Genomic DNA, 40902 nt, shown 5'->3' on the forward strand with positions numbered 1-40902 from the left:
CGCCGAGGAGTTCCGGGTGTCCAGGAGCCGGGCCGGCGAGAGGCTCTTGAAGGAGCCGCCCGTCGCCGGCGTTCCGGTGACGTAATAGCCCGTCACGTCAGCGATCAGCTGGGAGGACCCGGAGGAACTGTTGAACAGGGCGACCTTGCCGTCGGCCCCGACCGGGACGGTCACCAGATTCGGTACCGTCTGGCCGGCAGAGAAGTTCAGGTTGGACGCGTTCGGACGGGCGGCGCCCGAGGCGTAGGCCGTGATGAACCCGACGGACCGGGGCTGGGTCACCGTCAGGTTGAACACCACCGCCGAAACCTTCGCCGGGATCCCGTTGACCCCCGCGACCTGGAACGACACCGCGGAATTCGCACCCACAGCCGAACTGTTCCGGGTATCAAGGACCCGGGTCGGGGAGACCGGGGTGTACGTCCCCGGAAGCTGCGGGATGGTCGCACCCGCTGTGCCTGCCTTGATCACCACATCATCGATGTAGCTGTCGCCGGACTGCTCCAGGTGCTCGGCGCCCAGCTGTATCCGGGTGACCGCACTAAAGCCCGTGGCGACAGTCTTGCTTGAATAGAGCGGCAGGTCATCAAACCACGCCTCTACAGTGGATGACCCCCCGTTGGCCACCACGTGCATGACCAGGTGGTGCCACGTGCCAAGCTGCACGTTGGGCGACAGCGTCTGGTAGGAGAACACTCCGGCCTGGGTGGGCGACGTTACCCGCAGCACCAGGTCGCCGTTGTCGTTGCTGCGGAACACATCCAGCATTCTGGTGCTGCCATTGAAGAACCTGAAATAGGGGACATCGTTGCCCACCAGACCGGCCCGTGTGATGTTGAACCAGCCGTCCGTGTAGACCTCGTCGCTGCCGGACGGCAGCGGGGCCGAGAAATTGGCCAGGGAAGTCGGATCGGTGGTCACGTGCAGGTACGCCGAACAGAGTCCGGAGTGGTGCTGGGCGGAGGAGACGTCCGCCGTGCCGGTCCCGCCTGTGACGGGTGTGCCGAACCCTTCGGCGGTAATGCTGCCGGACTCGAAGTTGGCGGCCACCACGGTCTTTCCCGGGTACTGGTTGGTGGGCGCCGGCGTCCCGGGCTGACAGGTAACCGCGGAAGCTGGACTCGCGCCAACGACCAGTCCCAGAACCAAGACATTCAGAGCGGCCATCACGCCGGCCCGCAACAGTGTGTTCATTCGTCTACCCGCCCAGCCGAGGTATTCATGTCGGGTGAAAGACCCGATCCTTCGTCTGCAGTTGCCGGCGGCCCGGGATGCGGCCTGACCGCCGCCCCAATGGGCCTGTTCCTGCGATGCTGAATGCAGGTTACCGAGCCTCACCTTTGGGAAAACTTGCCTGAATACGGACTGGACACGGGCTGGACACGGAACTACTCCGGGAAACAGAAAACCCCGCCATTCCTTTGTCAGGAATGGCGGGGTTCTTTCTGTTGGTCGGGCTGACAGGATTTGAACCTGCGACCCCTTGACCCCCAGTCAAGTGCGCTACCAAGCTGCGCTACAGCCCGCTGGTTCCACCGTTCTCCGCCCGGAAGGCGTCCTGGTTTATCTCCAGGATTTCTTCCAAGCAGTCCGGCCGAACCACCTCCAAAAGCTTACACGATCCCGGAGGGTGCCTGTGACAATTTCGCGCTGTCACGGCAAGGTGTGTCGGAATTAACGTTTCTTGCCACGCTTTTCGCGTACACGCATGTTGACTTCGATCGGCGTGCCCTCGAAACCGAAGGTTTCGCGGAGCCGTCGGGTGATGAAGCGGCGGTATCCGGGATCCAGGAATCCGGTGGTGAAGAGCACGAACTTCGGCGGCCGGCTGGAAGCCTGCGTGCCGAACAGGATGCGGGGCTGCTTGCCGCCGCGGACCGGGTGCGGGTGTGCTGCCACGAGTTCGCCGAGGAACGCGTTGAGGCGACCGGTGGGGATGCGCTTGTCCCAGCTTTCCAGGGCGGTGTCCAGGGCCGGGACCAGCCGGTCCTTGTGCCAGCCGGTCTTGGCGGAGATGTTCACGCGCGGGGCCCAGGCCACGTGCGCGAGGTCCTGGTCGATTTCGCGTTCGAGGTACCGGCGGCGCTCATCGTCGAGGAGGTCCCACTTGTTGAAGGCGAGCACCAGGGCGCGGCCGGATTCGATGGCGAGTTGCAGGATGCGCACATCCTGCTCGCTGAGCACCTCATCCACGGCCAGGAGCACGACGGCGACCTCGGCCTTTTCAAGCGCGCTCTGCGTCCGCAGGGAGGCGTAGAAGTCGGCACCCTGGGCCATGTGCTGGCGCCGCCGGATGCCGGCGGTATCCACGAACCGCCACGTGCGTCCGCCGAGTTCGATGAACTCATCGACCGGGTCGCGGGTGGTGCCGGCGGTGTTATCCACCACCACACGCTCGGAACCGGCGAGCTTGTTCAGCAGGGAAGACTTGCCGACGTTCGGGCGGCCGATGAGGGCGACGCGGCGGGGTCCGCCGGAGCGCTCAAGGCCTTCGATCGTGGAGAACTCCGGGAGGGTGTCCATGACGTGGTCCAGGAGGTCGGCCACGCCGCGGCCGTGCAGGGCCGAGACGGGGTACGGTTCGCCGAAGCCCAGGCCCCAGAGGGTTGCGGAGTCGGCTTCCTGCGCGAAGTCGTCGACCTTGTTGGCCACCATGATGACCGGCTTCTTCGACTTGCGCAGCATCTTCATGACGCCTTCGTCGGTGGCGGTTGCGCCCACGGCGGAGTCGACGACGAACAGGACGGCGTCCGCGAGTTCCACAGCCATCTCGGCCTGCTCTGCCACGCGGGCGTGGATGCCGCGGGCGTCGTGTTCCCATCCGCCGGTGTCCACCACGGTGAAGTTGCGGCCGTTCCAGTGCGCCGAGTACATGACGCGGTCGCGGGTGACGCCGGGGGTGTCCTCGACGACCGCCTCGCGGCGGCCCAGGATCCTGTTGACCAGGGTGGACTTGCCGACGTTGGGCCGGCCGATGATGGCCAGGACAGGATCGAGCTTGACCGGACCGTCAAAGTCCTCGTCGTCGAAGTGGCCGCTCAGCAGGGCGGCATCGTCCTCGTCCAGCTCGTAGTCGTCCAGGCCGGCCCGCAGGGAGGCGGCGCGGAGCTCCGCCTCATCGTCGTCCAGGGCGGCGAGGTGCTCAGCCACCTGGTCGGTGCCGGTGGGCGTGTATTCGTCTTCGCCGGCGCCGAAATTGCCGGAGGTTTGAGTCGTATCGCTCATTGCACTTTCCTTAGGTGGTGATCTGCCGGCGTCCCGGCTACTGCTTCATGACGTTGGTGCGGGGATTCCGCGTGGGGCAAGGGCTGCCCGGTTCTTTGGATCGAGTCCTGGACATGGCGGGCCAGCGCGGCCCGGATTTCGGTTCCCGCCCTGTCCATTGAAACACGCCCGGTCTCACCGGGCCTGCGGCTGACGTTGATGGCCCCGCCGAAGCTGACGTGCAGCCGGCGGCGGGGTGCGGGAACGCTGTCCAGGTGTTCGCCGCCAATCCTTGTGCCCAGGATGGACACGGGCACAACGGTGGCGCCGGAGTTGAGCGCCAGCCAGGCGACGCCGTTGTTGATCGCGGCCGCCGCACCGCTCCCCCGCGTGCCTTCGGGCAGAATCCCGACGCACCGTCCGGCGTCGAGCAGGCTCCGGGCCGCGGTCAGCGCCGCACGGCCGCCGCGGCGGTCGACGGGCAGCTGGCCCGACGCCGTGAGCACCCGGCCGAGGAACCCGGTGAACATCTCCTGCTTGACGAGGATGTGCATGGCCCGAGGCGACGCGCCGAACATGACGGGCCCGTCGAGGAAGCTGATGTGGTTGCCGGCGAAAATCACAGGTCCGGTGGCCGGGACGTTGGACCGGCCCGTCACCGAGGTGCGGTAGACGACGTGGTCCAGGAGCCAGCCCACGGGCCGACTCCACGCCGTCGTCCAGCGGCCGGGCAGGGAGGCCTGCAGTGTCGCCGGCGTTCCGGTGCGCCCGTCAGTCACCGTGGGCGGCCCTGTGCTGGACGCTGTTTGGCTGGACGCCGCTTGGCTTGACGGCCGGGTGGTTGATGACGGTGTCCACGATGTCGAGGGCGGCCTGAACCGTCTCGTCAAAGTCCAGGTCCGAGGAATCCAGGGTGACAACGCCGTCGGCGGCCGTGGTGAAGTTCACCACGGTGGAATCCTTGGCGTCGCGGCGGGTGACCTGGGCCGCCAGCTGCTCGGCATTCTGGCTCCCGCCCAGCTGGATGCCGCGGCGGCGCAGCCGCGCTTCTTCGCTGGCGGTGAGCAGCATCCGCACCTCGGCTCCGGGCGCGACGACGGTGGTGATGTCCCGGCCCTCCACCACCATGCGGCGGTGGTGCTTTTCGATCAGTTCGCGCTGCCGGCGGATGAGTTCCGTGCGCGCGCCCAGGGTGGTGGCGACGGCGCTGACAGCGGCGGAAATGGCGGGCTCGCGGATGGCGAGCGTGACGTCGTCACCGCCGACGCGGACATATTCTTCCTGGGGGCTCGTGCTGACCTCCAGCGGCAGGGCCTTGGACGCGGCCTCCACCGCGGCGCGGTCCTCCAGGTCCATGCCGTTCTGCAGGCAGAACCATGTCAGGGCGCGGTACATCGCACCGGTGTCGAGGTAAGCCAGCTTGAGCCGTCGGGCCACCTCTTTGCTGACGCTGGACTTGCCGGAGCCGGAGGGTCCGTCGATGGCGACCACAAGGCTTTTTCCGGGGCGGACCACGGTCACTGTTTCGATGAGTTCCTGGGTCATTACTGGAGTACCCGCCATCCACGGTCGTTAAGGGCTTCTATCAGGAGGTCGTGCTTGTTCGGCAGGACGGAAATTTCCACCATGCCCACGTTTTGTCCCGAGGAGTGGTCGAGACGCAGGTCCTCGACGTTGACGCCGATCTCGCCGATCTCCGTCAGAAGCTTCGCGATCTGGCCCGGCGTGTCGTCCACCAGGACCGTCAGCCACGAGTAGGCCTGCGGGGGTCCGCCGTGCTTGCCCGGAATCCGGGCCTGGCCGGCGTTGCCTTCGCTGATCAGCTGGGCAAGGTCCAGCCGGGCACCGGGGGCGGTCGGTGCCTCCAGCGTGGCGATCAGCCGGTTGAGGTCCTCGCGGACCCCGTGCAGGATCGCAACCACCTTGTCCGCGTTCGCACCCAGGATCTGGACCCAGAGCGTGGGATCGCTCGCGGCGATCCGGGTGACGTCCCGCAGGCCGTTTCCGGCCAGAGACAGCGCGTGCAGGGGGGTGCCCTGCAGTCGGCTGGCCACGAGCGAGGACATCACTTGCGGCAGGTGGGACACCAGCGCCACGGCTTCGTCGTGTTCGTCGGCGGCGAATTCGGACACGACGGCGCCAAGGTCGACGGCCAGCGCACGCGCCACCTGCAGGGACTCCGGCAGCGTTTCTTCCGCCGGGCACACAACCCACGGCATGGATGTGAACAGCTCGCCGCGGGCTGCGACGGGGCCGGATTTCTCGCGGCCGGCCATCGGGTGGGTACCCACGTAGCGGCCCAGGTCGGCTCCGCGACCGCGGAGGTCGGCCAGGATGCCTGCCTTCACGCTCGCGATGTCCACCACGACGGCGTCCGGGTAGTCCTGCAGCGCTTTGGCCACGACGTCGGCCGTGACGTCCGGCGGCGCAGCCACCACGACGAGCTCCGGCTGTTCCCCGTCAAGGCGCGCCAACGGCAGGCCGGCGCCGATGTCGACGGCGACGGCCTGGTTGGTGGGCGAGGGGTCCGAGAGGAACACGGCAACGCCGCGCCCCCGCAGCCCCAGCCCGATGCTGGTGCCCAGGAGCCCGGCGCCCAGAACGACCACCGGACCGTTGAGGTGTCCGCGGCCGTGCATGCGAAAGGCGGACATGCCTACAGCCCCACAGATGCCAGTAGGTGGCCGACTTCCTGCTTGCCGAGGTTGCGAATGCTGCCCTGGCGCTGGTCGCCCAGCCCGATGGGACCAACCTTGACGCGGACCAGGCGCAGCACGGGGAAGCCGACAGCGTCGAACATGCGCCGGACGATCCGGTTCTTGCCCGAGTGCAGCACGACCTCAATCAGCACGTGGCCCGGAGTCGAGTCCACGAGCTTGAAGGAATCCACCGAGGCGATGCCGTCTTCGAGCTCGACGCCAGCTTTGAGTTCGGCGCCAATGCCCTGCGGGAACGGACCGCGGACCTGCACGAGGTAGGTCTTGGGCACTTCGTAGGAGGGGTGCGTCAGGCGGTTGGCGAGTTCGCCGTCGTTCGTCAAGAGCAGCAGCCCTTCGGTGGCGACGTCGAGACGGCCCACGTGGAAGAGGCGTTCGCCATGGTGGTTGCGCACGAAGTCGCTGACGCACGGGCGGCCGTCCGGGTCCTCCATGGTGGAGACAACGCCCTTGGGCTTGTTGAAGACCATGTAGACCATGTTCTCGTCCAGCTGGATTCGCAGGCCGTCGACGTGGATCACGGCGGTCTTCGGGTCAACGCGCATGCCGAGCTCGGTGACGACGTGGCCGTCGACCTCGACGCGGCCTTCGGCGATCATTTCCTCGCAGACACGCCGCGAGGCGACGCCGGCGGAGGCCATGACCTTCTGCAGGCGGATGCCGTCGGCGTCGTGCAGCTCAGACTGAGGCACCTCGCGGCGCGGTCCGCGGTTGCGGGCGGGCTTACGCACCGGTCCGAGGTTCTGGCCGAAACGTTCGCTGCCGAAGGCGCGGGGACCCGCAGCCCTGGCGGCGCCGGTGCGCGGCTTGGGCTTGAGCGCACCGGGAGTGCCGGGCTCCTTGCCGAAACCGGGCTTCCTGGCTCCGGGCTTGCGGGCCGCGCCCGTGCCGGTCGGACCTTTCGACTTCCAGTCACCGGAGGCCGGCCGGGACGCCGGGGCGCCGGGAGCCTGCAGGTCCGGATCGATGAAGGCCTCTTCGCGAGGCTTGGGGTGCTTGAAGGGGCGGTCGCCGCCACCCTTGGAGAAGTCACGGCCTCCCTTGCCGCCGGCTGCGCGCGGGGCGCCGCCCTGGACCGGGCCGCGGCCGGTGCCGCCCTGGCCGGTCTTGCCTTGTCCGGCGCTGTTGCGTCCCGAACTGTTACGTGGTGAACCCTGGCGTCCCGCCTGTGTCATGACCCGTCCTTACGTTGGTGGCCTGCGGCCGCTGTCTCCCGACAACACCCGCCGGCCGGGCAAATTGTTCTGCCCGGTGGATACTCGTGTGCAGGCGTTTGCCTGCACTGATACTGCTTACATTCTTCCTGCGTCGTAAAACTCCTCGATGCCTTCCAAGCCTGGAAGGTGGGGGGAAAGCTGCGGCAATTCAGCCGTCGAGCCGATTCCCATCCGCTCAAGGAAATACGATGTCGTCCGGTACAGGATGGCTCCGGACTCGGGATCGGTTCCCGAATCCTCGATCAGCCCACGCTGCGTCAGCGTCCGCACGACAGAGTCAACATTGACTCCTCGAATTGCAGACACCCGCGCCCTTGAAACGGGCTGGCGGTAAGCGATGACGGCGAGCGTTTCGAGCGCCGCCTGCGTCAGCCTGGCTGTTTGGCCCTCCAGCACGAACCCGCCCACGATCTCGGCGAACTCCGCACGGGAATAGATCCGCCAGCCTCCGGCGATATTCCGCAATTCAAAACCCCGGGGGGCGGCATTGTTGCCGTCAGTATTGCCAGTGTTGCTACTGGTCTGGCTGGCGACGTCCGCATCCGGGGCATTAACAGTATAACCGTTATACTCCCGCTGCAGTTCAGCCAGCAGGGAGTCGACGACGTCGACCGTCAGGTTCAGTCCGGCCGCCAGGGCCGTGGGGGTGGCCGGCTCGTCGATCACCATCAGGACAGCTTCGAGGGCCGCGCGGGCGCCGCCGGGCAGGCTGGCGAGGTCGGGTCCCGTGTCCGGCCCTGCGTCCGGTCCGGCGTCTTCGGCTTCGCCCCGCGGCGCCTCAGGGAGTCGTTCGTTCACGGCTGGTCCTCATATTCTTCACTCAGATTTTCGCTGCTCCACCCGTGGGAATCGGCCGTCCAGTGCACGGTCAGGTCCCCGAGCGGCAGCAGCTGGTCAAAGCCCACTGCGCGGTCGCGGAACAGCTCCAGCAGCGCCAGGAAGCGCGCCACCACCACCAGGGTGGATTCGGCGTCGGCGATCAGCGCCCGGAACGTCAGCGGCGTGCCCAGCCGCAGCCTGTTTCCCAGCAGCTCGGCCTGTTCCTTGACGCTCACGGGCGTGCCGTGCAGGTGCGCCAGGCCCACTTCAATGGGGGCCGCTTCCTTGGACTTGAGGGCGGCTTCGGCCAAACCGGCGAACTGCTCCGGGGTGTGCCGCCAAAGCAGTTCCGGCAACAGGGCCGCGAAGTGCCCCTCCAGGGCGACCTGCCGGGGGAAGCGCCGGGCTTCGAGCTCGAGGGTCGAGCCGATCATGCCGGCCACCTGCTTGAAGGCCTTGTACTGCAGCAGCCGCGCGAACAGGAGGTCGCGGGCCTCCAGCAGGGCGATGTCCTCCTCGTCCTCGACCTCGCCCGCGGGCAGCAGCCGGGCCGCCTTGAGGTCCAGGAGGGTGGCCGCAATCACCAGGAATTCGCTGGCCTCATCGAGGGCCCACTCCTCCCCCAGCCGCTGCAGGCCCCTGATGTACTTGATGAATTCGTCAGTGACGGTGGACAGCGCCACCTCGGTGATGTCCAGCTGATGCTTGGAGATCAGGCCGAGCAGGAGGTCGAAGGGGCCGGTAAAGTTAGCGAGGCGCACTTCGAATCCGGGCTTCTTCCCGGCGGGGCCGTCCGGGACCTCGGCAACTTCCGGAACCGCAGCAACTGCCGGATCCGCGGGTTCCACGGGCATGTCGAGCTCCGCCGGCGGAGAGAAGGCGCCTGCCATGTTCCTGGCTAGGGCGCGCCGCCGCGCGAAATCAACTCTTTGGCCAGGCGGCGGTAGGCGTCTGCACCGACGTGGTTGCCCGCGTAGGTGGTGATGGGTTCGGCCGCCACCGTGGCGTCGGCAAACTTGATGGAGCGCTTGATGACGGTTTCGAAGACCTTGTCGCCGAAGGCCTCGACGAGGCGGGCGATCACCTCGCGTCCGTGCAGGGTCCGGGCGTCGTACATCGTGGCGAGGACGCCATCCACCTGCAGGCGCGGGTTGAGCCGGTCCTGGACTTTGTCGATGGTTTCCACGAGCAGCGCGACGGCGCGCAGGGCAAAAAATTCGCAGATCAGCGGAATAATGACGCCGTGGGCGGCGGTGAGCGCGTTGACGGTCAGGAGCCCGAGCGAGGGCTGGCAGTCGATCAGGACGACGTCGTAGTCGTCCTCCACCTTCTTCAGTGCACGGTCCAGGACCTGCTCGCGGGCGACCTCGTTGACCAGCTGCACTTCGGCGGCGGAGAGGTCGATGTTGGCCGGCAGCAGATCCACGTTCTCCACGCCGGTCTTCTGGATGGCGTCGCGGATGTCCACCTTGCGGTCCATCAGCACGTTGTAGACGGTGAGGTCGAGCTCGTGCGGGTTGGTGCCCAGGCCTGCGGACAGGGCACCCTGCGGATCGAAGTCCACCAGGAGCACGCGGCGGCCGTATTCGGCCAGGGCGGCGGCGAGGTTGATGGTGGACGTGGTTTTACCCACTCCGCCCTTCTGGTTCACCATGGCGATAACCCGCGCAGGGCCGTGGGAGGACAGCGGCGCGGGCTCCGGAAAGTCGCGTTGGGGGCGCCCGGTGGGGCCCATGACGGCGTCTTCCAGATCGAGTTCGGTGCCTTCCAGAGTTGCTGAACCCTGTTCGCTGCTCACGTATCTATCCACACTTTCGATGACGGTGATTGTCGTGCTCGGTATTGCTCGCCAAGCTCCCGGACTAGGCTCCGGAGCCGAGCGTGTTTCCTCCCAAGGTTACAGCGCCCGACACGGTATTCGGCGGACCTTGACAACCGCCGTCATCTGAGCCTTGACCTTCCGGTAGAAGTCGAAGGTTACTGCCGGAAATGGAATGGCAGCGTCGAGCGGGACGCCGGGCCGCCGCGGCGGGACCCCTGGTCCGCAGCGGCAAAGAACCTGCCCGGACGCTGGTGGGCGTCCGGGCAGTATTCCGTGATTGGCGGGTCAGGCGTACCCGGCTACGCGTAGGCCGGGGCGGTCGGGACCGGCTCGGCCTGCGGCTCCGGGGCCGGGCCGTGGCCGGCGATCATGGTCTCTTCGTCGAACGGCTCGGCACCGGCAAGCACGCGGTCCACCCGGCCGCCGTCGATCTCCTTGACCCAGGTGCCGATCAGCACGGTGGCCACAGCGTTGCCGGTGAAGTTGGTCAGTGCCCGGGCCTCGGACATGAAGCGGTCGATGCCCACGATCATGCCCACGCCGCCCAGCAGCTGCGGGGCATGTGCCTGCAGTCCGGCGGCCAGGGTGGCGAGACCGGCACCGGTGACACCGGCGGCACCCTTCGAGGCGATGATCATGAAGATCAGCAGCGAAATCTGGGCGCCCAGGTCCAGGGGCGTGCCCATGGCGTTGGCGACGAAGAGCGATGCCATGGTCAGGTAGATGGCCGTGCCGTCCAGGTTGAAGGAGTAGCCGGTGGGAACCGTCACGCCCACGACCGGCTTGGACACACCGAGGTGTTCCATCTTCGCGATCAGGCGGGGCAGCGCAGCTTCGGAGGATGAGGTGGAGAAAATCAGCAGGTACTCACGGGCGAGGTATTTCATGAGCCGGAAGATGTTGACGCCTGCGACCACCTTGAGCAGGCCACCGAGGATCACCACGATGAACAGTGCGCAGGTGATGTAGAAGGCGGCCATGAGCGTGAACATGCTGAAGATGGCCTGCACGCCGGTGGCACCGACGACGGAGGCGATCGCACCGAAGGCGCCGACCGGGGCCAGCCACATGATCATGATGAGGATGCGGAACACCAGGGCCTGTCCGTAGCCGACGGCTTTGAGGATCGGGGCTCCCTGCGGGCCCATCTTCTGCAGGGCGAAGCCCACCAGGATCGCGGCGAGGAGGGTCGGCAGGACGGGGATGTCCCCCGGGATGATGCCTAGCAGGAAGTCGACGGTGCTGTCGACGGCCGCCTTCTTGTTCGGATCGTAGGGGGCGAGGTTGAGGCCCGCGCCCGGATGGATCAGGTTACCGACGACCAGGCCGATGGCCAGGGCGAAGGTGGACATCACCATGAAGTAGATGAGGGCCAAGCCGCCGACCTTGCCGACGGTGGCGGCCTTGGCGATCGAGCCGATACCCAGGACGATGGTGCAGAAGATCACCGGGCCGATCATCATCTTGATGAGTTTGATGAAACCGTCACCCAGCGGCTTGAGGGATTTGGCGGCCTCGGGGAACAGCAGCCCGACGACGGCACCTGCGATCACGGCGACGATGACTGCAATGTACAGGTAGTGGGACTTATCGAGCCCTTTGCGCTTCTTGGCCGGCGTTGCCGCCGGTGCTACTGACTCTCCTCGTTGAGAGGCCATGGTGTTCTCCTTGGATAGGCTGGACTTTCGCGCGGTCCCGGCTGTGGTCCTCGCGGCCGTTCGTGTGTGTAACCCATCATTGATGACGGGGTGACGCACATCACCCTTGCGTTCATATTGGTCATGGAAGGTGTTGATGATCCACCGCTGGAGCATCGCGCGGAGGCTGTTTGTGGCCCAACTGCTGTTCATCGTGGCGCTGACGGCGATCGTGGGAACGGCCACCTTCGTCGACGCCCGCGATCATGCCTACGACGAGGCCGGACGCCGGATGGAAGGCATTGCCACCGCGGTGGCGGACGCTCCCTTCGTCGTGCAGGCGGCGAGCGCCGCCGACCCGTCCGCCCTGCTCCAGCCGTATGCCTTGAAGGTCACGAACGATGCCGACGCGGATTTCATCACGATCATGGCGCCGGACCGGACCCGGTGGACGCATCCCCGGGACGAGGAACTGGGCAAGCCCTATATCGGGTCGATCGATGAGGCCCTCAGCGGACGGGTGTTCACGGAGGTCGTGGCCGGCACCCTCGGCCCGTCGGTGCGCACCATCGCCCCGGTCAAGGATGCCGACGGCAAGGTCCGGGCGCTCGTGGCCGCGGGTGTGACCGTCCGGACGGTGGATGTGGCGGTCTCCAGCAGGCTGCCGGCGCTGCTGGCCATTGCCCTGGCGCTGCTGGTGGTCGGTTCTGTGGCGTCGTGGCTCCTGGGGCGCTACCTGCGCCGGGTGACCCGCGGCTGGGGTCCCGAGGAATTGGGCCAGCTCTTCGCCTACTACGAATCGGTGCTGCATTCGGTGCGTGAGGGCGTGATCCTGATCGATCCCAAGGGCAAAGTGGTGATGTACAACGACCAGGCCGCCGAGCTGCTGGGGCTGCCTAAGCAGTCTTCCGACGGCCATCCCGCTGCCGGCACCGCAGGACGCGGGCGCCAGGCGGCGCCGTCCCTCTCGGATATGCCGCTTGCAGCCAGCCTCAAGGAACTCTTCGAATCGGGACGGACCGCCCACGATGAGATCCACCTGACCGGGTCCCGGGTCCTGGTGGTAAACCAGGGGCCGGCGGTTGGCCCTGCATCGGCCGCGGGCCGCCAGCGGAGAGCGGCTGCCGGCGCCCCCGTCCACGGCGCCCACGTCTACGGGACGGTGGCAACCATCCGGGACCGGACCGAAATTGAATCCCTCGGCAGCGAACTGGAAACGATGCGTACGCTCTCGGACGCGCTGCGCGCCCAGACCCACGAGCACGCCAACCGGCTCCACACGATCGTCTCCCTGATGGAACTGGGGCGGGCCCCCGAGGCCCTCGACTTCGCCACGAAGGACCTGGAACTGAGCCAGCGCCTGACCGATGACCTGGTGGGTTCCATCGAGGAACCGGTACTCGGCGCCCTGATCATGGGCAAGGCAGCCGAAGCGCACGAACGCGGCGTCGAACTGACCCTCAACACCAGCGGATCCACGGCCGTGACGGGGCTCGCCGTGCAGGACCTCGTGGCCATCCTGGGGAACCTGCTGGACAACGCGATCGACGCCGCGGCCGAGGCACCGCCTCCCAGGCTCGTGGAGCTGTCCGTCGTGACCACCGGGGCCGCCCTCGAGATCACGGTGGAGGACAGCGGACCGGGAATTGACCCCGCGGCCGTGGACGACGTCTTCCGGCACGGCTTCAGCACAAAGACGCCGGGACCCTTCGGGCGGGGCCTGGGCCTGGCCCTGGTCCGCCAGGCCGTGCATCGACTGGGCGGTACCATGACAATCACCAGCCCCGCCGGAGCTCTATTCCGCGTCACGCTGCCGGTTACAACACCGCCGGTCACAACAGAGGAACAGCCATGAGCGACATCCGGGTGCTCGTCGTCGAAGACGAGCCCATCGCCGCCGCGGCGCACGCCGCCTACATCGAGCGGATTGACGGTTTCACCTTGGCCGGCACCGCGCCCGACGGGCAGTCCGCCCTGCGCCTGCTCACGGACTTCGCGGCGGCGGGCAACCCGGTGGAACTGGTGCTGCTGGACATGAACCTCCCGGACCTGCACGGGCTGGACATCGCACGCCGCATGCGGGCGGCCGGACTCTTCGCGGACATCATCGCCATCACCGCCGTGCGGGAATTGAACATCGTCCGCAGCGCGGTGGCCACGGGCGTGGTCCAGTACCTGATCAAGCCCTTCACCTACGCCACGTTCGCGGACAAACTCGCCAGCTACCGGCTGTTCCGGGAACAGCTCGCCGGCCCCCGGACGGGAAAGCCCGGGGCCGGCGCCTCCCAAAGTGATGTGGACCAGGCATTTGCGAGCCTGCGGGCCCCTTCCGAAGTGTCGCTGCCCAAGGGCTTGTCCGTCTCCACGCTGGAATCCGTCAAGGACTTCATCGAGCGGCAGTCCGGGGCGGTGTCAGCCAGCGAGGTCATGGCGGCGCTCGGCATGTCCAGAGTCACCGCGCGGCGCTACCTTGAGTACCTTGCCGACGCCGGCACAGTTTCCCGCGCCGCACGCTACGGCACTCCCGGCCGCCCGGAGAACGAATACCGCTGGAACCGTCCGCCGTCGTCAGCTGCGCGGCCATAACCAGCACTGCCCCGCGGCCACTCCCCCACAGGGCGTCACGCAGCGCAGAGTTTCAGGATGGCTATTTCGGCACGACGGCGGATTCCCGCCGTCGTGCCTCACGAAGGGCCTGCGGAGGAGCCCAAAAACCTGCCCTGCGTGACGCGGGCTCGCCCGTCAGTCGGCGGCCGAGGGGCGCAGAGTTCCCAGCAGCCGGTCAATCACGCCGGCGTCCTCGATCGTGGACGGCACCACGTACTCGTCGCCGTCGGCGATCTGGCGCATGGTCTTGCGCAGGATCTTTCCCGAGCGGGTCTTGGGCAGGGCCTCCACCACGGTGACGTGCTTGAAGTCGGCCACGGCGCCGATGTCCCGCCGGACCAGGGCGATGAGGTCCTTGACCAGAATCTCTTCCGGGATGTCCACCCCGGATTTGAGCACCACGTAGCCGCTGGGCCGCTGGCCCTTGAGCGGGTCGGCGAGGCCGATCACGGCGCATTCCGCGACGGCGGGGTGCTGGCCGATCACCTGTTCCATGGCGCCGGTGGAGAGCCGGTGTCCGGCGACGTTGATGATGTCATCGGTGCGGCCCATGACAAAGAGATAGCCGTCTTCGTCCCGGTAGCCGGAGTCGCCCGTGGCGTAGTAGCCCTCGAATGCCTGGAGGTAGGAGGAAATGTAGCGTTCGTCGTTGCGCCAGAGCGTAGTCAGGGTGCCCGGCGGGAGCGGCAACTCCAGGACGATGTTTCCTTCCGTGCCGGCCTCGACGTCCTCGCCCCCGCCGTCGACGACGTTGAGCCTGAAGCCGGGCATCGGGACGCTGGGCGATCCTGCCTTGATCGGCAGCCCGTCCAGGCCGCGCGGGTTGGCACAGATGGCCCAGCCCGTCTCGGTCTGCCACCAATGGTCCACCACGGGGACGCCGAGGACCCGGGAGGCCCAGTGGAAGGTGTCGGTGTCCAGCCTCTCGCCGGCGGCGAAGAGCGTGCGCAGGCTGGAGATGTCGTAGTTCTTGAGCAGCTGCGCCTCGGGGTCGGCTTTCCGGATGGCCCGCAGAGCGGTGGGCGCGGTGAACAGCACGTTGACCTTGTGGTCCTGGATCAACCGCCAGAATGCGCCGGCGTCGGGGGTTCCCACCGGTTTTCCCTCGTACAGCACCGTGGTGGCGCCGGCCAGGAGCGGCCCGTACACGATGTAGGAGTGCCCCACCACCCAGCCGACGTCCGAAGCCGTCCACATGACGTCGCCCGGTGCGACGTCGTAGATGTTGGCCATGGTCCAGCTCAGGGCCACGGCATGGCCGCCGTTGTCCCGCACCACGCCCTTCGGCGCGCCCGTGGTGCCCGAGGTGTAGAGGATGTAGAGGGGATCAGACGCCTTCACATCGACAGGCGCGGCGGGCTCGGCCGAAGCCATCTCGGTGTCCCAGTCGAGCCACCCGGGGTGGTCGGCCACCGACGCGGCGAAGCCATCCCTGGCCTTGACCAGCACCGGGGTGTCCGGGGCGCCGGCGATGCCGAGGGCCTCCGCGACGGCGGGCAGGTATTCAATCCGGCGCGAGGGTTCGATACCGCCCGACGCCGTCACCACGGCCGCGGGGGCGGCGTCCCGGATGCGGGCGGCGAGCTCTTTCGGGGCAAAGCCGCCGAACACCACGGAGTGCACGGCGCCGAGCCGGGCCGTGGCCAGCATCGCGATGGCGGCCTCGGGGATCATCGGCATGTAGATCACCACACGGTCGCCCTTGCCGACTCCGCTGCGGCGTAGGACACCGGCGAACCGGGCCACAAGCTCCGTCAGTTCGGCATAGCTGAAGCGTTTCTGCGTGCCGAGCATGGCGGAGTCGTAGATCAGGGCGTCCTGTGCGCCCCTGCCCTCCGCCACGTGCCGGTCGAGCGCGTTGTAGGACGTGTTCAGGACGCCATCCGGAAACCAGTCGTAGAGCGGCGCCCTGCTGGCATCGAGGGCCTGTTGGGGCCGCGTGGACCAGGAGATCCCCCGGGCAGCGTCCAGCCAGAACTCTGCGGGCTGTTCGAGGCTACGTTTGTAGGCGTCCCGGTAGCTCTTGGTGACCATGAGATACATCCTGTCCACGACGGTGTGATGCAGCCCATGGTAAACCGTGGCGGACGGCCACCACAAGGGTTATGTATACAAGAACCACCGATTTCTGCGCTTTATCCGCCGACTACTGGGCAAAGTGCCCTTGCGTGTATACACTGGTTTGTGGCCACCCCCAAAGGGCCCAGGAGCGAAGGAGGCAGGATGCGAGCCAGCGATAGGGCTTACGCGGCATTGCGCGACGACATCATCGAATGGCGCCTCCTGCCCGGCACAGTCCTCGCGGAGGTGGAACAGTCGGAGCGTCTGGGCATCTCGCGCACGCCGCTGCGCGAGGCCCTGAGCCGGCTCACGGCCGAAGGGCTGACGACGACGGCGGGCGGCCGCGGCGTCGTCGTGACCGATATTTCACTGGACGACATCGACGAACTGTTCGAATTGCGCGAAACCCTCGAAGGGAAGGCCGCGGCCCTGGCCGCCGTGCGCGGCGACCGGGCCACCTTCGACCAGCTCCGGCGCGAGCTGCTCGAAGCCCCGGAACTGATCGGTGGCGAGGACCCGGCCCTGCATGAGTACTACGAGCTCGTCGGGCGGCTGGACGCGGCCATCGACGCAGCCATCTCCAACGCGTACCTCGCCCAGGCCATGCGCAGCCTCCGCGTCCACCTCGTGCGCGTCCGGCGCCTGGCCGCCGACGACGCCGCCCGGCTGACCGCCGCCGCCGCCGAGCACGCCGCCATCGCCGAGGCGATCGCCGCCGGCAACCCGCGGCTGGCCGAGGCCGCCACCACGCTTCACCTGCACCGCAGTCTTTCCCACGTCAAAGCCACGCATACACCTCACTAAAAGGAGCACCATGGTCAAGGAACACCACGTCCGCGTTTACAAGAGCGAGGAAAACCTGCCCCGCGAGGACCAGCTTGCCTACAAGATCGCCAAGGTCGCCGCGGATCCCGTGGACGTCACCGCTGACGTCACCGACATGGTGATCAACCGCGTCATCGACAACGCCTCGGTGGCGATCGCCTCGCTGAACCGTGCCCCCATCGTCGCGGCCCGGGCCCAGGCCCTCACCCACGGCCCGACCACCGGCGGCAAGGGATCGAAGGTCTTCGGCATCGAAGAGCGCGTAGCCCCGGAGTGGGCCGCCTGGGCCAACGGCGTCGCGGTCCGTGAGCTCGACTACCACGACACCTTCCTGGCCGCGGATTACTCCCACCCGGGCGATAACATTCCGCCGATCCTCGCCGTCGCCCAGCACGTCGGCTCCAGTGGACATGATTTGATCCGCGGAATCGCCACCGGCTACGAAATCCAGGTCAACCTGGTCAAGGCCATCTGCCTGCACAAGCACAAGATCGACCACGTGGCCCACCTCGGCCCCTCCGCGGCGGCCGGCATCGGCACCCTGCTGGGTCTCGACGTCGAGACCATCTTCCAATCCGTCGGCCAGGCCCTGCACACCACCACCGCCACCCGGCAGTCCCGCAAGGGCGAAATCTCCACCTGGAAGGCGCACGCCCCCGCGTTCGCCGGCAAGATGGCCGTCGAATCCGCTGACCGTGCCATGCGCGGCCAGACCTCCCCCGTGCCGATCTACGAGGGCGAAGACGGCGTGATCGCCTGGATGCTCGATGGCCCGGACGCCTCCTACATGGTGCCTCTGCCCGAGGCCGGCGAGGCCAAGCGCGCCATCTTGGACACCTACACCAAGGAGCACTCGGCCGAGTACCAGGCGCAGGCGTGGATCGACCTGGCGCGCAAGCTGCACGGCGAGCACCCCGAGGTCACGGACCCGGCCAACGTCGACTCCGTGCTGATCAAGACCAGCCACCACACGCACTACGTGATCGGCTCCGGCGCCAACGACCCGCAGAAGTACAGCCCCACGGCCAGCCGCGAAACCCTGGACCACTCCATCCCGTACATCTTCACCGTCGCCCTGCAGGACGGCGCGTGGCACCACGTCGATTCCTATGCCCCGGAACGCGCCGCCCGCCCGGACACCGTGGAACTCTGGCACAAGGTCACCACGGTCGAGGATCCGGAATGGACCCGCCGCTACCACTCCCTGGACATCGCCGAGAAGGCGTTCGGCGGCACCGTGGTCATCACGCTCACCGACGGCACCGTCATCACGGAGTCGATCGCCGTCGCCGACGCCCACCCGCTGGGTGCCCGGCCCTTCGCGCGGGAGCAGTACGTCAACAAGTTCCGCACCCTCGCCGCCGGCCTCGTGGCCGACGAGGAGATCGAGCGCTTCCTCGCCGCCGCCGAGCGGCTTCCGGAGCTTGCCGCCGGTGAGCTTGACCAGCTGAACATCCAGGCGGCCGACGGCGTGATCGACCTCGCCGCCGCCCCGAAGGGACTCTTCTAATGCTGTACTCGAAGACCACGCCGGAGCAGAAGCGGCTCCGCTTCCGGGAGCTCCTGGCCTCCGGCACCATCCAGCAGTTCCCGGGCGCGTTCAACCCGCTCTCGGCCCGGCTGATCGAGGAAAAGGGCTTCGCCGGCGTCTACATTTCCGGCGCCGTCCTGGCCAACGACCTCGGGCTGCCGGACATCGGGCTGACCACGCTCACCGAGGTCGCCACCCGGGCCGGGCAGATCGCCCGGATGACCGACCTGCCGTCCATCGTGGACGCAGACACGGGCTTCGGCGAGCCGATGAACGTGGCGCGGTCCGTCCAGGAACTCGAGAATGCCGGCCTGGCCGGCTGCCATATCGAGGACCAGTTCAACCCGAAGCGCTGCGGCCACCTCGACGGCAAGAACGTGGTGGACCTCGAGACCGCGACCAAGCGGATCCGCGCCGCGGCCGACGCCCGCCGTGACCCGAACTTCCTGATCATGGCCCGGACTGACATCCGGGCCACCGACGGTCTCCAGGCCGCCCAGGACCGGGCCAAGGCACTCGTAGAGGCCGGGGCCGACGCGATCTTCCCGGAGGCCATGAAGGACCTGAGCGAATTCCAGGCGATCCGCGACGCCGTCGACGTCCCGATCCTGGCCAACATGACCGAATTCGGCCAGAGCGCCCTGTTCACGGTGGACGAGCTCGCCGGGGTCGGAGTCAACATGGTGATCTATCCGGTCACCCTTCTCCGTAGTGCCATGGGGGCTGCGGAGCGTACTCTGGAATCGATTAAGGCCGACGGAACCCAAGAGGCACAGGTTGGGAGCATGCTGACCCGTGCGCGTTTGTACGATCTCGTTGATTATGAGGCTTACAACCGATTCGATACCGGAGTCTTTAATTTCCATATCCCAGGTCAGTAAGCCCCGCATGGAACCGCCGGCACGTGCCGGTATACAGGCGTTAGGAACAAAGGAGTTTCAGCATGGCTGAACAGGACATTAAGAAGGGCCTCGCCGGCGTCGTGGTGGACTACACCGCGGTCTCCAAGGTCAACCCGGACACCAACTCGCTGCTCTACCGCGGCTACCCCGTCCAGGAACTGGCAGCCAAGTGCAGCTTCGAGGAAGTCGCCTACCTGCTCTGGAACGGCGAACTGCCCACCGCGGAGCAGCTGGCCGAGTTCACGGCACGGGAACGCGCCGGCCGTCCCATCGATCCGGTCGTGAAACAAGTGGTGGACGCGCTGCCCACCACGTCGCACCCGATGGACGTCTGCCGCACGGCAGCCTCCGTCATGGGCGCACGGCACCCGCTCGCGGAGGACTCCTCGCGCGAGGCCAACATGGCCAAGGCGATCGACCTCTTCGCGGCGATGCCGGCGATTGTGGCCTACGACCAGCGCCGCCGGCACGGTCAGGACGTCGTGGCGCCCCGCGACGATCTGGGCTACTCGGCGAACTTCCTCTGGATGGCCTTCGGCGAGGAACCGGTCCAGGAAGTCGTGGACGCCTTCAACGTCTCGATGATCCTCTACGCCGAGCACTCGTTCAACGCCTCGACCTTCACGGCCCGCGTGATCACCTCAACGCTCTCGGACCTGCACTCGGCCGTCACCGGGGCGATCGGAGCGCTCAAGGGCCCGCTGCACGGCGGCGCCAACGAGGCCGTCATGCACACCTTCGACGAGATCGGTATCCGGCAGGAGGAGTCGCTGGACGAGGCCCACGCACGGGCCAAAGCCTGGATGGAGGATGCCCTGGCCCACAAGCGCAAGGTCATGGGCTTCGGCCACCGTGTCTACAAGCACGGCGACTCGCGGGTGCCCACCATGAAGGCGGCCCTGGACAAGATGATCGCGCACTACGGCCGCCCGGAGCTCTTGGGCCTCTACAACGGCCTGGAAACGGCGATGGACGAGGCCAAGGCGATCAAGCCAAACCTGGACTACCCGGCCGGCCCGACCTACCACCTCATGGGCTTCGACACCCCCACCTTCACTCCCTTGTTCGTCGCCAGCCGCATCACGGGCTGGACGGCGCACATCATGGAGCAGCTGGAATCGAACTCCCTGATCCGCCCGCTGAGCGAGTACAACGGCGTCGAGGAACGGCACCTGCCGTAACTTTCGAACAACGCTCGACGGCGGGCCGGTCACCTTTCAGGTGGCCGGCCCGCTTCGTTGTGCCCGCGGACTGGTCCTAGCTGACCTTAGTGACGGTCAGCGAGGTGATGACCGTCTTGAGGTCCTTGTAGGCCTGGGTGCGGGTGAAGGCCAGGGCATCGTCCATGGTCTGGAACTTGTAGAGACCCCACGTGGCTCCGCCAAGGGGACGACGATCCGCGAAGCTGTAAAACTTCAAAGAGTCCGGGCCTTGTACCGCAAAATCAAGGACGCAGCCGATCCCGTCCTGTCCGGCGATGCGGTTCGTGATCCCTATCCCCGCTTGGACGGGACCTCCGTCATTTGCTGCTGAGGTCATGGCGACGTAAGCGAACCTCGGGGTTCCCTGTGCCGGCGCTGCCGGGTCGACCGGGAGTCCTGCCATCGGCTGGCTGTCGAGGACCTTGTAGGGTGCGTTGTTAAGACACCCGCTGGTGGTCCAGTCATTGGTATCGCCGAAGGCCAGCCGTGCCACTTCCTTGCCGGCGGAATCCGTGAGGGAAGTTCCTTCACCGTTTGAGAGGGCGTTGCTCTCCGCGGTCCCGGCGAGTTGCCAGGCAGCCGGGTAGTTGAAGGCCAATTTATAGCCCGTGGACCAGTACTCGTAAGTCTTGATCCCCCGCGCCGCCAAGCTGCCCGGCGCCGGGGTGCCTACGAGAGCCTTCCGGAGCTCCACGGGAATTCCCTTGGACGCGAACTGCCCGTCCATGTATTGTTCCGCCGTCAGCCGCTCATTGTTCGCCGCCGCCTGATCCCAGCCGGGCATGTTGGCCCACGGCTGGTCAGCGTCGATGACGTACTTGCGGTCAGTCAGCTTGGCCATCCAGAACCAACTGCCGGCGTCGGTCTGGCCGCCTGAGACCTTCATGCTCAAGGCCATCCAGTCTCCCGCGCAGGCCGCAACCTGTGCGGTGGGCAATTGGTCAGCGAACCAGCTCTGAACGCCGGCCACGCTGTCCTTCGTGCAGGCGACAGGTCCGGTGGCTGCCGGCACGCTCGCCGCTGCCGTCGGCGTCGGGGTCGCCGACGGCGTCACGCTAGCCGAAACTGTCGCTGAGGCCGTCGGAGAAGTGGTCGCCGTCGTAGTGACGGTGGCCGCCGGTACGGGGGCGGTGGTGAGGGAACCCAGGTTGGTGGCCACGAGGACGCCGGCCGTGACGGCCGCCGCCGCCAGTGTCAGTACGCCGGCCAGCCGGGTCCGCCTGCGCTTCCGGTCCGCGAGGGAAAAGACATTGTGCGGCAGGCTGTCGCTAAACTCCGCGGGCTCGGTGAGTATCCTGCGCAGGGCGGCCTCGCCGTCGGGCACGGACGGATCGTTATGTACGGGGTCGATCGCGGAAATCATGTTCTTGATCGGATCCATCTCAGGCACCCATTTTCTGTGTCATCGTTTCAGCGCCTGCCGGAATGTGCTTGCGAAAGGCGGCCCGGGCCCGGTGCAGCCGGACCTTGGCGGCGGACTCGCTGCAGTGCAGCACACCGGCAATTTCCGCGATACTCAATTCATCCCAGTACGCGAGCTGGAGGATGTCCCGGTCCTTCTCCCGAAGAGCGGCCAGGGCGTCCTGGACCGCCACGTTGTCCGAATCGCCGCCGAACCGCACCACGGCCGCGGAACGCAGCTTGTCCTGGAGCGCCTCCTGCCGGTCCCGGCTCCGGTAGGCGTTCCCGATCAGGTTGCGGGCGACCGTCAGGAGCCACGCCGTATCCGTCCGGGACGCGTCGTCCCACTTCTTCTGCCACACCACCCGGAAGACATCCGCGGCGAGTTCCTCCGCCAGTTCGACCGATTCCACCCGCCGTCGGACAAACCTGTAGACCTGCGGATAGTTGTCTTTATGAATGGCGATAAACGCCAACTCGCGCTCCGAAAGCACGCATCCCCCAAAAATCAAATGTCCGAACTGCTGGATAACTGTATTGTTTCCGGCTTCCGGGCCGGGGTTACACGCCCCGCAAAGAATATTCCGCCGAGGCCACGGTCTCGTTGTCATCGTTCAGGATGATGACGGCGTCCACAGCGCCCTCCCCCAACGCCAGCGGCAGCCAGTGTTCGGCATCCTGCCACATGCGCGCCAACGGCAGCGACGTGACCGGGAACCATTCCGGGATGATTTCCTGGCTTTCGACCGGGTCGCCGGTCCAGCGGCGCGCGGTGAAGAGGCTCGTGGACATGTTCCATTCCGGCCGGGCGGGAAAGACGAACTCGATCAGTCCGGCGACGCGGAGATCGTGCTCCCTGACCACGATTCCGGCCTCCTCGAAAACTTCGCGGCAGGCGGCCTCGGCGTCGGACTCCCCCGGTTCCACATGGCCGCCGAGACCCACTATTTTTCCGACGCCGAACCCGGTCTTCTTGGTACCGAGCAGGACGTGCGTCCCGGCGGCTTCGTCGCGTAGCAGGAAGCACAGAGTGACAGCTGTCGAATTCATGGATCAACATTAGCGCCCGGCCACGGTGGCTGGGGTCGCCCCGCCGCGGTTGGCCCGGGTGGCCGTCCTAGCCCAGGGCGCGCGGGTGCGCGGCGGCGTAGATCTCCCGCAGCGTATCGGCCGTCACCTGGGTGTAGACCTGCGTCGTGGTCACCGAGGCGTGCCCCAGCAGCTCCTGGACCACGCGGACGTCGGCACCGCCCTCCAGCAGGTGGGTGGCGAAGGAGTGCCGCAGGGTGTGCGGCGACACGTCCTTGGTGATGTTGGCCTTGTCCGCGGCCGACTTAAGGATGGTCCAGGCGCTTTGCCGGCTGATCCTGCCGCCGCGGGCGTTCAGGAACAGCGCCGGGGTGCCCTTGCCCTTGGCGGCCAGCAGGGGCCGGCCGCGGACGAGGTAGGCGTCGAGGGCTCGTGCCCCGAACGATCCCAGCGGGACGAGGCGTTCCTTGGACCCCTTGCCGAAGAGCCTCACGATCGCGGGACCCTCGCTATCACCGGCCCCGCGCGAGGTATGCAGGGACGAGGCGTGCAAGGAGATGTCGTCGACGTCAAGGCCCACGGCCTCGCTGATGCGGGCTCCGGTGGAATAGAGGAACTCGAGCAGGGCACGGTCACGCAGTCCAGTGGCCGTATCCGTGCCGACGGCCTCGAGGATCCTCGTGACCTCCCCGACGCTGATCGCCTTGGGCAGGCGCTTGCCGGGCATCGGCGGGTGGACGTCGCTGGCCGGGTCGGTGGGCGTGATGCCTTCCAGCGCCCAGAATTTGTGCAGACCGCGCACTGCCACGACGGTGCGTGCCGCGGACCGGACGCCGAGGGAGGACCCTCCGTCGGACCCGTCGGATAAGGCCTGGACGAAGCCGGTGACATCATGCCGGGTGACGTCCGCCGGGCGCTGGCGGCCCGAACGGGCGAGGTAGCTCGCGTAGCGGGCAAGGTCCCGCCGGTACGCGGCGAGGGTGTTCGCCGCCAGTCCGCGTTCGACCCCCATGTGCTGCAGGTAGTCAGTGATGGCGCGGTCAATCTCCGTCTGCGGACGAACCGTCGGCGCCGGGGCGCGCGTTTCCAGCGTCTGCGGGCCGGCCATCAGCGCGTCGGTCATCGGCGCTGGCTGGGATGGGCCGGCCACGGCGCGTCGGCCGGGCGGAGGCTTGCGAAGTTGTCGGCGCGGGCGGCGGCCGCGGCAAGGACGCCGACGACGGCGGACGGGTTGTGGAGGCGGCCGTCCAGCACTGCCTGCACGGCCTCGTCCAGCGGCGTCCAGTGCAGTTCGATTTCGGCTTCTTCCTCGGTGCGGACGTGCCGCTCGTGTCCCGGCACCTCCCGCAGGCCGCGGGCCAGGTAAATGCGGATGGCCTCGCTGGAGGACCCCGGGGAGTTGAAGAAGTCGGCCAGCACGTTCCAGCGGTCCGCCACCAGGTCCGCTTCCTCGGCGAGCTCGCGGGCAGCGCCGACGACAAAGTCCTCGCCTTCGACGTCGAGCAGCCCCGCGGGGATCTCCCAGAGATCCATGCCGACGGGGTGCCGGTACTGCCGGAGCAGCAGGACGTCGCCGGCGTCGTTCATCGGGAGAACGGCTACCGCACCGGGATGGTCGATGTAGTCCCGGACGAGGGTGTCGCCGTCGTCGTTGAGCTGGAAGCTGTCACTGACGACGTCCCAGATCCTGCCTTCGTACACCTTGTGGGAAGACAAAAGACGGCGTGGGCTCGGTTCATCCGAAACCTGCCGTGCAGCATTGGGGGTCTCAGACATACCGGGCATCGCGCCGTCCTTTGATTCAGTTGGAAATTACTTGGACACTGCTGCCGACGAGGGCTTGGCGGCAGTGGCCGGGGCTTCTGCCGTGGCGCTAGCGCCGGCACTTGCCGCCGGTGCAGCGTCGGCGGCGTGCTGGTGATCCAGCGCCGCCTTGACCAGGCCCGCGAAGAGCGGGTGCGGACGCGTGGGCCGCGAGCTGAGCTCGGGGTGCGCCTGTGTGGCCACGTAGTACGGGTGGACGTCGCGGGGAAGTTCCACGAACTCGACCAGCTTGCCGTCGGGCGACGTACCTGAGAATGAAAGCCCCTTGGCGGCAATCTGATCCCGGTACTTGTTGTTGACCTCGTAGCGGTGCCGGTGCCGTTCGCTGACCTTGGTGGCGCCGTAGGTTTCGGCAACAACGGAGCCTTCATCGAGCTTGGCTTCGTAGAGGCCCAGGCGCATGGTGCCGCCGAGGTCGCCCTTGCCATCAACGATGTCCAGCTGTTCTTCCATCGTGGCGATGACCGGGTACTTGGAGTCAGGCTCGAACTCGGAGGAGGATGCGCCTTCGAGTCCGACCACGTTGCGGGCGTACTCGATCACCATGCACTGCAGGCCCAGGCAGAGGCCCAGGACCGGGAGCTTGGTTTCGCGGGCGTACTTCAGGGCGCCCAGCTTGCCTTCGAGGCCGCGGATGCCGAAGCCGCCCGGCACGCAGATGGCGTCGACGCCGGCGAGGGACTGCACGGCGCCCTCGCGGGTTTCGCATTCGTCCGAGGGGACCCAGCGGATCTTGACCTTGGTGTCGTTGGCGAAGCCGCCGGCGCGCAGGGCCTCCGTGACGGACAGGTAGGCGTCCGGCAGGTCGATGTACTTGCCGACGAGCGCGATCTCAACCTCGTGCTTCGGGTTGTGGACGGCGTCGAGGAGCTTGTCCCAGCTGGTCCAGTCCACGTCCTTGAACGGCAGGTCCAGGGCACGGACGATGTACGAGTCCAAGCCCTGGGAGTGCAGGGTCTTGGGGATGTCGTAGATGCTGGGCGCGTCCGGGCAGCCGATCACGGCGTCGATGTCGACGTCGCACATGCGGCCGATCTTCTCGCGCATCGGCTGCGGGACGTCGCGGTCCGAACGGATCACGATTGCCTCGGGCTGGATGCCGATGGAGCGCAGCGCGGCAACGGAGTGCTGCGTCGGCTTGGTCTTGAGCTCCTGGGACGGCCCGATGTACGGCACGAGCGATACGTGGAGGAAGAACACATTGTTGCGCCCGATGTCCTGGCGGACCTGGCGGGCGGATTCGAGGAACGGCTGGGACTCGATGTCGCCCACGGTTCCGCCGATTTCGGTGATGATGACGTCGGGGGCGTTCTTGCCCTCGGCGGGCAGCCGCATGCGCCGCTTGATCTCATCGGTGATGTGCGGGATGACCTGGACGGTGTCGCCGAGGTATTCGCCGCGGCGTTCCTTGGCGATGACAGTCGAGTAGACCTGGCCGGTTGTGACGTTGGCCGAGCCTTCGAGGTTTTCATCGAGGAAGCGCTCGTAGTGGCCGATGTCCAAGTCCGTTTCGGCGCCGTCGTCAGTGACGAAGACTTCGCCGTGCTGGAAGGGGTTCATCGTGCCCGGATCCACGTTCAGATAGGGATCGAGCTTTTGCATTGTTACAGACAGACCGCGAGCCCGCAGGAGGTGGCCGAGGCTCGAAGCCGTCAGTCCCTTACCGAGCGAGGACGCTACACCACCGGTGACGAAGATGTGTTTGGTCGTCTTGGACGAGCCCGGAAACCGGGAATTTACACGAGAGTTTGATCGCTGCACCACGGGGTTTGAGCTTATCATCAATTCGGCCTTCCACGGGTTCTTTGGCGGGATCCCGATGTGATTGTTGTCCTAGCGGCGGTCGTTGCTGCGGTACTGGCGGGCCCTCAGATCTGCGGGAGGAGCTTGGCGTCGTCCAGCAGCTCCTGGGCGTGGGCCTGGGCCGATTCCGAGTCCTCCTGGCCGGCGAGCATGCGGGCCAGCTCGCGGACGCGCTCGGCCTCGTCCAGCAGCTGAACGTCGCTGGAGGTGAAGCCGGTGGCGGTGGCGCCGTCTGCGCCCCGGACGGAGGTCTTCGTGACCCGGATGTGCTGGTTCGCGAAGGCCGCCACCTGCGGCAGGTGGGTCACCACGAGGACCTGGACGTGCCGGGCCAGCATCGCCAGCCGGCGCCCGATCTCGACGGCGGCGCGGCCGCCCACGCCGGCATCGACCTCGTCGAAGACGAACGTCGGGACGGGGTCGACGGCGGCCAGCACCACCTCGATGGCGAGCATGACGCGGGAGAGTTCACCACCCGAGGCCCCCTTGCCCAGCGGCCGGGCCGGGGCCCCGGAGTGCGGCTGGAGCAGGAAGGAGATCTCGTCGGCGCCGAACGGTCCCAGCTGCTCTGTTGGTTCCACATTGATGACCAGGGTGGCGTCGGCCATGGCCAGCGCCGTCAGCTCCGCGCTGACCCGGGCAGAGAGGTCCTTCGCGGCCTTGGTGCGCGCCTTGCTGATCGCGGCGGCCTGCTTCCGGAGCCCGGCTTCGGCGCGGGTGACCTCGGCATCCAGCGCCTCGATCCGGGTGGAGTCGTCCTGCAGTTCGTCGTAACGGGCGCGGGCTTGCTCGGCCCAGACCAGAACCTCGTCGATGCTCGGCGCGTACTTCCGGACCAGTTTGGCCAGCACCGCCCGGCGGTCCTCGATCTCGGCGAGCCGCTCCGGGCCCTCGGTGTCCAGGGCGGCCTGGTAGCTGGCGAGCTCGGTGGCGATGTCGTTGAGCAGGAAACCGACCTCGGCCAGGCGCGCCGCGGCCGAGCCCAGCTCCTCGTCGTGTTCGGCCACGTGTTCCAGGGTGCGCTTGGCGGCATCCACCAAGGTGGTGGCGTCGGCGTCTTCGCCGAAGTCCTCGGCGATGAGCGCCTGGTGGGCGGTGCTGGCCGCAATCCGCAGTTCCTCGACGTTGGCCAGCTTCACGGCCTCGGCCTTCAGGGCCTCGTCCTCCCCCGGCTGCGGGTCGACGCCGTCGATCTCGGCGAGAGCAGCCTGCAGCGACTCGGCCTCGCGGAGGCGCTCCCGGGCGGCACTGCGCAAGGCATCCAGCTCACCCTGGCTGGCGTGCCAGTGGGCGTAGAGCTCCTGATAGGTAGCCAGTGTCTTGGCGAGGCTGTCGCCGGCGAACTTGTCCAAAGCGCCGCGTTGCGCCACCGGGCTCTTGAGCCGGATCTGGTCCGATTGTCCGTGCACCACCACAAGGGTTTCGCCGATTTCGGCGAGCACGCCGACCGGCGCGGCGCGTCCGCCCACGTATGCGCGGCTGCGGCCGTCGGCGCCGACGCTGCGGGCCAGCAACAGCTCGGCGCCGCCGTCGAACTCCTCGATCTCCGCGCCCGCCTCGCGGGCCCGCGCGATGGCGGCGTGTCCGGCGTCGAGCTTCAGCACGGCCTCCGCGGAGGCGCTCTTCGCGCCGCTGCGGACGGCGCCGGCGTCTGACCTGGCGCCGAGGAGAAGGCCGACGGCGGTGACCACCATGGTTTTGCCGGCGCCGGTCTCACCGGTCACCACGCTGAGGCCCGGGCCCAGCGGCAAGATGGCGTCGGTGATGACGCCGAGGTCGCGGATTCTCAGTTCTTCAAGCATGGTTCACTTCTCGGTTGAGGGGTCTGGCGATGGATCGGGTGCGTCGCCGTGCCCTGCGTGGCGCGGCGAGGGCAGCGGCGGCATGGGACGGGGTGTGCGGATAATCGGGACGGGTCCGGTGTGGATGGCCTCCGCCTGAGGCATGGGACCGCGCCAGCCCTGAATCGGCAGCTCGAATTTGCGTACCAGCCTGCCGGAGAAGGGCGTCTGGTGCGTCCTGGCCAGCCGCACCGGGGTGGCGGAGCGGGTCACTTCGACGCGCGCGCCCGGCGGCAGGTCCACGGAGCGGCGGCCGTCGCACCACAGCACGCCCTGGGCGTCGGTCCGGTTCAGGATCTCGACGGCGAGCCTAGACCGGGGCGAGACCACAAGTGGTTTGGCGAAGAGGGCATGGGCGCTGATGGGCACGATCAACAAGGCCTCGACTTCGGGCCACACCACGGGGCCGCCGGCGGAAAACGCGTACGCCGTGGAGCCGGTGGGAGTGGCCAGGACGACGCCGTCGCAGCCGAAAGAGGTCAGGGGGCGTTCGTCGACTTCCGTGACCACCTCGAGCATCCGTTCCCGGTTGCCCTTTTCGATCGCCGCCTCGTTGAGGGCCCAGGTGTGCCAGATCTTCTGGCCGCGGACCCAGACCTGCACGTCGATCGTCATCCGCTCCTCCACCGTGTATTCACGGCTCGCGATCCATTCGACGGTCTGGGCGAGGTCGGCTCGCTCGCTTTCGGCCAGGAAACCCACGTGGCCGAGGTTCACGCCGAGCAGCGGGACGTCGACTTCGCGGACGAGCTCGGCGGCCCGGAGGATGGTGCCATCCCCGCCCAGCACCATGACGAGTTCGACGTCGGGCAGCTTCACGTGGTCGTGGAGGACCTCGACGGGGTGGTCGAGCCGGCCGAAGAAGCGGACCATGTCCCCGAGTTCGGTCTTCTGCATCACGGGGATCAGGCCGGAGCCATGCAGCTGGGCGCACGCCTCCCAGGCAGCCTTGAGGGACTCCTCGCGCCCTGTGTGGGCAAGGATGAGGACACGCCTGCTCATCGGGTTCCGCCTTCTGGTGGTACTAGTGGTTCGGCCAGATTGTTCCGAGCAACGCAGCAACGGCTGCGTCCCGCTCCTCGATCTTAGGCGGGACTTCCGACATCGCGCGTTTTATCCACAGGAAGTACTCGACATTGCCGTCCTGGCCCGGCAGCGGGCTTTGGGCGAGGCCTTTGAGGTCCAAGCCCGCGTCCACCGCTGCGGCGGCCACCTTGCCGACGGCGAGCCGGCGTTCCCGCTCCGAGGTGACCACGCCGGTCCGGCCCAGGCGATCCTTGCCGATCTCGAATTGCGGCTTGACCATGAGGACGAGGTCGCCGCCGGGTTCGGTGCAGGCTGCCAGGGGCGCCACTACGAGGGTCAGCGAGATGAAGGACAGGTCCGCCACGGTCAAGGCGGCCGGTCCGCCGATCTCCGCGGGCGTCATGTAGCGCACGTTGAGGCCTTCATGGACGGAGACCCGGGCGTCGTTCCGGATTTCCGGGACCAGTTGGCCGTGCCCGACGTCGACGGCGACCACGTGGCCGGCTCCGCGCCGGAGCAGCACATCCGTGAACCCGCCGGTGGAGGCGCCGGCGTCGAGGCACCGTTTGCCCGCGACGTCGACGGCGGGAAAGGCGTCCAGGGCGCCGGCCAGTTTGTGCCCGGCGCGGCTGACATAGCCGTCCTCAGCGGAGGCAGCAACGTCCAGCGCGGCGTCTTCCGGAATTTGGAGGGACGCCTTGGCGAGGACCTCGCCGCCGGAGCTCACCTTGCCCTCGGAAATCAGGCGGGCGGCGTGCGTGCGGGACCTCGCCAGCCCGCGGCTGACGAGGGCCTGGTCAAGCCGGCTCACGATCCCCCGTCCCCCGCGCCATGGATGCGGCGCGCTATGCCGGCGCCGGAAGCCACGTCTTCGTTCAGGGCCTCCAGCAGGGCATCGTGCATGCCGGCATAGGCCTCGCCGTGCTCGGAGACCGGCGTCAGCCGTACGGCGGCGAGCCGGTCCAGCACGGCGCTGACAGCCGGGTCCTGGATCTGCGCCTGCCGCCCTTGTGTTTGGTGGGGCGGCAGCGCGGGCCAGTCGATGTCAGCCGCGAGTGCCGGCGCTTCCCCAGCGGCGTCACTCGCCGTTCCGGGCCCGGAGTCGCGGTCCGGCGCATCATGCGGCGCCTGGGCAGGCTCCACGTTTGGCGCCGGGTGTGGCTGCTGGTTCTGCTCGGTCATGGGTCCAGTCTAGTGATCGAGCCACTCGAGGACCGGAGCCAGCGCGCTGGTCGTCTCGGGGTTCGCGGCCCACCAGGCCGAACAGGCGGCACGCCATGAATCGAGGTCAGCGGGGTCGCCGGTGATGTGGACGGACTGGCCACGGACGATCGCCGAGGCGATGCCGCTGCGGAACCGCCCGGCGTCGTGCTCCACAGCAGGGTACGGAGCGTACAGGCCGGTCAGGTCATTGATGAGGAAATCGGGGCGCTCCTTGGACCGTGCGGCGAGGATCGATTCCTTGGTGTCCACGCCGGTCAAGACAGCCACGGTGGCGAATCCGGCGTTGTTGCCGCCCAGGATGTCGGTGTCCAGGCGGTCGCCGACGACGAGCGGCCGGTCCGCGGCCAGCCGCTTGGCGGCGGTATGGAACAACGGCGCCTCGGGCTTGCCGGCCACGATCGGGGCCTTGCCGGTCGCGGCGGCCACGGCCGCCACGAGGGTCCCGTTGCCCGGGGCCATTCCGCGCGCCTGGGGAATGGACATGTCAGTGTTGGTCGCCACCCACAGTGCACCGCCAGCGACGACGTACGACGCCTCGGCAAGATCCTTCCACCCGAGGTCCGGGCTAAAGCCCTGGACGACGGCGACGGGATTTTCCGCCGCGCTGCGGACGGGAACCAGGCCCACCAGCTCAATCTCCTGTGCCAGCGCGGCGCTGCCCGTGATGAGCACGTGCGCCCCGGCCGGCAGCATCGAGGCCAGCAGCGCTGCCGCCGCCTGCGAGGAGCTCACCACCTGGTGGTCCTCGGCGGGGGCGCCGAGCTCGCGCAGGTGTTGCGCCACCTGCGCCGGAGAGCGGGACGCGTTGTTGGTGACGTAGCCGAGTCCGACGCCGACACCGGCCAGCCGGCGCAGCGACTCCACCGCCCCGGGAATGGCGTGGGGTCCTGCATAGACCACACCGTCCAGGTCGGAAAGGAGCGCATCGAAGGTGGAGATCAGTGCGGGTCCGGTCATGCGACTAGTCCTCCACCCGCTCGCGCTGGGCCGTCTCGGAGTCTTCGACGACTTCCTGATCCGCGTTGGCGTCCGACTCTTCGTCGGTTTCTTCGTCGGATTCATCGAGGACGTCGGCTTCGAGGGAATCCTGGTCCGACTCGGCGTCGTCGGACTCGAAGTGGCCGGCTTCGGCGTCGTCGGAGCCTTCGTCGATCGGGTTCAGGGCGGTCTCCGCCGCAGCGGCGCCGGTGACTTCCGCGGCTACAGCGGCGCCGGCGACCCGGGGTGCACGCTCGTCGGCCCCGGCGTGCGCGGCTGCTACCTCCTGGGCTTCCTGGGCGCGGAGCCGGCGCTGGCGCTCTTCCTCACGCGCTTCTTCTTCCTCGTCCCAGCCGAGGTCGATGATGTCAGGTTCCTCTTCCGCCCCGAGGCCCAGCGCGTTTTCGGCCACGACGGCCTGCCGCTGCCACTTGGCGGCCTCGGCCGCGCGGCCGGCGGCCGTCAGGGCTTCGGCGTATGCACGGAACAGACGAGGGCTGTAGGAAAAGGCACGGTTGATGTCCAGCTGCGCGATCTCCAGCTCGGATACCGCGGCATCGAGCTGCCCGAGGTCGGTGCGGGCACCGGCGGCGACGATAGCCAGTTCCACCTTGCCCGGGGCGTCGAGGTCCTTGGCTTCTTCGGACCGGGCCATATCCAGGGCACGGTCCGGGCGTCCAAGGCCCCGCTCGCAGTCGGCCATGACCGGCAGGTGCATGTTGGAGCCGCTGATTCGCCGGTAGGTCCGGAATTCCCGCAGGGCTTCACCATAGTGTCCGGCGGCGTAGGCGGTCAGGCCGACAGCTTCGCGGACGGACGCAAGGCGGCCGCCACGGCGGCTGGCTGCGAGGGCGTGCTGGAAGGCAAGTTCCGGCTCCTCGTCCAGGAGCCGTCCCGCCATGACCAGGTGGCGGGCCACCCATTCGGCGCTGGTACCTTCGAGGGTCTTGATCTGGTGCTGCGTGGCGCGGTCAAGTTCCTTACCCGTGACGTCCTCGTCGATCTGCGGTGATCGCTCACGGTCGGGACGGTTGGCGCTGCGGAGATCGGCGGCGTTCGGCACGCGCACGGGACGATCCTCGGGGCGGTCACGGCCGAACTGGCGCGGACCCGAGTCGCCGCGGTCGAAGCTGCGTGCCGGACGGTCTTCACGGTTGCCGAAGGGCTTGCGGTTGTCGCCACCGGAATACGGCTTGCGGTCACGATCGCCGCCACCGAAGCTGCGGCCCGCTCCGCCTTCACGCGGGGCACGATCACCATATGGCTTACGGTCGCCGCCAGCGTACGGCTTGCGGTCACCGCCGCCGTAGCTGCGCTGGTCGCCACCCTCACGCGGGGCACGATCACCATATGGCTTACGGTCGCCACCGGCATAAGGCTTGCGGTCGCCGCCGCTGAAGCTACGGCCCGCTCCGCCTTCACGCGGAGCACGATCACCATACGGCTTACGGTCGCCGCTACCGGCATAAGGCTTGCGGTCACCGCCGCCATAGCTGCGCTGCTCGCCACCCTCACGCGGAGCACGATCACCATACGGCTTACGGTCACCGCCGCCGGAGTAAGGCTTGCGGTCACCGCCGCCATAGCTGCGCTGCTCGCCACCCTCACGCGGAGCACGATCACCATACGGCTTACGGTCACCGCCGCCGGAGTAAGGCTTGCGGTCACCGCCGGCATACGGCTTGCGGTCGCCGCCACCATAGCTGCGCTGCTCGCCACCCTCACGCGGAGCACGATCACCATACGGCTTACGGTCACCGCCGCCATAGCTACGGCCCGCTCCGCCTTCACGCGGGGCGCGATCGCCATACGGCTTACGGTCACCGCCGCCGGCATACGGCTTACGGTCGCCGCCGCCGGCATACGGCTTACGGTCGCCGCCGCCATAGCTGCGCTGTTCGCCACCCTCACGCGGAGCACGATCGCCATACGGCTTACGGTCATCCCTGGCGCGGAAGCCGCGAGGATCGCCGCCCGAGTTGCTCGTGCCGCGGTACGGGGCCCCGCCAGTGTTGTCGCGGGCTTTGCCGCCGCGGTTTCCGTCGTTGTGCTCAGCCATGCTGGAATCCTCCTGTTGCGAGCTGACCACTGGCGCAATCGCAGCCGCTCTTTTCCGTGTTTCGTTTCCTACGCAACCCGAAATCAAGCGCTTCGAAGTCCGTACATCTCCCCCAATTCTAGGCGAGCAACCCGTCACGGACTAACGGCATCGCACCAATAGGGCCCCGCGGTGGCAGGACTCACAGCAGCCTGCCGTGCAGTTCCGTCCCGGGTTGCCGGGTCCATCACCTCACGAGAAAAAACAGTGAATCCTTTGTTTTTTATGTCATACTTTCGCTAATGTTCTTGCCGAAAGAGCCCAGCGACCGCCGGCGCCGTCTGGCAACCGACTGAAACCACACAGACAAAGGAGTTCCTGTGACCACCAGCATTGGCGCGGACGCGCCGGCAGCTACTGCCTTAACTCCCGTAGCCGGGCACCCCACGCTCCCCCTGAAGCGGCCCGGGCTTTTCGCTGCGACCCTGATCCTGACGGCTGCCGCCATCTACTTCGCGTTCCTCACGCCGTCGATCGTGAGCCTCTCCATTCGGATCTTCGGGGTCGATCCGACAGGCAAGGCGTTGGGCCTCTCCACTGTCATATTGATCGGCGCGCTGATTTCCGTCGTCATGTTGCCGCTGTTCGGCAGCCTGTCTGACCGCACCCGAGGGCGCTTCGGCCGACGCCGCCCGTGGCTCGTCGGCGGGTCGCTGACCGTGCTTGCCGGCGCCATCGTCGTCGGGACTGCATCCAATGTCGCCATAGTGGCCGCAGGCTGGGCGATTTCACAGCTGGGCTTCAGCGCGGTCATCGCCGCCTTCCTGGCCTTGGTGCCCGACTTCATACCCGAACGCCTGCGCGCCCGGACGTCCGCCGGGATCGGCGTCGTGACGGGCCTCGTTGTCCTCGGCGGCATCGCCTTCGCCAGCGCAAACGTTGCAGATCCGGTCACCATGATGGTCGCCCCGGCCGCCGTTGCCGTGCTCTTCGTGCTGGGCCTGTCGATGGTGATTGCCAAAGCTGATGTCATTCCTGCTGACGCGGCGGCGCTTCCCCGCTATTCCGTCCGCGAGTTCGCGGGGAGCTTTTTCATCAACCCGTTGCATCACCCGAGCTTCGCCTGGAACTGGATTAGCCGGCTCCTTTTTGGAATCGCCATGGTCGGTCTCCAGACCTACTCCACCTATTTCCTGACTGACGTGACCGGGTTGTCGCTTCAGGACGCAACGGCCCGCTACACATTCGTCACCTTGATCACCACCCCCGTCGGCTTCGTATTCACGGTTGCCGCCGGATTTCTGTCGGACAAGATGAACCGCCGCAAGATCTTCGTCGTCGGGGCAGCGGTGATCGCTGCCGCGGGCATCCTCATCGCCGCCCTGCTGCAGAGCGCGGACGGATTTCTGGTCGCGTACATCGTGTTCTCGATCGGCCTGGCTTTTTATCTGACGGTCGACGTGGCAATCGCGGCCTCGGTCGTCCCGGATTCTGCCCAAACAGCCAAGGCCATGGCGGTGTACCAGGTCTCGACGACGGCGCCCGCCATTGTGGTGCCGCTTCTTGGCGTGCTCGTGCTCACGTCAGCCGCCGCCTACGTCCCGTTCTTCTGCATCCTCGGCGGGATCGCACTGCTGTCTGCCGTCACCATCTTCTTTGTAAAGGTCCGCTGAACCATGCCGCACTCTTCTCCCGAACCCGCGTTCACAGAACTCCTGGACGGCGCGGCATGGATCCGCCCCTGCGAACCTGTCGACCCGGGCCCCGGTTCCCGGCCGGCGTATGTTGTGCGCCTCGACGTCGAGTTGCCCGCCGACGTGGCAGCGGCAACTCTCGCTGCGACGGCCCATGGCATCATCGAGGTCTTCCTCAATGGCCGGAGGGTCGGGGACGAAGAACTCGTTCCCGGGTTCACCGCCTACCGCAAGCGGCTGCAGGTGTTCGAATGGGACGTTGCCGGCTACCTTCACGGTGGCACCAACCGCGTCGAGGTGCTTCTAAGTGACGGATGGTTCCGCGGACGGCACGGCTTCGAACGCCGTGCCGATGGATTCGGCATCGAAACCGCAGTGCTGCTCGGACTCAAAGGGTCCTCCGGTTCCGGCGAAGCGTTCCATGTCGTGTCGGACGGCACCTGGAGTTCGGCTCCGAGCCACATCATTCGGGCTGACCTGATGGACGGCCAGTCCGTCGACTTCCGCCGGCTCGACGGCGACGGCGGCGTCGACGGACCGTGGTCAGCGGTCAGCATTGGAACCGGCGCCCTCTACGACGACGGGTCACGGCTGATCCCTACAAGCGCGGAGCCTGTGCGCCGGATCGACACCCTCCCGCCCGTGGGCGTGTCGTCGCCCCGGCCGGGCACCGCCGTCGTCGATTTCGGGCAGAACCTCAACGGATGGGTGCGCCTGACCTCATTGGGCCCGCGCGACACCCACCTCGTGCTGACCCACGGGGAAGTGCTCGCCGGATCAGGCCTGGTTTCCACGGAGAACTTGCGGTCCTTCATCTTCGCTACCGGCGACCTCCTGCCGGCGGGACAGATTGACGAAGTCATCTCCTCCGGCCGCCCTGGTGAAACCTTCGAGCCCCGGCACACGACGCATGGATTCCGGTACGTCCAGATCGACGGCCTGCCGGGGGCCCTCGATCCCGAGGACATCCGGGCCGTCGTCGTGCACACGGATTTGTTGCCCACCGGCTCGTTCTCCTGCAGTGACGCCGCCCTCAACGCGCTTCACACGGCAGGGGTCTGGAGCTTCCGGGGAAACGCCTGCGAGATTCCTACCGACTGCCCTCAGCGGGAGCGCTCCGGGTTCACCGGCGACTGGCAGGTATTTGTCGGCACCGCGGCCTTTCTGTACGACGTCCAGGCGTTCTCGGACAAGTGGCTCGCCGATCTCGCCGCCGATCAATGGGCCGATGGCCGGGTTCCCACCATCACGCCCAACCCCGCCGGCGACAAACCCTCGGGCGTTCTCTTCGAGGACCTCTCGGCGGGGTCGGCCGGATGGGGCGACGCCGCCGTCGTCGTCCCCTGGGAACTGTGGCGCGCCTACGGCGACGAGGGCGTCCTGCGCCGCCAACTGCCCTCAATGCAGGCCTGGGTCGACTACGCCGCCCGTTCCGCGGCGGCCAACAGGCACCCCGCCCGGGCAGAGCGCCGGCCTGTCCCCGCCGCCTGGGAGACGTTCCTCTGGGACTCCGGATTCCACTTCGGAGAATGGCTCGAACCCGGCGTACCTCCGGCTCCGAATCCCGCCACCGACCACAGCATTGTGGCGACCGCGTTCCTGCACCGGTCAGCCGCACTCCTCGCCGCTTCAGCCAAGGTGCTGGGCGAAAAGGAACTTGAGGCAAAATACAGCACTGTCGCAGCCGGAGCCCGCGAGGCCTGGCAACGCGAGTTCCTCACCGGTCATGGCCTCCTCTCGATCGAGACCCAGGCCCACTATGCCCGCGGTCTAGCCTTCGGATTGTTCCCTGCCGGGGCCCGCGAGGCCGCCGCGGGGCGACTTGCCGAGCTGATTGAGGAGAACAACGGACATCTGGGTACCGGGTTCCTCAGCACCGGGCAACTGTTGCCCGCCCTTGCCGACCACGGCAAAGCCGAGGAAGCGTACGCCGTCCTGCTTTCCAGGGGCACCCCTTCCTGGCTCGGCATGCTCGAGAACGGCGCCACCACGGTCTGGGAGTGGTGGGACGGCGTCGCCCAGGGCGAGGTCCGGGGTTCGCTCAACCATTACAGCAAAGCCGCCGTCCTTTCCTTCCTCTACACGCACGTGGCAGGCATTCGGCTCTCCGAACACCCCACGGCCGACGAGGCAGCCTACCGCCAGGTCACGATCGCACCGGTCCCCGGCGGCGGACTCGACTGGGCACAGGCATCACTGCACACTCCTCAGGGCTTGCTGTCCTCAGCCTGGCGCATCGTCGGCGGCGACTTCGTCCTCGACGTCTCGCTCCCGCCAGGAACCCGTGCCCGCGTCGAATTGCCGAACGGGACAGTCCTGGCGGCAGAAGGCGGCCAGCGAACCTTCAGCGTTCCACTTCAGCAGAGTGTCCGTGCCTGACACAGTCCGCGCCTAGCAAAGGAAGAGCATGAACAGCTTCACAAACCCCGTCCTCCGCGGCCACGCTCCGGACCCCAGCGTCGTTCGTGTTGGTGATGACTTCTACCTGGCCAATTCGAGCTTCGGGTTCCTCCCGGGAATTCCGATCTCGCATTCCACCGATCTGGTCACGTGGCGCACCATAGGATTCGCCGTGACGAGACCGGGACAGTACCGTCGCGACGGACAACCCGGGTCCATAAACCTGTTCGCACCCACCCTTCGCCACGAAGAAGGAGTGTTCTATCTGGTCTGCACCAACCAGGCGGAGGGCCAGGGCAACTTCTTCGTCACGGCAACCAGCCCGGAAGGTCCGTGGTCGGATGCGGTCTGGCTCGACCAGGAAGCCTTCGATCCCTCCTTGTTCCGTGACATCGACGGCCGCTGGTACTACACCCGCCGTACCCTTCAGTTCCGCCCGGACGGCAACCTTGGTCCCATCGTCCAAGCGCCCATCGACATCGCAACGGGCACGCTGGGCGAGTTCCGCCCACTGACCGCGAACAACCGGGGATTCTCCAGCAACGACATCGAGGGACCCCACCTGTTCACCCGCGACGGCTGGTACTACCTCACCGGAGCCGAGGGCAGCAGCTGGAAGGGACACATGCAGACCATCGGCCGCAGCAGGTCACCATGGGGCCCGTTCGAACCCGCACCCCACAACCCGATTCTGACCCACCGCGACCGGGTGGCACACCCGATCCAATCCGTTGGGCACGCCGATTTCGTCGAGGACGCATCCGGCAACTGGTGGGCCGTGTCCCTGGGAACGCGCCATGACCGCTTCTCCAGTCATCACACGCTGGGACGGGAAACCTTCCTCACACCCGTCACCTGGACGGAGGACGGTTGGCCCGTCGTCGGCCACGACGGACACACGGAAGAAGCGTTCGACGACGTTCCGACCCCCACGGACAGGGGAACCCGGATCGACGTCGCCGACTCGCTGTGGCTGCGGGGCTGGCGCACACTGCAGGCCGGCGAACCTGGCGTGAATGGGAAACAGACCGACGACTTCATCGAAGTCCCGGCGGGCCCCGACCTCACCGAACGCCCGCCCGTCGGGGCCCTTTTCAGGGCGCAAAGTGAATTCGACCAGACGTTCTCCGCAACGGTGGATAGTGATGATGCTGTTGCCGCGGGAGTCGCCGTGTATACGAACTCGGTGCACTTCTTCTCGGCACTCGTGCGGCCGGTCGGATCGGGCAGGGCCGTGTCCTTCCGCCGCGTGGTCGATGACATGCTCACGGAGACGGAGACAGTTGTTCCTGCTCAGGGCGATCTCCGGCTCACTGTCACGGCAACCGGCGGCAGGTACACGTTCACCGCGACGGTGGGGCACGAGAGCTGGGAACTAGGGTCCGGTAACTCCCGGCTCCTCTCAGCCGAGGCGGCACAGTGGTTCGTGAACGTTAACTTTGCGCTCATCGCCGTCGATGAGGGATCAAACGGTGGTGCTGCCCGGTTCGGCCGGGTCCTCATCGAGGAGCCCCTCAAGACAGTGCCCCCGGCGTTCGAAATCCCGTACTAGGCAACTTCACAGCCTCAACAAACTCACACAGCCCGGAGGCGTTCCTTGAGGCTTTCGGAGAATTCGGCGACGCCGGCGACGATGTCGACTTTGCCGTTGGACAGGACCCATTGAACCTGAAGTCCATCACTGACTGCTATGCACTCCCTGGCCACGAGCTCCAGATCCACGTCATGGCGAATCTCGCCCTTGTCGACGGCTTTCTGCCACCGGGCAACCAGTGATGCCACTACGCCCTCGTACTGCGCCGCGAGCCGGGCGTGGGCGGGGCTTCGCGTGTCTGCCGCCTCTGAAATGGACAGTACAAAGAGTTCAATCAGGCCCGGCTGCTCGGTGAAGCGACGGGTGGCTTCCACCATTTCGTCGAGGGCGTCCAGCCCGGAATCCGAGCCGGGCAGGGATTCCCACCAGGACGCCGTCTCCATGAGGCGCCGCTCGGCCACTGCCTGAAGCAGCACGTTCTTGCTCGGGAAGTGGTGGGCCAGACCACTCTCACTAATGCCGACAGCTTCCGCAATGGCCGACATGGGGGTCGCGTAGTAGCCGTCCGCACCGAACATCTTCGTCGCCACGTCGATGATCTTTTCGCGACGCCGGACCCCGGTCGGATAACTGCCGCCGCTCGCCTTCAGTCCCATGCGTTTCACCGTAACGCAAGGTGGCAAAAAACAAGGAATCAACGGTCCGGCTCCGGGCCTGGGCAGTACTTTCTGGGGTCTTCAAGGTTCGTGGCCGTGGATGTCGACGATCGTGAACCTCGACATCGGGCGCAGCGTGAACACCCTTCAGCAGGTCAACCCGCCACGAACCGCGAAGAGCCGCTAATCTTGGGGCACCCAAAACAGAGGAGAGACCCATGGGCACGGTGGTCATGTACAGCTCGGTGTCGGTGGACGGCTTCATCGCGGACGAGGACGACCAGCCCGGACCCCTGTTCGACTGGTTGTCCAGCGGTGACGTGCCGTTGGACGAGAGCGGCGAGTTGAAGGTGTCGCAGACGTCCTACGACTACACCCGGCCGTACTGGGACCAGATCGGGGCGACCGTCGTCGGCCGCCACGTCTTCGACATGACGGACGGCTGGGACGGGAAACCTCCGGGCGGGGTCGACCACGTGGTCGTCGTGACGCACCGGCCGGAGCCTGACGGCTGGGACTCCGAAGCGCCGTTTCACTTCGTCGACGGCGTCGAGGCAGCCGTGGCCAAGGCGCAGAAGCTTGCGGGTGACCGCATGGTCGAGGTCGCCGCCGGCGACGTCGGTGGCCAGGTGCTTGCCGCGGGCCTGGTCGACGAGGTGCGCATGGACGTCGTACCCGTCGTGTTCGGGTCCGGCAAGCGCTACTTCGGGTCGGTCCACGCGCAGCACCTGTTGGAGGATCCTGATGTGGTGATTCAGGGCAACCGGGTGCTTCACCTGCGCTATCGGGTGCGCCGTTGACCGATCTGAGCGGGTACGCGAAGAAGTCCACTGCGAACGGTGACACAAGATCGTGCCTCCGCTCGTGAGGTGCGGTTAAATGCGGGAGGACCCCCAACCTGTGGTTGGGG

General features: G+C 67.2%; 35 protein-coding genes and 1 tRNA gene. 11 read left to right on the forward strand and 25 right to left on the reverse strand.

Features of this window, described 5'->3' with window-relative positions:
• From ABD243_RS03795 to ABD243_RS03845, 11 genes are all read right to left on the reverse strand, one after another.
• On the reverse strand, positions 1 to 1194 hold a 1194-nt coding region (locus ABD243_RS03795), incomplete at its 3' end, for a polysaccharide lyase family protein (protein ID WP_344362255.1).
• A gap of 255 nt (positions 1195 to 1449) precedes the next feature.
• Positions 1450 to 1526 (reverse strand) — tRNA-Pro (locus ABD243_RS03800).
• Positions 1527 to 1674: 148 nt separating this feature from the next.
• Positions 1675 to 3225 carry a ribosome biogenesis GTPase Der gene (gene der / locus ABD243_RS03805; RefSeq protein ID WP_116767542.1) on the reverse strand — a complete coding sequence of 517 codons (1551 nt, stop codon included), beginning with the start codon at positions 3223 to 3225 and terminating at the stop codon, positions 1675 to 1677.
• Positions 3222 to 3902, reverse strand: a complete 681-nt coding sequence (locus tag ABD243_RS03810) for a lysophospholipid acyltransferase family protein (protein ID WP_344362337.1) — start codon at positions 3900 to 3902, stop codon at positions 3222 to 3224. Before ABD243_RS03810 ends, der begins: the two co-directional genes overlap by 4 nt.
• 73 nt (positions 3903 to 3975) lie before the next feature.
• On the reverse strand, positions 3976 to 4749 hold the full coding sequence (cmk, locus tag ABD243_RS03815) for a (d)CMP kinase (protein WP_254788599.1): 774 nt from the start codon (positions 4747 to 4749) through the stop codon (positions 3976 to 3978).
• A complete protein-coding gene (locus tag ABD243_RS03820; protein ID WP_344362262.1) occupies positions 4749 to 5858 on the reverse strand; it encodes a prephenate dehydrogenase in 1110 nt (369 codons plus the stop codon). Before ABD243_RS03820 ends, cmk begins: the two co-directional genes overlap by 1 nt.
• Before the next feature lie 2 nt (positions 5859 to 5860).
• Positions 5861 to 7096 (reverse strand): pseudouridine synthase, encoded by a 1236-nt coding sequence (locus ABD243_RS03825; RefSeq protein ID WP_344362265.1) that lies wholly within the window; start codon positions 7094 to 7096, stop codon positions 5861 to 5863.
• 117 nt (positions 7097 to 7213) lie between these two features.
• On the reverse strand, positions 7214 to 7807 hold the full coding sequence (gene scpB, locus ABD243_RS03830; RefSeq protein ID WP_344362267.1) for an SMC-Scp complex subunit ScpB: 594 nt from the start codon (positions 7805 to 7807) through the stop codon (positions 7214 to 7216).
• Positions 7808 to 7932: 125 nt separating this feature from the next.
• Positions 7933 to 8847, reverse strand: a complete 915-nt coding sequence (locus tag ABD243_RS03835; RefSeq protein WP_344362270.1) for a segregation and condensation protein A — start codon at positions 8845 to 8847, stop codon at positions 7933 to 7935.
• A gap of 8 nt (positions 8848 to 8855) precedes the next feature.
• Complete coding sequence (locus ABD243_RS03840; protein ID WP_018772307.1) at positions 8856 to 9755, reverse strand: ParA family protein; 900 nt, start codon at positions 9753 to 9755, stop codon at positions 8856 to 8858.
• A 323-nt stretch (positions 9756 to 10078) separates the two neighbouring features.
• Positions 10079 to 11437 (reverse strand): cation:dicarboxylate symporter family transporter, encoded by a 1359-nt coding sequence (locus ABD243_RS03845; protein WP_344362273.1) that lies wholly within the window; start codon positions 11435 to 11437, stop codon positions 10079 to 10081.
• Between the two features lie 136 nt (positions 11438 to 11573).
• On the opposite strand from ABD243_RS03845, the gene ABD243_RS03850 reads away from it, so the two are divergent.
• Together ABD243_RS03850 and ABD243_RS03855 are read left to right on the forward strand one after the other, a co-directional pair.
• Entirely contained in the window at positions 11574 to 13271 is a 1698-nt protein-coding gene (locus tag ABD243_RS03850) for a sensor histidine kinase (protein WP_344362276.1), read from the forward strand.
• Positions 13268 to 14002: a response regulator gene (locus ABD243_RS03855; protein WP_344362278.1), complete on the forward strand. Its 735-nt coding sequence runs from the start codon at positions 13268 to 13270 to the stop codon at positions 14000 to 14002. Before ABD243_RS03850 ends, ABD243_RS03855 begins: the two co-directional genes overlap by 4 nt.
• Positions 14003 to 14158: 156 nt before the next feature.
• Here ABD243_RS03855 and ABD243_RS03860 read toward each other — a convergent pair whose 3' ends face one another.
• Positions 14159 to 16057: a propionyl-CoA synthetase gene (locus tag ABD243_RS03860; protein ID WP_344362280.1), complete on the reverse strand. Its 1899-nt coding sequence runs from the start codon at positions 16055 to 16057 to the stop codon at positions 14159 to 14161.
• A 189-nt stretch (positions 16058 to 16246) separates the two neighbouring features.
• Between ABD243_RS03860 and ABD243_RS03865 the strand changes: the two genes are divergently transcribed.
• The 4 genes from ABD243_RS03865 to ABD243_RS03880 all read left to right on the forward strand — a co-directional run bounded on the left by ABD243_RS03865 (position 16247) and on the right by ABD243_RS03880 (position 20523).
• Positions 16247 to 16888, forward strand: coding sequence for a GntR family transcriptional regulator (locus tag ABD243_RS03865; RefSeq protein ID WP_344362281.1), 642 nt, complete (start codon positions 16247 to 16249; stop codon positions 16886 to 16888).
• A 10-nt stretch (positions 16889 to 16898) separates the two neighbouring features.
• Entirely contained in the window at positions 16899 to 18419 is a 1521-nt protein-coding gene (locus ABD243_RS03870; protein ID WP_344362284.1) for an MmgE/PrpD family protein, read from the forward strand.
• The gene (prpB, locus tag ABD243_RS03875; RefSeq protein WP_344362286.1) at positions 18419 to 19321 is read left to right on the forward strand and encodes a methylisocitrate lyase; all 903 of its coding nucleotides are present in this window, start codon (positions 18419 to 18421) and stop codon (positions 19319 to 19321) included. The genes ABD243_RS03870 and prpB overlap by 1 nt, the downstream gene beginning before the upstream one ends.
• Before the next feature lie 62 nt (positions 19322 to 19383).
• Positions 19384 to 20523, forward strand: coding sequence for a bifunctional 2-methylcitrate synthase/citrate synthase (locus tag ABD243_RS03880; protein ID WP_116767556.1), 1140 nt, complete (start codon positions 19384 to 19386; stop codon positions 20521 to 20523).
• Between the two features lie 76 nt (positions 20524 to 20599).
• On the opposite strand, the gene ABD243_RS03885 is transcribed toward ABD243_RS03880, so the two are convergent.
• The 12 genes from ABD243_RS03885 to ABD243_RS03940 all read right to left on the reverse strand — a co-directional run bounded on the left by ABD243_RS03885 (position 20600) and on the right by ABD243_RS03940 (position 33729).
• Positions 20600 to 21934 carry a hypothetical protein gene (locus tag ABD243_RS03885; RefSeq protein ID WP_344362290.1) on the reverse strand — a complete coding sequence of 445 codons (1335 nt, stop codon included), beginning with the start codon at positions 21932 to 21934 and terminating at the stop codon, positions 20600 to 20602.
• Positions 21927 to 22439 (reverse strand): RNA polymerase sigma factor, encoded by a 513-nt coding sequence (locus ABD243_RS03890; RefSeq protein ID WP_344362292.1) that lies wholly within the window; start codon positions 22437 to 22439, stop codon positions 21927 to 21929. Before ABD243_RS03890 ends, ABD243_RS03885 begins: the two co-directional genes overlap by 8 nt.
• Before the next feature lie 67 nt (positions 22440 to 22506).
• Positions 22507 to 22995 carry an 8-oxo-dGTP diphosphatase gene (locus ABD243_RS03895; RefSeq protein ID WP_344362294.1) on the reverse strand — a complete coding sequence of 163 codons (489 nt, stop codon included), beginning with the start codon at positions 22993 to 22995 and terminating at the stop codon, positions 22507 to 22509.
• Positions 22996 to 23062: 67 nt separating this feature from the next.
• Positions 23063 to 24082 carry a site-specific tyrosine recombinase XerD gene (gene xerD / locus ABD243_RS03900; RefSeq protein WP_344362339.1) on the reverse strand — a complete coding sequence of 340 codons (1020 nt, stop codon included), beginning with the start codon at positions 24080 to 24082 and terminating at the stop codon, positions 23063 to 23065.
• A gap of 11 nt (positions 24083 to 24093) precedes the next feature.
• Positions 24094 to 24759 carry an NUDIX domain-containing protein gene (locus ABD243_RS03905; protein WP_344362296.1) on the reverse strand — a complete coding sequence of 222 codons (666 nt, stop codon included), beginning with the start codon at positions 24757 to 24759 and terminating at the stop codon, positions 24094 to 24096.
• A gap of 27 nt (positions 24760 to 24786) precedes the next feature.
• Entirely contained in the window at positions 24787 to 26580 is a 1794-nt protein-coding gene (gene pyrG / locus ABD243_RS03910) for a CTP synthase (RefSeq protein WP_344362298.1), read from the reverse strand.
• 86 nt (positions 26581 to 26666) lie between these two features.
• Positions 26667 to 28403: a DNA repair protein RecN gene (gene recN, locus ABD243_RS03915; protein ID WP_116767566.1), complete on the reverse strand. Its 1737-nt coding sequence runs from the start codon at positions 28401 to 28403 to the stop codon at positions 26667 to 26669.
• A 3-nt stretch (positions 28404 to 28406) separates the two neighbouring features.
• On the reverse strand, positions 28407 to 29444 hold the full coding sequence (locus ABD243_RS03920; RefSeq protein ID WP_116767568.1) for an NAD kinase: 1038 nt from the start codon (positions 29442 to 29444) through the stop codon (positions 28407 to 28409).
• Between the two features lie 22 nt (positions 29445 to 29466).
• Positions 29467 to 30279 carry a TlyA family RNA methyltransferase gene (locus tag ABD243_RS03925; RefSeq protein WP_344362303.1) on the reverse strand — a complete coding sequence of 271 codons (813 nt, stop codon included), beginning with the start codon at positions 30277 to 30279 and terminating at the stop codon, positions 29467 to 29469.
• A complete protein-coding gene (locus ABD243_RS03930; protein WP_344362305.1) occupies positions 30276 to 30650 on the reverse strand; it encodes a hypothetical protein in 375 nt (124 codons plus the stop codon). Before ABD243_RS03930 ends, ABD243_RS03925 begins: the two co-directional genes overlap by 4 nt.
• A 9-nt stretch (positions 30651 to 30659) precedes the next feature.
• Positions 30660 to 31649 (reverse strand): HAD-IIA family hydrolase, encoded by a 990-nt coding sequence (locus tag ABD243_RS03935; protein WP_344362308.1) that lies wholly within the window; start codon positions 31647 to 31649, stop codon positions 30660 to 30662.
• Positions 31650 to 31653: 4 nt separating this feature from the next.
• Positions 31654 to 33729: a hypothetical protein gene (locus ABD243_RS03940; RefSeq protein ID WP_344362310.1), complete on the reverse strand. Its 2076-nt coding sequence runs from the start codon at positions 33727 to 33729 to the stop codon at positions 31654 to 31656.
• A 359-nt stretch (positions 33730 to 34088) separates the two neighbouring features.
• On the opposite strand from ABD243_RS03940, the gene ABD243_RS03945 reads away from it, so the two are divergent.
• The 3 genes from ABD243_RS03945 to ABD243_RS03955 are packed head-to-tail and all read left to right on the forward strand — an operon-like array spanning position 34089 to position 39354.
• Complete coding sequence (locus ABD243_RS03945) at positions 34089 to 35381, forward strand: MFS transporter (RefSeq protein ID WP_344362312.1); 1293 nt, start codon at positions 34089 to 34091, stop codon at positions 35379 to 35381.
• A 3-nt stretch (positions 35382 to 35384) separates the two neighbouring features.
• Positions 35385 to 37781: a family 78 glycoside hydrolase catalytic domain gene (locus ABD243_RS03950; protein WP_344362315.1), complete on the forward strand. Its 2397-nt coding sequence runs from the start codon at positions 35385 to 35387 to the stop codon at positions 37779 to 37781.
• A gap of 28 nt (positions 37782 to 37809) precedes the next feature.
• Entirely contained in the window at positions 37810 to 39354 is a 1545-nt protein-coding gene (locus ABD243_RS03955) for a glycoside hydrolase family 43 protein (RefSeq protein WP_344362318.1), read from the forward strand.
• Positions 39355 to 39377: 23 nt separating this feature from the next.
• Here ABD243_RS03955 and ABD243_RS03960 read toward each other — a convergent pair whose 3' ends face one another.
• Positions 39378 to 39992: a TetR/AcrR family transcriptional regulator gene (locus tag ABD243_RS03960; RefSeq protein ID WP_091255752.1), complete on the reverse strand. Its 615-nt coding sequence runs from the start codon at positions 39990 to 39992 to the stop codon at positions 39378 to 39380.
• Here ABD243_RS03960 and ABD243_RS03965 point away from each other — a divergent pair.
• Both ABD243_RS03965 and ABD243_RS03970 read left to right on the forward strand, forming a co-directional pair.
• Complete coding sequence (locus ABD243_RS03965) at positions 39991 to 40179, forward strand: hypothetical protein (protein ID WP_344362323.1); 189 nt, start codon at positions 39991 to 39993, stop codon at positions 40177 to 40179. The genes ABD243_RS03960 and ABD243_RS03965 overlap by 2 nt on opposite strands.
• Before the next feature lie 31 nt (positions 40180 to 40210).
• On the forward strand, positions 40211 to 40792 hold the full coding sequence (locus tag ABD243_RS03970) for a dihydrofolate reductase family protein (RefSeq protein WP_344362326.1): 582 nt from the start codon (positions 40211 to 40213) through the stop codon (positions 40790 to 40792).
• Positions 40793 to 40902 lie beyond the last annotated feature (110 nt).

Origin of the sequence: Arthrobacter humicola (assembly GCF_039531445.1) — a bacterium.
In the GTDB taxonomy this organism is placed as follows: domain Bacteria; phylum Actinomycetota; class Actinomycetes; order Actinomycetales; family Micrococcaceae; genus Arthrobacter; species Arthrobacter humicola.

Bases quoted from the DNA above. Each gene is read 5' to 3' on its own strand.
- der (WP_116767542.1), bottom strand. From the start codon at position 3,225: ATGAGCGATACGACTCAAACCTCCGGCAATTTCGGCGCCGGCGAAGAC.
- cmk (WP_254788599.1), bottom strand. From the start codon at position 4,749: ATGACCCAGGAACTCATCGAAACAGTGACCGTGGTCCGCCCCGGAAAA.
- ABD243_RS03820 (WP_344362262.1), bottom strand. From the start codon at position 5,858: ATGTCCGCCTTTCGCATGCACGGCCGCGGACACCTCAACGGTCCGGTG.
- ABD243_RS03825 (WP_344362265.1), bottom strand. From the start codon at position 7,096: ATGACACAGGCGGGACGCCAGGGTTCACCACGTAACAGTTCGGGACGC.
- scpB (WP_344362267.1), bottom strand. From the start codon at position 7,807: ATGGTGATCGACGAGCCGGCCACCCCCACGGCCCTGGCGGCCGGACTG.
- ABD243_RS03835 (WP_344362270.1), bottom strand. From the start codon at position 8,847: ATGGCAGGCGCCTTCTCTCCGCCGGCGGAGCTCGACATGCCCGTGGAA.
- ABD243_RS03845 (WP_344362273.1), bottom strand. From the start codon at position 11,437: ATGGCCTCTCAACGAGGAGAGTCAGTAGCACCGGCGGCAACGCCGGCC.
- ABD243_RS03850 (WP_344362276.1), top strand. From the start codon at position 11,574: ATGATCCACCGCTGGAGCATCGCGCGGAGGCTGTTTGTGGCCCAACTG.
- ABD243_RS03855 (WP_344362278.1), top strand. From the start codon at position 13,268: ATGAGCGACATCCGGGTGCTCGTCGTCGAAGACGAGCCCATCGCCGCC.
- ABD243_RS03860 (WP_344362280.1), bottom strand. From the start codon at position 16,057: ATGGTCACCAAGAGCTACCGGGACGCCTACAAACGTAGCCTCGAACAG.
- ABD243_RS03865 (WP_344362281.1), top strand. From the start codon at position 16,247: ATGCGAGCCAGCGATAGGGCTTACGCGGCATTGCGCGACGACATCATC.
- ABD243_RS03870 (WP_344362284.1), top strand. From the start codon at position 16,899: ATGGTCAAGGAACACCACGTCCGCGTTTACAAGAGCGAGGAAAACCTG.
- prpB (WP_344362286.1), top strand. From the start codon at position 18,419: ATGCTGTACTCGAAGACCACGCCGGAGCAGAAGCGGCTCCGCTTCCGG.
- ABD243_RS03880 (WP_116767556.1), top strand. From the start codon at position 19,384: ATGGCTGAACAGGACATTAAGAAGGGCCTCGCCGGCGTCGTGGTGGAC.
- ABD243_RS03895 (WP_344362294.1), bottom strand. From the start codon at position 22,995: ATGAATTCGACAGCTGTCACTCTGTGCTTCCTGCTACGCGACGAAGCC.
- xerD (WP_344362339.1), bottom strand. From the start codon at position 24,082: ATGGCCGGCCCGCAGACGCTGGAAACGCGCGCCCCGGCGCCGACGGTT.
- ABD243_RS03905 (WP_344362296.1), bottom strand. From the start codon at position 24,759: ATGCCCGGTATGTCTGAGACCCCCAATGCTGCACGGCAGGTTTCGGAT.
- pyrG (WP_344362298.1), bottom strand. From the start codon at position 26,580: ATGATAAGCTCAAACCCCGTGGTGCAGCGATCAAACTCTCGTGTAAAT.
- recN (WP_116767566.1), bottom strand. From the start codon at position 28,403: ATGCTTGAAGAACTGAGAATCCGCGACCTCGGCGTCATCACCGACGCC.
- ABD243_RS03920 (WP_116767568.1), bottom strand. From the start codon at position 29,444: ATGAGCAGGCGTGTCCTCATCCTTGCCCACACAGGGCGCGAGGAGTCC.
- ABD243_RS03930 (WP_344362305.1), bottom strand. From the start codon at position 30,650: ATGACCGAGCAGAACCAGCAGCCACACCCGGCGCCAAACGTGGAGCCT.
- ABD243_RS03935 (WP_344362308.1), bottom strand. From the start codon at position 31,649: ATGACCGGACCCGCACTGATCTCCACCTTCGATGCGCTCCTTTCCGAC.
- ABD243_RS03940 (WP_344362310.1), bottom strand. From the start codon at position 33,729: ATGGCTGAGCACAACGACGGAAACCGCGGCGGCAAAGCCCGCGACAAC.
- ABD243_RS03950 (WP_344362315.1), top strand. From the start codon at position 35,385: ATGCCGCACTCTTCTCCCGAACCCGCGTTCACAGAACTCCTGGACGGC.
- ABD243_RS03955 (WP_344362318.1), top strand. From the start codon at position 37,810: ATGAACAGCTTCACAAACCCCGTCCTCCGCGGCCACGCTCCGGACCCC.
- ABD243_RS03965 (WP_344362323.1), top strand. From the start codon at position 39,991: ATGCGTTTCACCGTAACGCAAGGTGGCAAAAAACAAGGAATCAACGGT.
- ABD243_RS03960 (WP_091255752.1), bottom strand. From the start codon at position 39,992: ATGGGACTGAAGGCGAGCGGCGGCAGTTATCCGACCGGGGTCCGGCGT.
- ABD243_RS03970 (WP_344362326.1), top strand. From the start codon at position 40,211: ATGGGCACGGTGGTCATGTACAGCTCGGTGTCGGTGGACGGCTTCATC.